Genomic DNA, 57,671 nt, shown 5'->3' on the forward strand with positions numbered 1-57,671 from the left:
CTCGGATGTTTTTATTGTGCAATCAACCTGTGCCCCTACTAACGATAACTTGATGGAGCTTATTGTAATGGTTGATGCCTTACGTCGTGCATCTGCAGGTCGTATAACAGCCGTCATTCCTTATTTTGGTTATGCACGTCAAGATCGCCGCGTGCGCTCTGCTCGCGTACCAATCACAGCAAAAGTTGTTGCCGATTTCTTATCAAGTGTAGGTGTTGACCGAGTTCTAACGGTTGATTTACACGCTGAGCAAATCCAAGGCTTCTTTGATGTACCAGTTGATAATGTGTTCGGTAGCCCAGTGCTACTTGAAGATATGAAAGAGCGTCAATTTGATGATGTTGTTGTTGTATCACCTGATATCGGCGGTGTAGTTCGTGCCCGTGCTATTGCTAAGTTATTAAACGATACCGATCTTGCCATTATTGATAAGCGTCGCCCACAAGCGAATGTTTCTCAAGTAATGCATATTATTGGTGACGTTGAAGGCCGTGACTGTATCATCGTTGATGATATGATCGATACTGGCGGTACCTTATGTAAAGCAGCTGAAGCACTTAAAGAACATGGTGCTAAGCGAGTATTCGCTTACGCTACTCACCCTGTACTTTCTGGCCAAGCAGTAGAAAACATTCGTAACTCAGTAATTGATGAAGTGATTGTAACTGACTCAATTCCACTGTCTGCTGAATTAAAAGCAATTGATAAAATTAAAGTGTTAACACTTGCAGACATGTTAGCTGAAACAATTCGCCGTATCAGCAATGAAGAATCTATTTCAGCGATGTTTGAACACTAAACTTGGTTTAGTTAAAATATCCTGATGTAATAAAGCGCCTCGTTGGCGCTTTTTTTATGTATCGTGTTTCTTTTAATTAGTCGCAGTGGTATGATAGCGCGCCTTTTGGCTAGGGACCTTGGTCGCAAAGGCCCTACACTATTTAATTATTGGAGACATCATGTCTAACGAAACTTATACATTTAATGCAGAATTACGCACAGCTACGGGTACAGGTGCGAGCCGCCGCCTACGTCGTGAAGATAAAATCCCTGCGATACTTTACGGTGCTGACAAAGAAGCTGCATCACTTACTTTTGAACACAAAGATATTATCAAAGCACAAGAAAGTGAAGGTTTTTACACTCACATCCTTACTCTTGATATCGCTGGTGAAAAAGTTGAAGCTATCCTTAAAGATATCCAACGTCACCCGTTCAAGCCTAAAATCACTCACCTTGATTTCCAACGTGTAGATGCTACTCACAAACTTAACACTAAAGTACCAGTTCACTTCATCGGTGAAGAAGCGGTAACTAAAGCGGGTAACACTGTAGTTCACCAATTAACAGAAATCGAAATCACGTGTCTTCCTAAGTCACTTCCTGAATTCGTAGAAGTTGACGTAGCTGGCCTAGTTGCTGGTGACTCAATACACATCTCTGACGTTAAACTTCCAGCAGGTGTTTCATCTGTTGATTTAGCGAAAGGTGCTGATCACGACCAGTCTATCGTAACTATCAAAGCTAACAAAGCTGCGCCAGTTGAAGACGAAGCTGCAGAATAAATTTTAAGGTTTGCACCTTGAATTCTATTCAAATGCTTGTGGGCCTGGCTAATCCAGGCCCCGAATACGCAAACACACGCCACAATGCAGGTGCTTGGTTCATCGAGCAACTCGCTGCACGCTACAACTGTACGCTAAAACACGATCCTAAGTATCACGGCCTTACCGGCAAAGTGATCATCCAAGGTCAAGAATTCAAATTACTGATCCCTACTACTTATATGAATTTAAGTGGTAAAGCTGTCGGTAGTTTAGCCAACTTTTTCAAAATTCCTGTTGAGAGCATTCTAGTTGCCCATGACGAAATGGATTTAGAACCCGGTGTTGCCAAATTAAAAAAAGGTGGCGGACACGGTGGCCATAATGGTTTAAAAGACATTATTGCAAAGATGGCAAATCAAAAAGATTTCATGCGTTTGCGCGTTGGCATAGGTCATCCAGGACACCGTGAAATGGTGACCGGATGGGTGCTTGGAAAAGCAGCCAAAGAAGACCAAGAGAAAATGGATGCCGCAGTAGATGAAGCAGTTCGTTGTATGGAAATACTTGCAAAAGACGGTGTGTTAAAAGCACAAAACAGACTACATTCGTTTAAGCCATAATTGGTTAAGCGGATCTAAACAAGGTATCTTAACTATGGGTTTCAAATGTGGCATCGTCGGTTTGCCTAATGTTGGTAAATCAACACTTTTCAATGCATTAACCAAAGCGGGTATTGAAGCCGCTAACTTTCCTTTTTGTACCATCGAGCCAAATACGGGCGTGGTACCGGTGCCAGATCCTCGTCTAGACGAACTTGCAAAGATTGTAAAACCGCAACGTATTCTTACAACGAGTATGGAATTTGTGGATATTGCGGGTCTTGTAAAAGGCGCATCGAAAGGGGAAGGTCTTGGTAACCAGTTTTTAGCTAACATTCGTGAAACCGATGCAATTGGCCACGTAGTGCGCTGCTTTGAAGATGACAACATCATTCACGTTGCAGGTACCATTGATCCTGCTGATGATATTGATGTGATCAACACCGAGTTAGTACTTGCTGATATGGATAGCGCTGAAAAAGCCCTTTTCCGTAACGCGAAAAAAGCCAAAGGTGGCGATAAAGACGCAAAAGAACAAAATGCCGTACTTGAAAAAGTAAAAGTACACCTTGATGAAGGCTTAACTTTACGTTCTTTAGCATTAACTAAAGAAGAAAAAGCGGCTATTAGCTCTGTTAACTTCTTAACAATCAAACCAACTATGTACATTGCTAACGTAGCTGAAGATGGTTTTGAAAATAACCCATATCTTGACCGTGTACGTGAAATTGCTGCTGCTGAAGATGCTGTTGTTGTGCCTGTATGTGCCGCGATTGAATCTGAGCTTTCGGAACTAGATGAAGAAGATAAACTTGAGTTTATGGCCGATCTTGGTCTGGATGAGCCAGGTTTGAATCTAGTGATCCGTGGTGGTTATGAGTTACTTCATTTACAAACCTACTTTACTGCAGGTGTAAAAGAAGTACGTGCATGGACAATCCCAGTAGGTGCAACTGCGCCACAAGCTGCAGGTAAAATCCACACTGACTTTGAGCGTGGCTTTATCCGTGCACAGACCATCGCTTTTGATGACTACATCGCCTATAAAGGTGAAAGTGGTGCAAAAGAAGCAGGTAAGATGCGCCAAGAAGGCAAAGAATACATAGTTAAAGATGGCGATGTAATGAACTTCTTGTTCAATGTTTAACACCATCCCAGTGTGACCTATCACCTTTAGTGATTTTTAAAGGCTCGTTTTTACGAGCCTTTTTTATTTTTGCACTATCATTAAATATCAGCTGTTGTGAATAAGTCACAATAAAGCAGTTAAAAAAACACCATTTTTATTAAAATTTAGCCTGTTAGCCTATTTTTCCCGCAAACAAACCAAGATACGTGTTTTTTTGCAAAAAAGGTGTTGACGGATTTGGGTCATATCAGCATAATACGCCCCGCACTCAGCGATGAAGTGCTAACAAAAAAGATGGCTAAGTAGCTCAGCTGGTTAGAGCACATCACTCATAATGATGGGGTCACAGGTTCAAATCCCGTCTTAGCCACCATTATTTTTTGTTGCTCAATGAAGAGTTTAAAATAACTACCTAGTGTTTTATTACACAAAGTATGCAGGAGTGATGGAATTGGCAGTTGTCTTGAATTAGACGCTGGGTTAAGGTTCCAAAACGTTGTTACCTGTATATACGATGCGGGAGTGGCGGAATTGGTAGACGCGCTGGATTTAGGTTCCAGTATCTTAGGATGTGAGAGTTCAAGTCTCTCCTTCCGCACCATATTCTTGATAAGAATTAAAATTATCAATTGTTATTGTTGGGATATCGCCAAGCGGTAAGGCACCAGGTTTTGATCCTGGCATTCCCAGGTTCAAATCCTGGTATCCCAGCCAACAATGGCTAAGTAGCTCAGCTGGTTAGAGCACATCACTCATAATGATGGGGTCACAGGTTCAAATCCCGTCTTAGCCACCATTTCTTTTTTAGAAGTGGCTCTGCAAGAGTTAAATTGCAACTCAATGAAGAGTTTAAAATAACTACCATTTCTTTGATTAATTCAAAGTGATAATGCGGGAGTGGCGGAATTGGTAGACGCGCTGGATTTAGGTTCCAGTATCTTAGGATGTGAGAGTTCAAGTCTCTCCTTCCGCACCATGTTCTTGATAAGAACTAAAACTATCAATTGATTCTTTGTTGGGATATCGCCAAGCGGTAAGGCACCAGGTTTTGATCCTGGCATTCCCAGGTTCAAATCCTGGTATCCCAGCCAACTTCTTCTACCAAAGAGTGTTGTTAAAGAATAACTCTAGCTACGAGTATAAACAGCAAAAACGTATATAATTATACAGACTATGCGGGAGTGGCGGAATTGACAGTTGTCTTTAATTAGACGCTGGATTTAGGTTCCAATACATTAATACTGTATATGCACGATGCGGGAGTGGCGGAATTGGTAGACGCGCTGGATTTAGGTTCCAGTATCTTAGGATGTGAGAGTTCAAGTCTCTCCTTCCGCACCATGTTCTTGATAAGAATTAAAACTATCAACTGTTTCTTTGTTGGGATATCGCCAAGCGGTAAGGCACCAGGTTTTGATCCTGGCATTCCCAGGTTCAAATCCTGGTATCCCAGCCAACATTCTTCTACCAAAGAATGTTGTTAAAGAATAACTCTAGCTACGAGTATAAACAGCAAAAACGTATATAATTATACAGACTATGCGGGAGTGGCGGAATTGACAGTTGTCTTTAATTAGACGCTGGATTTAGGTTCCAATACATTAATACTGTATATGATCGATGCGGGAGTGGCGGAATTGGTAGACGCGCTGGATTTAGGTTCCAGTATCTTAGGATGTGAGAGTTCAAGTCTCTCCTTCCGCACCATGTTCTTACCTAGAACTAAAACTAATAAAATTTAAAGTTGGGATATCGCCAAGCGGTAAGGCACCAGGTTTTGATCCTGGCATTCCCAGGTTCAAATCCTGGTATCCCAGCCAATTTTATAAATACCCTTCTCTATCTTTTATCTTTTATCTTTTATCTTTTATCTTTTATCTTTTATCTTTTATCTTTTATCTTTTATCTTTTATCTTTTATCTTTTATCTTTTATCAAAAAATTATATGAGTGAGCTTTCGCCCACCCTAGCCATTCTATTAACACCAATTACATTAAATTAGTTAGCTATTTAATACCAATCTACATAAATATTTAACCATTCTAGCGAGCTAAATAAAGCGCTAACTGCGTTATAATTTTTTCAAGTAGAACAACTACATGTCAAAATTTACGCCTTGTTATCACTGTATTTATCTGTCGCTATAAATGGTCAGTAACTTAACACGATTGGTATAATTCGCTATGATAATCATATTTTTAATAAAATGAGAATTCTTAACTGATTTCACCGCTAATCGCATATTTTAATACCCAATGCTTTACCGGTCCGGTTTTATTTGCCATTTTCAAAAACTGACTGCGTGCCCACTGCAATGGAGTTAGTTGATTAGAAAAACCAAAATAACAAGCGTCCATCATACTCATCATTAACAAATTTGCTTTGCGTCTAGTTTGCTCATATTGTTTAAGATATTGTGCAGCACCTATATCGTCTGCATTTTTTAATATATCAGCAAGCGCTACGACATCTTGAAAACCTAAGTTAACCCCTTGCCCAGCGAGCGGATTAATCGTATGCGCTGCATCACCAACCAGCACGATACGGCCATCTGAATAGCTGTTGGCATGTTGGCGGGCTAACGGAAAAACAGCATGCTCTATGATATCAAAATCCCCAGCTAAGGGCGGGAAATGTGCAAGCAGTTGCTGTTTTAATTCGCTTGCTGAGAGTTGCTGCCATTGCTTTAACTGCTTTGCATCGTGGTAACAAATTAAATTGGCGTATGGCGCCTGCATAGGTAAAAAAGCTACCGGACCTGTGGGCTTAAACTGCTGCCATGTTTTTACTTGTTGCGCAGCGTCTAGTTTTATTAATACTCCCATACAATGCTGACCATATTGCCAACCCGTAACACCAATACCTGCCTGTTGACGTAATAACGATTGCCCACCATCTGCAGCAACAACTAAATCAGCTGTATATTGCTGCTCACCATAATGCAATGTCACTTGCTGTTCGCTTTGCTCAATTGCGGACAATGATTGAGGTGTTTCAATCACTTCGATATTGTGCTGTGCAAACTGTTGCCAGATACTCGCTTGAATTAAATTATTTTCAATTAAGTGGCCTAAATGAGTGGTATTAATATCGTGACAATCAAACAAAAGGTTATCGCCCGTTCGTTCAAACGCTTCGAGCTGTTGATATGGGGCATGTCGATGCACTCGTAAAATAGGCATAGCGCCTAAGTCATCTAATAAGTTTTCTGAAAAACGATTGATAGCAGATACACGAATATCAACTTTTTCACTTGCCAATACAGCATCAGCATCAATTATCTGCTGCTCAATCACTGTTACTTGGCATCCTTGTTTAGCGAGTTTAACTGCTGTGGCTGCACCAACCATGCCGCCGCCAACAACAACAACCTTGTTTTTCATCATTTTTAGTCACTAATTTGGTTATTTTCAGTGCGCTTGATTGTATCGTACTTCTGTTTACAAGTGCGAGTGAGTTTCATCTTAATCAACCATAAAACGCACTTTGTTTGACTTCAATTCACAAACATAAAAACTATACTTGGATCTAGACGGGTATCCAGCTAAAATACGCGTCCTTTAAGTAAGCGAAAGTGCCGCTTATCCTGTTTAGCGCACAACCGTGCCACTACCGAATTGAAAACGAGGCTATATTTCAATGAGTAAAAAGCTGCATATTAAAACCTGGGGTTGTCAGATGAATGAATACGACTCTCAGAAAATGGCTGATCTTCTCGATGCAACCAACGGCTACCAGTTAACTGATGAAGCTGGGGATGCAGATGTTATCCTACTCAATACCTGTTCAATTCGCGAAAAAGCGCAGGAAAAAGTATTCCATCAACTAGGCCGTTGGAAATTACTCAAAGATGACAAACCCGATCTGATCATCGGTGTTGGTGGCTGTGTTGCGTCACAAGAGGGCGATTCAATTCGCCAACGCGCACCATTTGTTGACGTTATTTTTGGCCCTCAAACATTGCACCGTTTACCTGAAATGATCAAACAAGTGCAAGGTAACAAAGGCAGCTCTGTGGTTGATATTTCATTCCCAGAGATTGAAAAGTTTGACCGTTTACCAGAGCCAAAAGCAGACGGTCCTTCTGCATTTGTATCTATTATGGAAGGGTGCTCTAAATACTGTACCTTCTGCGTAGTACCTTACACGCGCGGTGAAGAAGTCAGCCGCCCGCTTGATGATGTATTATTAGAAATTGCTCAACTTGCAGAGCAAAATGTTCGTGAAGTAAACCTACTAGGTCAAAACGTAAATGCTTATCGCGGCGAAACTCACGATGGTGAAATTTGTTACTTCTCAGATTTAATTCGTTATGTTGCAGCTATCGACGGGATTGACCGTATTCGCTACACCACGTCGCACCCGGTAGAGTTTACACCAGACATCATTGACGCTTATGCCGACGTACCTGAATTAGTCGATCACTTACATTTACCAGTACAAAGCGGTTCGGATCGTATTCTTAATTTAATGAAACGTGGTCACACTGCTATTGAGTACAAATCAACGATTCGTAAATTACGTAAAATTCGCCCTAATTTAAGTATGTCGTCAGATTTTATCATTGGTTTCCCAGGTGAAAGCGCCGCTGACTTTGAAGCGACGATGAACCTTATCAATGATATTGGTTTCGATATGAGCTTTAGCTTTATCTACAGCGCACGCCCGGGTACGCCAGCGGCTGATTTGCCTGATGATGTCAGCGAGCAAGAAAAGAAAGAGCGTTTATACCTACTACAAAACCGTATTACTCAAATGGCGCAACAGATCAGTCGTCAAATGTTTGATACTGAACAACGCATCCTAGTTGAAGGTCCATCCAAGAAAAATCCGATGGAGCTACGTGGCCGTACTGAAAACAACCGCGTAGTAAACTTTATTGGCCCACACACAGTGATCGGTCAGTTTGTTGATGTACGTATAACTGAGGCACTGCCAAACTCTTTACGCGGTGACTTAATTCGTACAGAATCCCAAATGAACTTACGCCGTGCGGTTGCTCCTGCTGATATTTTAAGTAAAGCAGCACAACCAGAGCCGCAAGCCACCCCTGATGAATTAGGTGTTGCAACTTTCGTTCCTTAGGCGAAACTTACTGTGCCAGCCTCGCTGGCACATCAAAACAGGAAGCAATTTTGAGTAATCAATTAAAAAAATTAGAGATTTATTTAGAACCCTCCGACAACAAACGTCTTTCATCTTTATGTGGCCCGTTTGACGAAAACATCAAACACATTGAACGCCGCTTAGGTGTTGAAATTACTCATCGCGATAACTATTTTAAAATCACCGGTAAAACCACCAGCGCGTTTGCAGCGATGGAAATCCTCAAAGACTTATATGTCGAAACTCAGCCAGTACGCGGTGTTATTACTGAAATTGAAGCAAATACCGTACATTTAGCCATTAGTGAGTCAAATGCATTAGAGCAAGATGAGCTAAACGAATATGGCAAAGAGGTGATGATCAAAACTCGTCGTGGCGTAATAAAACCACGTAACGACAATCAAGGTCATTATGTATCGAATATATTTCGTCACGATATCACCTTTGGTATCGGGCCTGCTGGCACAGGTAAAACCTACTTAGCTGTCGCCGCAGCAGTTGATGCTTTAGAGCGTCAAGAAATACGGCGTATTTTATTGACCCGCCCTGCTGTTGAAGCCGGTGAAAAACTGGGGTTTTTACCAGGTGATTTAAGTCAGAAAATCGACCCATACCTGCGCCCATTGTACGATGCCTTATTTGAAATGCTCGGCTTTGAAAAAGTCGAAAAGCTGATGGAACAAAATGTCATTGAAGTCGCTCCACTTGCCTTTATGCGTGGTCGCACACTTAACGATGCCTTTATTATTTTAGATGAAAGCCAAAATACCACGGTTGAACAAATGAAAATGTTCTTAACCCGAATTGGTTTTAATTCAAAAGCAGTGATCACCGGCGACATTACCCAAGTAGATTTACCCCGTGGTGCGCGCTCAGGGCTTCGTCACGCCATTGAAGTACTTAGCGATGTAGACGAAATAAGCTTTAACTTCTTCCAATCACAGGACGTGGTGCGCCACCCTGTCGTGGCACGTATTGTTGAAGCCTACGAACGTAACGATGAAGCAGAACGACTCAAACGCGCCGAAAAACAACGTGCTAAAGACTTGCTCGCAAACCAAGAGCAAGCGCAACCTTCGACTAAAGAGTGATGCCGTGAACACTGAACTTGATTTACAAATAGCCTGCGAGTTTGATAACTTGCCTAGTCTTGAGCAATTTGCGCTGTGGGCTAATAAAGTGCTTAGTCAATACCGTGACGAATCAGAGCTGAGTATTGTTATTGCTGATGAAGAGCAAAGCCAACAACTCAATAATGACTACCGTGGTAAAGATAAACCAACCAATGTGTTGTCGTTTGAATTTGAAGCGCCAGCAGGTATAGAGCTACCTTTGGTGGGTGATTTAGTTATTTGCCCAGCCATAGTGTTAGCTGAATCAATAGAGCAAGAAAAGTCATTTCATGACCACTTTGCCCATATGGTGATCCACGGATGCTTGCATTTACTTGGATTTGACCATATAAAGGATGAAGATGCGACAGAAATGGAAAGCATTGAAAAGCAATTGCTTGCCGAATTAGGCATAGCAGACCCATATCGGGACGATATTTAAATTTACGGAGCAAGTAGACGCAATGAGCGACGATAACTCGCAGACTAGCCAGGGTTCTTCTGGCAAGACCTGGTTGGGTAGAATTACCCAAATGTTGCAAGGGGAACCCCAGAATAGAGAAGAGCTGGCTGAAGTAATTGCCGATGCGCAAGTTCGGGATGTCATTGATCCTGAAACCAAAGAGATGATCGAAGGTGTGCTCGGTGTGTCAGAGTTAAAAGTGCGAGATATTATGATCCCGCGCTCACAAATGATCACGCTCGAAGTGGAAGCGCCACTAGAAGAACTCATTCCAATGATGGTCGATTCAACGCATTCACGTTTTCCAGTGGTGTGTGAAGATAAAGACCACATTGAAGGCATTTTACTAGCAAAAGATCTATTACCACTGATCCTCAATAAAGATGATCTACTGCCATCATTACGTGATTATTTACGCCCAGCCGTTGTTGTGCCTGAAAGTAAGCGTGTTGATACGCTACTTAATGAGTTTCGCCAACAGCGTTACCATATGGCGTTAGTAATTGATGAATACGGCGGTGTATCTGGTTTAGTAACCATAGAAGATATTCTTGAGCTCATCGTCGGTGAAATTGAAGATGAACACGACGAAGAAGAGCAACTAGATATTCGTCAACTTGCAAAGCATGTGTTTGTTGTTCAAGCACTTACTCCTGTTGATGATTTTAACGAATATTTTAAAACTGGCTACAGCACGCAAGACGCTGATACCATCGGTGGTACTGTTTTACACGCCTTTGGGCATATGCCTGGCCGTGGTGAAATAATTGATATAGATGGCTTACAATTTAAAGTAACCAATGCCGATAATCGTCGATTATTGCAATTACAGGTTACAGTGCCAAAGGCTGATGATAACGACAGTGAAGACACTTCTGACTAACTGCCTGCATTTAGCAAAAGATAAAAAAGCATGGCTCGCACTGGTTGCGGGCCTCTTTTTAACCTTGTGTTATGCCCCTTTTGAGATTTGGCCCCTCACGTTCGCCTGTTTAGCATTAGCGATATACAGTACCCACACACATAATTCTGGGCAGCAATATGGCAAACTAGCCAGTAAACGCGCCGCCAAATATGGTTTTATATTTGGCCTCGGTTGGTTTGGCGCAGGTATCAGTTGGGTGCATGTCTCCATTGCCACCTTCGGCGGTATGCCACTGGTAGCCTCAGTGTTACTGATGGTGCTGTTATGTGCTTATTTAGCTATCTACCCGGCTTTAGCCTTTATGTTTGCCACACGCTTTGCCAGCGGCCCTAGTAGCTACGGTTTATTATTACTCTCAGGCTTTGCTGTCACCGAATACTTACGCGGTGTGGTACTCACCGGCTTCCCTTGGCTAAGCTTTGGTTATACTCAAACCGATAGCCCACTTAATCTACTCGCTCCAGTAATTGGTGAGTTTGGCTTAACCCTTGTATGTATCGCGATTGGTTTTGCGCTCTATCGCCTGCTGTTTATTAGAGACTTTAAAGCCACAACAGCCACTGTAATTAGCATCGCTTTACTATTCGCTATTACTCACTATACGCGCAATAACAGTTACAGTGATAAAACGATTAGCGCCTTACTGGTACAAGGTAATATCAAACAGCATCTGCGCTTTGACCCGAGTGAATTTTGGACCACAATGAGTAAGTACCAAGATATGACTCGACCGCATTGGGATGCCGACTTAATCGTTTGGCCAGAAGCTGCAGTGCCTGAAATAGAAGCACTTGCAGATAGCTATTTAGCAGGCTTAGATAGCGCAGCCTCATTTAACAATACCGCACTCATTACGGGTATTGTTGACTATCAGCGCGACACTAAAGCAATCTTCAACACATTAATTGTACTTGGTAATAAAGAGCAGGGTGACGAACATGGTCATTATCAATACTTAGGTAAAAACCGTTACCAAAAACACCAATTACTTCCCATTGGTGAATTTGTGCCATTTGAAGATATATTGCGCCCTATCGCCCCTTTATTTGATTTACCTATGTCATCATTTTCTCGCGGCGACCAAGTTCAAAATAACTTACGTGCTAATGGCTTAAATATATTACCGGCTATTTGCTACGAAATCGCTTTTGCTGATTTAGTGCGTGGTAATTACCACAATGATTCGGATATTTTATTTACTGTAAGTAATGATGCCTGGTTTGGTGCCTCCCACGGCCCCCACCAGCACATGCAAATAGCCCGTATGCGCGCCCTTGAATTACAACGCCCGCTTATTCGTGTGACCAACAATGGCATCAGCGGCGTATACGACCCAATCAGTCAAATTCAAGTCAGCATGCCACAATTTGAAGCCGACACCCTTAAAGTCAATATCAAGCTAATCCAAGGCGACAGCATCTATAGTCAATACGGTAACTTGCCTGTGTGGTTATTTATTTTTAGCATTACAATCGCAGCATTAATCGTAAAATTTAAATATAAAGATAATCATCGTTAAATATATTCACTAAAATTAATCACATAATTGATATATTTCATCTACATCAATTGTCGTAAATATAATAACAAGGAAGTCGTATGTTATGGATTAACACCCTATGCAAACAATCAATTACACAGCACATGGCCAGAGTCAGGCATTTTATTCTGTTCGTATTGATGGTTACTATCCCCTCCTTGGGTTTAGCCGCTCAATATGAAGTCAGTTCCAAGGATGAGTTACAAGCTCAATATCAGTTATTACTAGAGTTAAAAGCTGAAAATGCTGTTTCAGAGAATGTGTTTACTGAAAAATCTACTTTTTTACATCAACAAGCACAAACGAACTTTCATTTTGACTTAGACAGTGGAACATACACCTCCGACATACCGATTGGTAATGCCCATCAAATTAGCAAACAACCTTCACCAATATCTGACACCGAGCAGCGTATTGATAGTTTCACCACCGCGCTATATGCTATTTCAGCTTTGTTATTATTGGCCTTAATTGGCAAAATCATGTCGTATTTCCCACCATTACTCAACGAACTTTTGATTTACGGCGCGTCCATCATTTCGCTCATTTTTTTCCACTACGAATATTGGCTACTGGTTGCAGGATTCTCTTTAGGCAGCATTGTTAGCTATTCGGTGCTAAGTCGCATTAGTGACGATAAAGAAGAAGCTAAATGGGTAGGTTGGCCATTAGCTATTACATTCGCAGCGCTGGCCTTAATATTTGATAACAGCATCTTTGGGTTTTGCAGTGTATTAGCCTTGTTATCAACTTTTGGTTTTATGATATTAGTTGCTCCAGGTAGAGTAACCGTCGGCAGCCAAGATGAACGCGTTGCACAATCTGTTTATTTAACTGCGCTTAGTTTTACGTTAACTCTATTAGCTTGGTTAGTATTTTATACCGATTGGTTCGCGCCTTTACTCGAACTAAGGCAGCCTCTACAATCTTTTGAACTTGGTATGCTCACGTTACTGCCACTTGCTTATTTTTCGGGGATCTCCCAACTTAGCTTTTTCTTATTAAAAGAAAAACCTTGGCTACGCTTTAGCGCTGAGCTTATCGGTTTAATTAGTGAAATAGCAGTGGTCACAATTGCGCTGTTATATAAACTTGATACCATGTTTTGGATAGGCGCATTATTTTTGATGTGGAACTTTCTGGACAAGTTTTATCGTCTGATTTATAGACATGTTAGCTATGTTTCAGCGTGTACACTATTCGCGCTGTTTTTTGCCGGTATTAGCGCACTCATAAAATCAAATATCGATGTTATTATGCCTTATTTAGAGTTTTTAGGACTGTGAACCTCCCTAAATGCCCTATTTTTCATAAGTAGGGCATGCTCTGTATATTAATCCTTTCTATAAAACTTACTTAGAGTCTAACTATCTATTTAACAATCGCTTTAACTGTCTCTTCATTTATTAGCTGATTTATACTGCCTTTAATAACCACAGTTGCTGATATTTTATCTTGAATGGCTTGGCGGTTCGGATCCCAATAAACTTGTAAAAAACCTAGTAACCCAGTTGCAAACCCTGCGCCGTAGCCACCGTATCGGCCAAACGCATCCCATAAACTTAAATCTTCGCCACTAAGTGCGACAACTCGGATATTGCATACTTTTTTACCCGGTGTTTGGCCACGCCAAAGCAGCGAAAATAATGTAAAATATACAGCAGCCCAACCAAAGCCAAGACCTAAATCTTGAATGATTCCTTTGCCCCACTGTAAAATACTATTCACAGGTGCAGCTTTAACAGGTGCGTCTTCAGGTGCAGAAGTCTGCTCATCAGCTTCAACCATTACTTTCAATAATAATCGGGCAACCTGATCGTTATCAGATTCATCTATTTCAGCCAATTGTGGCACTTGAGTAACTAAATTAGCAAGCGCATTGCTTTGACAAGCCTGATCGCAATTTTGACTTGGTGCTGTTTGCATTAAATAAGTATTTATCTGTTGTTTTTCCTCTGCATTTAATGGTGTTTCGCGTTTAATTCTTATCCCTTGAATCGCAGTATCATCCTCAAAAAAATCGATTGCGATTGCAAGCACTGAGAGTGAACTTATAAATAATATACTGGCAGCAGTTATTTTTAATACTCTTCGCCAAACAGTCGACATTGTTGGTAAGTATTTTTGCGCTGTGCCTTTATAAAAAGCCATTGCAGCTACAAATGCGATTACAGCAGCACTGATCTTAGCCGCGAGAAAAATTAGCGCTACATCGATTACCATCGCGAGCGCGCGGCGAGTCGGTGAAGCAAGTGGCAGTCCCAATAATGCTTGATCTATTTTAAATGCATAGGGCGTAATAACTTCCTTAGTTTCAGCAGCTGTTAATGCTAATTGTTCTATTTGTTTCGCTTTCATTTACGCCTTTGTCCTTAAAATTAAATAGGTATCTTTATTTAGATTGTTATTGAGAGCAGCCTATAGCTCAAACCATCAAAGCTAGATTATCTATAAATGGTTTATTTTCTTCATTTATCACACGAATTATTTCTTTGTGTAAACGTTTTTTGTGCTCAGCAAAAATGGCGCGCTTTTTATCAAATGTAGCGGCAAACGCCATTGCGTCCGCTAATAGGCTATCTTGGTCTGTTGAGGCTTTTTCTATAACGTGATCAATTGCAAGTTCTGCTCCAGAGACGCGACGCCCTGTCAGTTTCATTTCGTTAAAGCGATAGTAAGGGATCGCTTTTTTCACAAAAGCAATCATGCCGGGTAAAAATGGGATCGATAAATCCACTTCAGGGAAGCAAAAAAAGCCGCGATCGCCGCGCATAAATCTAAAGTCACACGCGCACGCTAAAATTGCACCGTTACCAAAAGCATGACCATTAATGGCAGCGATCACTGGCATAGGAAAAAGCAGTAAGGTTTTAAATACATCGTCCATATCGTACATAAAACCACGTATTTCATCGGCCTTTTTTGCTTGCATAGCAGGTAACAACCAATCAGTATCAATGCCTAAACTCCAACACTTATCATCATTTGAGGTGATCACTAGCGCTTTGTGGTTTTGGTTTTCAACAACCTCTGCTAACGCTTGTTTTAGTTGATGTGCAAAATGTGGATTTTGGCGGTTTTCGCCGTTTGTTAAGGTTAAAACCGCAACTGTATTGTGGGTGGCTAACGTCATCATTGTCATCAGGAGGCCTTTCATTGTAGAGAGTCACGGTGCGCACTTTGTATTATTTTTTTACAACGTGATAAATAAGTTAAATATATAATGCCATGCTTAGCGCTTAAATAACTAGAATAACTGTTTAAAAAATAAGTATTACTATTAATCTTGTGTTCTTTGTTATGAATAATCTAAAATTATACCAATCGTGTTAAGTTACTGACCATTTATAGCGACAGATAAATGGAGTGATAGCAAGGCATAAATTTTGACATGTAGTTGTTCTACATGAAAAATTTATAACGCAGTTAGCGCTTTATTTAGCTCGCTAGAATGGTTAAATATTTAAGTCGATTGGTATTATACAAGTAACGATCCATAACAATGGTTACAACATACTTTGGCTATTTGCTAGGGCTATCAAAGGAGAATGTATGAGTAATGTAGCTATTGTTATCGGTGCAACTGGCTTAGTGGGCAGTCACTTAGTTGAAGAATTAATTATGGCAACTCATATCAGTAAAGTTATCACCCTAACGCGTCGTCCTATTAGTTATAACAGTGACAAAGTCGTTAATCATGCAGTGGACTTTAACCATTTAGCTCAACACGCTGCGCTTTTTAAAGCGGATATATTATTTTCATGTTTAGGCACCACCAAAAAAGCAGCTGGCTCTATTGCCGCTCAGCGTAAGGTTGATTTTTATTATCAGTTAAAAGTCGCTGAACTTGCTGCAAAACACGAAGTACACCATTACTTGCTAGTATCCTCCAGTGGTGCAAATGCCAATAGTGGTAACGCATATTTACAAATGAAAGGTGAACTTGAAAATACTGTCAAAGAACTGCCATTTAAGCGTATTAGTATTATTCAGCCATCGTTATTACTTGGCGAGCGTAATAACGAATTTCGTATTGGTGAAAAGCTTGGCAGTGTATTGTTACCAATTTTATGTATGCTACCTGGTTTAAGAAAGTATCGCCCTATCACGGGCAAACAAGTCGCCATAAAAATGTGCGCGCTTAGTACTAAACCGAGTGTGGGAGTTGAGTATTTTAAATTAGATGAGCTGTTTTATACATAAAGTACATTGTCGCATGTGATAATTTCAAGCTAAGTTAGCGTTTATATGAAAAACATGGATGTCACTGTTATCTCTCAAACCACTAAAGTAAAAACCAAGCTTTACAAATATTTACAAACCAATGATTAACAATATTTACATCTGTAATTATTAAATATATATTTAGTATCCGTAAAACTACCCCTAAAAATTATATACATGGTGTTTATTTTGAAATTACTAACAAATTTGTTTTTCTTATTTTCAGTGCTTGCTTTAAGTGGCTGCGCCCATCAGATAAGCCTAAACCCTGATACAGAGAATCTTAAAGTTACAGAGCGTAAGTCTACATCAGTTGTAGGATATTACATCTCTGAAGATAATATTAAAAAACAAGTGAAAACACCCGGTGGTGGCGGTGATAAGGTGAGCTACAAACCTTATAAAGATACAGAAGCAGCTTTATATACGGTACTATCAAATAAATTTGATAACGTCTATCGTCTTGAATCATTGACTGATAGTGAGTTTTTAAAAAACAAAAATATAAAATATATATTTGTTCCAACCGTAACAACAAATTCTAGTTCTGATAGTGTATTCACATGGCCTCCAACAGAGTTTACATTCACATTAAATTGCAAAACACTCGATAGCGAAGGGAATGTTGCATGGAAAAGTGAAGTTAATGGTGTTGGCAAAGCTGAATTTGATGAATTTAAAAATGACTTTTCCTTATCAGCAAAGCGCGCAACTGAAGAAGCATTTAATGAGCTAGTTGCAGAACTAGACAAATCAAATTTATAAGGGAATAACAATGAAATATAAAAGTTTATTAACTCTAATTACAGTGCTTGCTTTGAGCGCATGTACAATTCAAGTTCCCCCGTATCGCGCAGATATTAGTAATGTATCAAAATTAAAAGAGATTCCAAACGAATCTGTATCTGTATCTGTAGGTAAAATTAAATCAGAAAAAAACCTAAATAAAATATCACTTCGAGGCTCTCCTCTGGTTTCATCTGTTGGCGATAGTTATGGCGAGTATATCGAAAATGCCTTACTGCAAGAACTGAAGCTAGCCAAATTATGGTCAGGTGTTGCCAAAAAGCAGGTTTCAGGCAGTCTAGTTGATCACGATATTGATGTAACAGGTTTCTCAGAAGGTGATGCATTTATAAAAGTCAATTTTGTTGTTTCAGAAGGTAATGTTAATTTATTTGAAAAAACAATATCAGCGGAGCATACTTTCGACTCATCTTTTATGGGTGCAATTGCAATCCCGAATGGACAACAGAGCTATGTAGAATTGGTGCAAAAGCTGCTTAAAAATTTATATTCTGATAAAGATTTTATAGAGGCAATAAAATAGAATATCTCTTATTTTATACGTTTTAAGACAAGTTATTCTATCACTGTGATTGAATTAATAGCTTCTACACAAAAAGCCAGCGAATGCTGGCTTTTTGATTAACGCCTATTTAATTATTTACCAAACTCTGTTGGAGCTGGCGGCACAATCAAGGTTTTTTTCGGGTTTGCCTTAAGCTCTTTTAACAGCTCTTGTACGGCACGCTCAACCGACGGATCTTGCCCTGCTTGAATAAGCTCTGGACGGTCAATCACTTCGATATCTGGGCTTACGCCTTCATTTTCGATGATCCAGTTACCGTCATTGTCGAGTATTCTAAAGGTGGCAGCAATAACTGAACCACCATCCACAAGCCCTGGGTTACCAGAGATACCTATTAACCCACCCCAAGTGCGAGTGCCAATTAGTTTACCCAAACCTGCTTGGCGGAAGTAATACGGTAGTGCGTCACCACCTGAACTGGAGTAGCCGTTGATCAGCATGGCTTTTGGTCCATCATGGGCAAACTGTGGTGTTTTAGTTGGCTCAACGCCACGGCGCTTCCAGTAGTTAAGCGGTTTACGTGCCAGCCAAGTGATCATATGCTCTGGGATAAAACCACCGCCATTGTAGCGATCATCTATGATCATTGCTTCTTTGCTAGTTTGCGGTAAAAAGTTTTTAAATAACGAACGATTACCTTCGTAATGTGTGTTTGGCAAATGTACATAACCAATACGACCGTCGGATAGTTTATTTACATATTCAGCACGGCTATGCGTCCATTGTAAATAACGTAAGCCGGTTTCACTTGCGATTGGTTTAACTGTTACCTTCCAACTTTTTTTCAGGCTCGGGGATTTACTAAGCAATAACTCAACCGATTTACCTTGGGTGTTTTCAAGTAATTCATAAAAGTTAACCACATCTTTTACTGAACGACCATTTACCTCAACAATATAATCACCAACGCTTGCGTTAACGCCCGGCTCGTTGAGTGGTGAGCGGAAGTTCTCGTGCCAGTTTTCGCCTTTAAAGATATTTTCGATTTTTACAAAACCGGATTTATGCGCGCTAATTTCTACGCCTAATAAACCATGCTGTAAACGTGTTGCAGTTGGCATATCGCCAGAGTTGACATAAATATGCCCGGAGTTAATCTCGCCGGCAATTTCGCTTAGCACATAGTCAAGGTCGGCGCGATGTGCGATTGCATCAGCCATTGGTTGGTAGCGTTTTAAAATAGCATCCCAATCTTGGCCGTGGTGATTTTCATCGTAGAACCAATCACGTAATGTCCGCCAGCCTTCACGATACATTTGCGCCCACTCTGTTTGCGGGTCAATTTTTAGTATCATATTTTGCAAGTCTAACTGGGTGGCTTTTAAATCTTGCTCAGCGGCTGGCTTAATTACACTGTAATTATCACCTGAGCGAGCAATGATATGCTGCGCATTCGCTGATATTTTATAGCTATTAACCCCCTTCGCTACGGTGGCAATTTCGCCATCGACGGCAATAGGTATTAATTTTAGCTCACCCGCAGAGAGTGTTAATACGCCATCTTTTACAGCAGTTAAAGCACTGTAATTTCCGGCCGGAGCATTTAGAGCGACAACGCGGTCCATAAAACCATCACTTTCAATATAAGTGCTTAGCGGTTTAGCTGACTTGTCATCGTCTTTATTCGCTTTCGAGTCAACAATACTTATTTCATCAGTCAGTGGCGCATTCAGCGGTTTAATTTTGCTATTGACAGCAACAGCATAAATTCGCGTGGCATTATTAAACATGTAGTCAAATTCATAACTACTAAAAGTTAAGTTAAAGTCGCGCTCTGAAGTAAAATACAATTGCTGACCATCAGGAGAAAACGCAGGATTTCGTTCACTGCTCATATCGTCGGTCAGACGTGTAACTTGTTTGTCTGTTAAATTGTAATGCCATAATGAGGCATAACGATTTTCGTTATTTTTAACAAATACAACATCTTCACTATTAGGTGACCAAATATACGTAGTTAAGCCATCTTCTTCATACTTGGCGGTATCAATTTTATGCTGCTTGCCGGTTTTTATATCAAGCCACCATAAGGTGTGATTTAGATCTGCAAACAATAGCTTTTTGTTGTCCGGAGACCAAACAGGGTCAAAACGCCAAATAGTGCCATTAGTTGTCAGTTGTTTAACCTTGTTGTTATTAGCTCGGTCTTGGATATAAATTTCGTACTCACCACTTTCATCACTCATATACGCAATATATCGGCCATTTGGTGACCACGAAGCGGCAATTTCACGCCCTTTAGGCGTATGGCTTAAATTGCGTGTTGGGCCATTTTTAACGGGTACTGAGAACAGCTCTCCGCGGGCACTAAAAACCACACGCTTACCATCATGGGATACATCCATCGAATCAATAAAGCCAGCCACATTTTTGCTATAAGGCATGGTATATTCACGATTTCCCTGTACGTTAATAGTCAGCTTTTCTTCACGCTGCGTTGCATCGTCAAAACGGTATAAATAACCACCATTCTCATACACTATGGCATCTGGGCCTGCCGATGGCCAAAGCACATCAAAATCCGTGTGATTGGTCACTTTTACTGGTGCTTTACCGTCTTGATGCTTATATAAGTTTAAAGTGTATGCTCTGTCTGAGACATAATAAATATTATCATGCACCCAAGTAGGCTGCTGATCTGTGGCTTTATCGGTAGTTAACTGCGTAGACTTGTTGTGCTCTAAATCATAGATCCATACATCTTGTGCGCGGCCCCCTCGCGTGCGCTTCCAGGTACGAAACTCGCGATCAATTGGTGTATATACGTATTGCTTACCATCAGGCGATAACATGCCGCCACCCGTTTCAGGTATGGCCAATGGCTGCTCTAAGCCACCATCGGCAGGCACCATGTAAGGACGTCCCACACGCTTACCATAAGGTGTACGGTTTGCTCGAAACACTATATGTTTACCATCAGGCGTCCAATCAAGGACACGATAATCATAGCCACCACGAGGCGGCATCACACCAACATCGTTATAGTAAGTCAGCTGTTTTAGATCACTGCCATCGCGATTCATTACATATATTTGGCGGCTACCATTGTACTGTGCTGAAAAAGCGATTCTTTTCCCATCTGGAGAAAACTTAGGGAATGTTTCAAAACCAATGTGATCTGTTAAGCGCGTGCTTTTACCCGTTTTGATATTTGCTATATAAATATCACCGGCATAAACAAAAGTAACCGACTCTTTATGAATATCAGGAAAACGTAATAATCGCGTATCTTGAGTATCATAAGCCGCGGCTATGGGTGAGAATGTAGGCGCAACCGCAATCGCTATTGCGGTTAAAAAAGTACGTAATTTCAACTTAACCATCCTTATGTTGTTATTTTATATCATCATAACAACATAAGGATGGATTGCAGCTTTGTTCGGCGAATAACTGTAACAGAGTGTAAATAACCTGAACAATATTTATAATCAGTGTCTTAGTAATTCTCTTAATCTGAGGTCAGGTTAAATAATACTCATGAGTAATAGTTATAGTCCTCCGACTTTAGGTAGCTGCCTTTTATCAATCACTTTAAAAGTAGTTAAATCAACAAGCATTGAAAACACTTCAGCATTGTCTATAAACAACATAAACAAATTGCCTTGCTCATTAACAGCATGCTCAAGAATGCGGTCGTAGCCTGTGAGAACCTCGCTATAACCACTGCCATCAATTTTACTTAACGCAAAAGTGCTTTTATCTTCGTTGCTTAAAAGGCCGTCGTTATTTGTGTCGTTTTTAATAACATGATAGGCAATACCCGCCGCTTTTGACTGCGAATCAAATTCAGATAAATACAATGGAGAAATATCAGTAATCAACTGATCTGTCGTATCAAAAAGCCAATTTGCATAGTTTGTTTTACCATTGATAAACATCACATTTTTTGAGCGTGTTGGCTTGTATTTCGAAGAGAACATTGCAAGGACCTCCGATTCAGCTTGAATGCTTGCTTCAACCGTTAACTTTTCAGACTCTAGCTCTATATAATAAAAGTCCGTTTCTCCTACTCTTCGCGGGTAGCCCAAACGCCACTTTTCTTCTTCGTTTTTGTCATCGGCTAAATTTAATGCCGGTGGCTCAACGTCGTTATCATTAAATACTGTTGTAACAAGTTGGACTGAAATTAACGCAGTAGCAATTAAAACCCCGACTAATAAAATAATTCCATTTAAGTTCCATACCCATTTAAAAAATTTATCTGAATTCATGCTTTCCCTACTTTAAAAAAAGTGATCAATTTATCTGAACATACGTATTATTGAGCTTATCTATAACACAAAGCTTTGCGATAAAAAATGAAAACAAACCCTACAACTAGTTTGCTCTTACTATCAGGTTCCGGCGATTTAACTCTGCACTGGCAAATAGTTAATGACTCAGTAATGGGCGGTTTATCGACCAGCCAAGCTTATGAGAAGGATAATAGCTTAATTTTTACAGGCAACGTTTCTCTTGAAAATAATGGAGGCTTTGCTTCAATACGCACAACAATAAACACTAATAAAGAAAACGCCAATCTCATATCTTTACGGTTCAAAGGAGATGGTAAAACGTATCAACTTCGCTTAAGAACGAGTCAGTACCTAGACGGACCAGCGTATACAACCTCATTTGAAACGATAAAAGATCAATGGCAAGTCGTTACATTCTCACCAACTGACTTTAGTCTCACTTACCGTGGTAAAACCTTAGAGCAGCAACCAGAGTTAACGTTTAAAGATGTACAACAATTGGGCCTTATGATCGCCAAAAAGCAGCAAGGTAATTTTAAACTTGAATTAGCGCATATTAACTTTGAGCTTAAATAGCGTAAATTAAGCTGCTATATTGGAAATATTAAAATTATTTTTTAAAATCATATTCTTCGTTACCTCGCTTTTTAAGCTCTGTGATAACCATTTCTATCATCTGTTTCTTTATTTCTGCGTGGTTGGACTTTAGCTCATTAAGTTGCTGAACTAATATATCAATTTGCTCTTGCGGTTGAGAATCTCGGTATTTTTTCGCACCAGTATGCTCGGGATCTATTTTTAAATTTTGCGCTTCGGTGTTTTTTTCCAGCTGTATAAAGTTGCTATTGTGGCTTTCAAGCTTGAGATTTCGCTGAATTGGATCTTGTTTTAATTTATTAATTTGTTCTTGTAGCACGATGATCTTTTGAGCGAAATCTTCATACACTTTTTGTAAATTGTTATACTGTTCAGCAAAATTCACATCATCTTCGCTATACTCTTGCGCTTTAGCATCTAAAAACTCAGACAAAATATATTCAGGCTGTTCTGTTTGCGCTGCTTGTTCTTCAAGTCGTTTTTCGTATTTACTTTGAAACCCACGAGCTTCAGGAATAGTAATAACAGGTAAGATCTTCATATTTCATCCTTAAAATTATCCTGGTAATAATATCGGCACAAAATAATAAGACTTTAGCTTTCTTTTGCAAAAAAATTACCCTTTGTTATTACCCAAAGGCTAGGAAGCTACTAATGGTTAAACGGCCTGTTGATGGATTACTAGATAGTCCTAAATCAGGATTAATATTACCAGAATGCAAGGCATTACTTGGATATACAATAAGCCTATTCGGTTTCGCCTCTAGTGAGGCTATTTGCTCAAACAATGTTGTATCACTGGAAATATAACTAGGACGTTCGTGGAGCCTTTGAGCAATGGCTTGCTGTTTGATCATTGCACGATACGGTGCGAGTCGCTGCTGTGTTATACGTTCAAAGCCAGATGCTTTATGCCGATACAAGGACGTTCCACCATATGCTTTTGCACATAAAAAATGCACAGCAGCAAGCTGGTTAACACTAGGAGTATCAAAGTGAGGCAACATTTGAATGGGCCTTAATTTTGTTACCGGTGTTGTGGCAATTGAAAACGCAGAAAAAACCACTTTCATGTCATTGCTATCAATAAAATTGAACGACGATTTTAAGATAGGGAGTAACTCTTTAAGTTGCTCACTATAGTTAGCCGGTGATGGTTTGCGAACCCCTGGGTATAAATCTCCATTAGATGCAGTAAATGCCGAGCTATGATTAACGTTTTCACAAGCACAGGCGATGAGTTCATTATAGTTTAAACTTAAATCATCAATCACTAAAACAGGTATGCGCTCATTACCAACAACTAAGCGTGTAACTTTCATTGCCGGGTTTAAAAAAGTAGCACTAGTCATGTACACTAACAAACTGCTGATTTTTACGTTCAATAAGTGGATACAGTTGACCCAATGAATTGATCATCGTGTAGATTGGTTTAAGCTGTTGTGCTTTATGTAAACGCCCTATTTGTTCAGGAGCTAGTGCCGCTACTTTCTCTTCACTTACCGTATATAGACCGTTTAAACGTGAACTTTGCTTATTGCAAAAGGTAACGTCAAGGGAAAGAGGCTGCACTAAATTAAGTGCTAACAATGTGTCGATCAGTGCTTTATTTTCTATTTCGCCTTGCAATAAATACCCTAAGCATTGTTTCATTTTAACAAAATAATCACTATCTTCACCGCTGTCAGTAAATAATACCTGGATGTCATTGACGTTATTTTGCGCTGAGTCGCGAACTATCGATGGGCTGTCTAAGTTTATACAAACCGCATAATCTCCCGCTACTTCAGTTTGTATATCACCGACAAAAAATGGCTGCCTTTGTAACTGTAATGGTATGTAAACTCCTTGCCATTGACCGTCTTTCGAAAATAAATTTTCATGTTGCTCAAAACCTAATAATACCGTTAAGGTAAATTCGCCTGTTTCACCACTCTTAGCAAGTACGATCGGATGTTGCACAGATACTTGGCTAAATTCAGCAACCACAACGGGAAGCATATTTTGCGTGGCACTGTGTTCTTGAGTTTTCGCGGTATCAATTTTTAAATGTTTGTGAGCACTGTAATTAATTGCAACTAAATTAGTCATATTGTTCTCTTTATTCTTTATATTTCACAGCACAATTAAATTGCACTAAGCCCATGTAGCTTAATTTTATCAAGTAACTCTCTGTTACTAGGTAATGTTGAAACTGCTTGCTGAATCATATGTTTATTTTTAGCAAATTGACTCTGTGCAAATGTTTTATCATTTAATAAGTGAGGTGAGTTGCTGTAATCACTTTTAAAGCCCATTCCATACAAGACATACTGATAGCTTGCAGCAGGAAACACTTCATTATTACTCGCAAAATCATAATCAGCAGGAGCGCGATATTGCCAAAGTTGCATTAAATCTTGCAAGCTTTGTGGGATCGTTTGAGGATCGCGATTATCTATCCAAAACGCATTATCGGTGCGCTTACTCAAAATATAGTGCAGCTTTAAAAAGTCGATTATTTTCCCCCAGCGGTAGAGAAATGTATCGTTAAAGCGTTTCGCTGTAATGTCCATTACCTCGCGAGTCGGTGGCAATTGCTCACTAATCATTTGCGCTGACATCTCAACTAACACAAGAGCAGACGCTTCAAGTGGCTCTAAAAAGCCAGCAGACAATCCAACAGCAACACAATTATTTTGCCAAAAGTGACTGCGATGGCCACTTTCTATCGGAATTTTTCTGATTGTCAGTGAATCAATCTTATCGCCTATATAGTCGGCAAGTCTTGCCCTTGCTTGCGATTCAGTACTGTGTTTGCTCGAATACACATAACCAACACCACGGCGATGTTGTAAACCTATGTCCCAGATCCAACCTGCTTCTTGCGCCGTCGAGATGGTATGTGAAGCGATTGGGCTACTGTCATTTTCATAGGGTACCTGTACTGCTAAAGCCGTATCTATGAATAAAACATCACGATAGGATTTGAACGGCACTTGATAATGACCTCCGAGCAATAACGATGAAAAACCACTGCAATCAACAAATAAATCGCCACTTATATTTCCGGCCTGCTTTGTTGTTAAACTACCTATATCACCATTTTCGATGCTGTTAACTTTAGTAACATCCGCTAAAATATGGGTTACACCTAAATTTTCGATGCAGTGTTTTTGTAAAAACACTGCAAATTTAGCTGAATCTAGATGATAAGCGTAATTGGCGACAGCGCCATATTCAGGCGTTCTGATCGTCTTTGGCGCAAGACCTTGCTCGCAAAGTGCTTCTTGAAAACATACCGCATTAGAAAACGATGATGATTGCTCGCCATCGTTTAACCAATATCCTGCCATATCTGTTTTAGTAAATCCTTGCGGTAAAACCAATGGGTGATAATAATAATCATCTTCGCCACCATCCACCCATTGTGCAAACTTAGCACCTTGTTTAAAACTAGCGTCACACTCACGGATAAAGTCGGTTTCACTAATACCCAAAGCGATTAAAGTGCTGCGCATTGTTGGCCAAGTACCTTCACCAACGCCAATAATTGGTACGTTTGGCGATTCGACTAACGTGACCTTGACGCCAACGTCCGTATTACTCTTATGCTCTGCAGCCAATCGCCCCGCAGTTAACCAACCCGCAATACCACCACCGACGACAATCACTGTGTTTATGCTTTTTTCTTGTTGTTTCATTTTAATACTCGCGTGGATTACAATTAAAAGTGACTTTTAATCAATACATAAAAGTCACTTTATTTACCCAATTAATGCCTAGAAATTACCGCGAATACCGAACATGAAACGTCGACCGCTGTCTTCAATTTGTAGCATTTGATTAGCAAAACGACCTCGTTTGTGAACATACTCTTGAGTTAGATTAATGCCTTCAATAAAGACTGTGACGTGTTCTGTTAAATCATAACTAATGTTCGCATCAAGCTGTGCATAGTCTTCTACAATAGTTACACCATCACCATTAAGTTGACTTAACGATTGCACAAAGCTGTCTCGCCAGTTGTAAGCTAAGCGAGCTTGAAAAGAATCATTTTCATAAAAACCTACCACATTATATGAATCACTTAAGCCTGTAAGAGCAAACACTTGAGTAATATCTGCAGCATCTAACTCTTTGTTACTATCTACAATAGTGGCATTAACCATAAAACCAAAGCCACTGTCGAAAGTATGCTGTAGAGCAACCTCCCACCCATCAACAATTGCTGATTCACTGTTATTTGGTATGGTATTGGTAAACACCGCCGTGGTGTCTGCTGGATCTGGACTATCAACATCATTACCTGTGGAAGGATCAGTAAGTAGACCGCCACCGGGCAGTTCAAAGGTTAAGTCTTCAGTGGTATTGATAATGAAGTTAGCAACATTTTTTCTAAAATAACCTGCCGATACATAACTCGCATTGCCGTAGTACCATTCCAGAGATAGATCTAAGTTATCAGAAGTAAAAGGAGCTAACGCTGGATTACCAGAGCTGGATGTTAAATTGCCACCTTGGCGCGTTGTTTCTATCACTGTTACCGGTGACATACTATCGAGCGTCGGCCGAGTGATTGTTTGTGATACCCCAGCACGGGCAATTAAGTCATCATTGATTTCGAGCTTAAGACTAAAATTAGGTAAAATGGCTTCATAGTCAGAATTAGCTGAAATAGATTGAACACTGCCATAATTAGCTAACATTTCTGTTTTATCTAAAATTGACAATGAGTTAACTGGTTCATCGCTTCCGTTCACTTCAACATCTGTCGTTTCATACCTAAACCCAGCTGAGGCAAACAAGGGCATACCCGCAAGCTCTGATTCAAAATCAAATTCGCTATACAAAGCAATTGTGTCTTCTGTTATTTCAAATGACTTATTACGCTTTACTGCATCAAAGCTAATTGGCTGCCCATTTGCAGCGGCATATTGCTCAAGATAAGCAAAGTTTGCTTCACCATCATGTGCAAGCCAAGATGTTGGCATACGACCACTGCCACTGACGTTATCTAAAAAGTCATCGCCGGCATCAAATACAAACTGTGCGAGTCCGTCCATACTAGGCATATCTGGGTAACCACAGAAAGTACAATGTATACCTACACCTTCATTATCCCAACGTTCAAGACTTTTAGTTTCGGATGAATACATTGCACCAAATTTTACGGCTACAAGACCCGTATAACCATCGTTGTACCATGTACTATCCCAACGAAATTGATCAACGGTATCTTCGACCGCCCAGCCACGACGCAACATAACATGAGCTCGGCTATTTGCCGGATCTAAATGATTTGAGACCCCATCAGGGCTAATTGCCGGGTTATATGCGCTGCCATCTAGCTCCTGTTGACCACTGTAAATACTGTCATCAGCCGATGCAAACTCACTCGCATAAGGTAAGATCCCTTGATCAACTTGAAAGCGCACACGGTTTGCATAACCAATCAAAGATAACTGATCACCTCGGCCATTATTTGCTTCACGCTCAGCCTTTGAATGACTTAAATCAAAATTCATTTTTAAATTATCGTTTACGTGCCATTGTAAATTAAGCCCAAGCGCACTGGAGTTTGTTAAACGATCGAATTTTTTAGCGTGCATATCCGTTGCAAGCCCGACTTCTTGATAAAGATCAATCACCGTGCCATTTTCGTCAACAGTTGGTCCATCAGCATTACCAAACCCTTCTAAATTGGGTGCAGTAAACCAGTGTCCATAAGACGTTGTATCGGCTTCAACATCAAAATCAGAATACAGTGCATCGCCAGTAATCACTACATCATCAGACGGGGCATATTGAATAACTAAATTAGCATTGGTGCGAGTGCGCGTCTCTGTGGTTACTTTATGATCATAATTACGGGGAGAAAAAATATTGCCAGTATAAGCTTGTCCGCTTTGTGTTTGCGGCTTAGGCACGCCAACATTTTCTAACCAGCCATCTACTTGTGCTTGATTTAACCGGGTTCTACGTTCTTGACGTGACACAGCGAATAACAAACCTAGGGTATCGTCATTAAATGTATTACTAATTAATCCTGATACCTCTGGCGTTGTTTCTTCACTATTGTCGTCATAAATACCTTTTATGCTGCCGGCTACTTTAAAGCCATTAATAGCAAATGGACGAGCGGTATTTACATTGATTGTTGAGCCTATACCGCCTGACTGCTTTGTTGCGGTTGATGTTTTAAATACATCTAAACTCTTTACCAGCTCCGACGCGATAGTATCAAAACTAAATGCTCGGCTTTGGTTTTCAGATGCCATTTGGCGGCCATTGACTAACACGGTATTAAATTGCGGGCCGAATCCCCGTACCGTGATTAATTGCCCTTCCCCGCCGGAACGGTCAATCGAAACACCGGTGATACGTTGCAATGACTCAGCTAAGTTAGTATCGGGGAATTTACCAATATCTTCTGCTGAAATAGAATCGACGACTCCACCCGCTTCACGTTTAGCATCCATTGCGCGTCCAAGTGCTCCTCTTATTCCTCTTACTTCAATTATTTCAGGTCCTTGTTCTGCGGTATCGGCTACTGCAGGTAGTGTAACGCTACTAAGCACTGCGAGTACGGCACTCGCCACCCCGTTTTTTTTATAATTAGTCATGTTGTCATTTCTCTCGAAGCGTGGATCTATCGAAATAGATATTTGCCCATCTTCGCTGACATGTGATTGCAAGCCTGTCCCTGCAAGTAAACTATTTAATGCAGTTATTATTGAATACTCACCAGTAATATTATTAGTCTGCAACTGTTGGATTTTATCCAACGGAAACAACAAGGTAATATCAGCTTGCTCTGCAAAATTAATCAGCGATAGATCAGCCCTTTGTCTTGGAATATCAAACATAATCTTGCCATTTTTGGTATTTGCTTGAGCCTCTGTATTAAACAAAGTAAAAACCAAAACCAGTACACAAAAATGAAGCTGAGATGTTTGATATTTCATGTGCATGGTTTTTCGCCATACACAAAACAAAGACGAGTGAGTTTTTATTTTCCCCCATAAATATTTTCGATTATTTACAAATAATATATATTTTTGACTAGTCATACTGAAAATTGCTAAGCCTTTTTGTTTTTATTATTACTAAAATACAACGGCGAAATATTCAATTTTGAATAATGTTTCGCTTGCAAAGTAATTGCTGTTTTTATCCGCTAAACCCATTTCTAAAATTGCTGCATATCGTCAATTAGAACAAGTAATTAAAAAGTTCAAATCGTATTTAAAGTATCTATTTGGGTGTAAATATCTAAGTACTTAGTGATGTAAATTAAGATAATTTTTACGCTGTTTTTTTAACAACCAAAGAAGCACCATACGATGCTAAGTAGCTTAGCGCCTAGACCCGAACTCTTGATTGCTAAAAACTGTAGTACAATTAACACTGTAATTACAAGCTTTAAGCAAAACGAGAAATAGATCGGTAAAGGGCAATGGGGAACGTTATATTAAAAAAATGCGATTAAATGGTTTTTGCCTAGTGGATTTTTTTATCTCAATCGTCTTACTAAGTATTGGCATAAAAATAATAACAGCAGAGCTAAATCCGATGAGAAAACGTTAATGACGAAAGACACACTACTTCACAAGGCTTATTTAGTCTCAAGAAAAAGCATTTCGCGAGTTGTGGCTAAAATTGTGCCACCTCATGAAATTGAAGATATTGTGCAAGAAACGTATGTGCGTATATGCAAAATTGAAAACAGCGACAATATTAACTCTCCCAAGTCATTTATCTATAAAACTGCGCGTAATTTAGCATTAGATTATCAAAAACAGGCCAATATACGCTTGGTCGACGGTATTGATAATATGGAAGCGCTTGAGCAACTTCTGTGTGAACAATACAAAGATGAGATGTATGAGAGCACACTTACCGATAATGAATTTTCGAATTTTTGTGAAGCCGTAAGATTGCTTCCGATACAGTGTCGAAAAGTATTTGTATTAAAAAAAGTGTATGGCTATTCGCAGCGTGAAATAGCAGCACAATTGGAGCTTAGTGAAAGTACCGTGGAAAAGCATATTGCAACAGGCATGAAAAGATGTACGCTGTTTATGCGTCAATCAAATAAAAGCACCTATAATGAGCCAGCCCCTTCAGCAAACCTCAGTGCAGGAGGCAAATATGAGTAACATTCATCAGATCCATCAATCTTCCCAAGATAGTAATCAAGTTGAAGATGAACGCTTAGATCAAGCGAGTGAGTGGCTAGCCAAACTTGACCGAAACCTTAGCAGCGATGAAAAAGAAGCACTTAAAGCTTGGCTTGGAGATTCTTACAAAAATGTTGAGGTTCTGCTAGAAGTTGCACAATTGTGGGATAAAATGAGTGAGTTAAGTCGTTTATCAGACTTATTTCCACAAGCATCAAAACAACAACAAAAACTCCCTGTGTGGTTAGGCGCAATAGCAGCATCCATTTTATTGGCTGTTGCGCTTAGCTTTTTTCAAGAAACATTTAATTTTTCGCTGTTTAACCAAGCGAATAAATCTGCGGTAGTAGCAAAACAATTAAACTTTCAAACTGCGATTGGAGAAAGTAAAGATATTATTTTGCCTGACCAAAGTAAAATAACACTCAATACAAATAGTTTTGTCCATATTAAATACACTCCATCAGCCCGAGTAATCAATCTTCTTCGTGGTGAGATCCATATTGATGTCGCACATGATACCTCACGGCCTTTGAGTGTCGTCACTGGTAATAAAATAATCCAAGCCGTTGGAACTGCGTTTAATGTAGAGGTAAACAATAAACAAATAGAACTTATTGTTACCGATGGAAAAGTATTAGTTGCTCAGCAGTATACAACCGCTGTACCTAACCTCTCAAATAATGGCACTTCTAGAGTTGCAAAAGATGTATCGCTGCATTCCACGCCGGTATCAAAGGGTGAGAAACTCAATTTAGACTTTAAGGGTGAAATTACCAAAAAAGTTGAAAAAATTGACGCGATTGATGTGGCAGCAAACTTATCTTGGCGTCAAGGGAGTATCATTTTCAGAGGCGAATCACTTAGCGACGCAATGACCGAAATTAGCCGCTATACCAATATTAACTTTGAGCTTGCTGATGACGAACGTTTGAAGCAAGTACACGTTGCAGGCATGTTCAAAACTGGCGACGTTAAAGGTCTACTCGAAGTGCTTAATAATAACTTTAATATTAGTTATGAAAGAGTCAGCCCCGATAAAATCATGTTAAAATATGCGTCGCCTCACACTACTATATAATTCGTTACAACAATAACCAGGTATATCACCATGACAACACCTTTATCGTCGGGCAAGATTAATAGCCCGAATCACTCTTTATCAACAAACACCCATTCTCTACTTTACGTTATATTTATATCTGGCGTTGCAGCAATTGGTGGCTTTTTATTTGGCTTTGACTCCGGGGTTATCAACGGCACTGTGTCGGCGCTTGGCAAAACATTTAATTCAAGCAGCGTCGCAACAGGGTTTAATGTTGCGTCGGTATTACTGGGTTGTGCTCTTGGTGCGCTGATTGCGGGCCCGCTTGCTGATAAATTTGGCCGCCGCTCAATTATGATCATCACTGCAGTAATCTTTGCCATTAGCGCGTTTGGTTCAGGCATTGCAGACAGCTCCGCTGAATTTATTTTTTATCGTCTATTTGGTGGTCTCGGTATTGGCGCTGCATCTGTATTGGCACCCGCTTACATTGCTGAAGTCGCACCTGCGGCTTTGCGTGGACGATTAGCAACACTGCAACAATTAGCGATTGTACTTGGCTTATTTGCTGCTTTTTTAAGTAATTACCTGATTGCTTCGGCGGCAAACGGCGCTGAAGGTATTTTTATTCTTGAGCTGGCGGCTTGGCGCTGGATGTTTTGGGCAGAACTTGTACCTGCAGGATTATTTCTGTTGGGAGTATTATTTATACCAGAGTCGCCGCGTTATTTAGTTGCCCAAGGCCAATTAGAAAAAGCCAAAGCTGTATTTAAAAAAATATCTAATGATGATGCCCAATCACAAATAAACGATGTTAAGCAGTCACTGCATGGCGATAAAAAACCAAGTATTCGTGACTTATTTATTGACGGTAAAAAGAAAATACACCCAATTGTATGGGTTGGTATCGCTTTGTCTGTTTTTCAGCAATTTGTAGGCATTAATGTGGTCTTTTATTACGGCTCTGAGCTTTGGCAAGCAGCGGGTTTTGATGAATCACAATCTTTATTCATCAATGTATTAGCGGGTACTACCAATATTTTATCTACTTTTATAGCAATTGCGCTTATCGATAAAGTAGGCAGAAAACCATTATTACTAGTAGGTAGTATTGGTATGTTTATTAGTTTAAGTGCATTAACTTATACCTTTGGTAGCGCAGGCCTCGATGCGGCAGGTAAACTTGCATTAACTGACAGTATGGGCACGTTTGCACTTATCATGGCTAATCTCTTTGTGGTATTTTTTGGCTTAAGCTGGGGACCTGTTGTATGGGTACTATTAGGCGAAATGTTCAATAATCGTATTCGAGGGGCTGCTTTAGCTGTTGCAGCAAGTGCGCAATGGCTTGCCAACTTTACAATTACCATGACCTTCCCGATTATGCTCGGTAGTATTGGGTTAGCTGGTGCCTATGGGTTTTATGCTATTTCGGCCTTTATTAGCGTATTTTTTATTGTTAAATATATAAAAGAAACACGTGGTATCAAGCTAGAAGCCATGTAAAAGTTGTTTAAAATGGCGAATGTATTTATTTCGCCATTTTTTGCAACTAAGACTCTACTTTAAGTAATTCAACTTCAAATATAAGTAAAGAGGCTGGAGGAATACTGCCAACACGTTTTTCACCGTAAGCTAATTGGTGAGGGATATAAAAGGTGTATTTATCGCCTTCACTCATCAGTTGCAGGCCTTCAGTCCAGCCTTTTATTACCTGATTTAAACCAAAACTGATTGGGCTATTACGCTCAACAGAACTGTCAAATACACTGCCATCTAGCAAAGTACCGTGATAATGCACATTCACCATGCTAGTTGGGCTTGGTCTTGCCTCACTACCACTGCTGCTAACAACTTTATATTGCAGACCAGATGCGGTCTCAATAACCCCTTCAACCTTGCTGTTTGCCACTAAAAAGTCGGCTTCGATTTGCGCATTAGCGACCGCTTGTTGCTTTACTTTTTTGCTATTTTGAAAAATCAAAAAGCATAAAATGGCGATAATAATCGCCAAAATAATGTTGATCATGATTATTCTTTCTCGTGTTCTTTTTCGTCGTTATCGCCATTAACGATATCTGCAATTTCACTTAAACGGGCTAAGGCAATGCCGTTAACTGAGTTTTCAGGATATTGCCCGTCGCTCAACTCGCCTGCTGCAATATCCATCAGTAAATTAAGCGCTTGGTCAACCGTTTCAACTGCATAAATATGAAACTTGCCAAGCTCTACTGCATTGAGGATCTCGTCATCAAGCACTAAGTTTACTTGATTTGATTTAGGAATTATTACTCCTTGCGCAGACGTTAAACCACGCATTTTGCAAAGCTTAAAAAACCCTTCAATTTTTTCGTTTACACCGCCAATGGCTTGCACGTCACCGTGCTGGTTAATTGAACCAGTCAGTGCAATTGACTGGCTAATAGGTAAGCTAGTAATTGCAGAAATAAGCGCACACAACTCAGCTAATGACGCACTGTCGCCATCAATGTAGCCATAACTTTGTTCAATGGCGATATTAGCACTGAGCGTTAAACTAAATTGCTGCGCATATTTATTACCTAAATAGCCAGTCAGTAGCATGACACCTTTGGAGTGAATGGCTTTACCCAGCTCAGCTTCGCGCTCAACGTCAATTACCCCATCCGCACCAGCGTAAACCGTGGCGGTGATCCGTGCCGGAGTACCAAAAGAAGTATCGCCAATGTGTAATACTGTTAAACCGTTTACTTTACCTACAGCATGACCGTCGGTGGCAATTAAGGTATGCCCTTCTTTGATATCGCTGAGCATATTTTCGCTAATTTGCCCAGTACGATATTGCTTGCCTTCAATCGCTTCATCAATATGATGGGCATCAATTAAAGTTAAGTTATCTTGCTTGGTATAAAAGCTGGCTTCTGCCACTAGCTCTAATACATCAGCAAAACGAGCTGAAAGCTTATTGTGGTGTTCTGCTTGGCGGTAGCTAAATTTCAGTAATCGTGCCATCGCTGACTCAGTTAGACTACACTTTAGCGTCTGCTCACAGTACTCAATCACTTTAGTGATAAATTGATACTGTAATTTATCACTGCTTGGCAGGTAATAATCAAAATCGGCTAACACTCTAAACAGCTCAGCAAACTCTTCGTCATATTCACCGATGGTGTAATACAACTCACGCGAGCCGAGTAAAATAATTTTTACATCAAGCGGGATCAACTGTGGACGCAAGGTAAAGCTACTGCCAACAGCACTATCTTGATACGGTAAATCATTTTTGATTTGATGAGTTTTTAATGACAACTTTAAACCATCCCACACTTGTGGATTAGCCATCACTTTTTCAGCGTCCATAATCAAATAACCACCGTTAGCGCGATGCAGTGCCCCCGGCTGAATCGATCGATAACTGGTGATCAATGAGCCTTGTGAAGTAGCATATTCAATTTTGCCAAAAATATTACCAAAGGTAGGATTTGGCTCATACACCACAGGGGCAGCATCACCTTCTTTAAATTCAACTAAAATATTAGGTGCAAAAAAGTCGGTAAGCATCCCTTTACGGTCAAAATCTTCTTTGTTTTCGTCGCTAACATCTTCATCATCGAGCCACTCAAGTACCGCATCAATAATTTCCACGCGGATGTCTTTTAGATAGCGTAATACTCCAATGTGCGCAGCATATTTATGTTCAAGATCTTTTAGTAATGGCTTAGTAGCCAGCTCTGCGGTGGATTTTTTTAAATTACGGAGTTTTTCAGATGATTCACGTTTCCAACGAGGCAACTCAATCAGTGCCTCAATGAGTGCATCTTCGAGTTTTTCAATTACTTCATAAAATTGTTCACGCAATTCATCATCAAGCTCAGCAAATTCAGCATCGCTTAGTTGTTTGCCATCAATCAGCGGGGCAAATCCAACCACACTTTTTTCTTCAATTAAGGCAACACTTTGCTCAAGCGCGGCAATTTCCACAGCAGTAATTGCGCTATCGTAAGCGTCGTTAAATTCACGGTCGATTTTTTTCTTTTTACGCTGGTACGCTGGGTTATCAAACGCTGCAGGAAAGGTGTCGAGTACTTCATCAATAAATGAGTCAATATCATCAGCTAACTGTTTACTTTGACCTGCTTGTAAAAACATTGCGATAGGCTCGCGGTGGTCGTCATAATTATTAACGTATAACCACTCATTTGGTGTTGGCCGGCCTTTGCTGTGTGCTTGAAGTTTATCTTTGACTAAGGTAAACCGACCATGCGCGGCCTCCCCCATTACATACACATTGTAACCAGGTAATTCCATCCCTAACGAGAAATCAAGCGCACTTTGCGCCCGCTGTTGACCTATGAAAGTCAAGGTTTCAGGGTATGGATTGTTCATGCACGTTTGTACATGATTAAGTGAAATTGTCGGCGCAAGGGCCGACACAGATAAAGGCAGCAGTTTCTTCGTCATTCTAACTTCTTTTTATACCAACATATTCGTTGATTTTGTAAGGTGGCATCAGTGCACTAAAAGGCACTGTTCACTAACTATTTAAGGTTGTAGTGCCTTGCGGCTAAAGTAGATACCATCACATTGCGAACACGCTGTAATTTGCGTAGCGTGGTAAATATCATAACTATATTGGCAATTCTTACATACTAATGTGCCCATGGCTATCCATTCGCCTTGGTGATATACCCCATTGTGCTTAAAATCTTGATTTAATGCTTGCCACTCAAGTTGAGTTTTGTCTTCGATATGTGAAAGTTCAAACCACAAAGACTCTTTAAGCTCTTGCCATGCAAGGGAACCATAGTGTTGATCGTGCTCTTGGATGTGTTCAATATCGCGCTTTAAATATTCACTGTATAAAGTTAATTTTTCTTGTCCTAAATCTTTTAGCGCTTGTTCAGATTCAATAAACTTATCCATCGCATCTTTTAGTTCATGATCTTTTACGTCTTTCAACCATGTGCTCAAATCTGTTAACCACGTCTTATAATCAGCCATTGTTTACTCCTTCAGAACTGTGTTTAGCGAACCTATACCTTACACAAGTATAGGTTAACCTGCCCTGAAAACTAATTTCATATAAAATCCACTGATTTGACGCTGTGATTAGTGCTTTTTTTGGGGTATCCTAACGGCAATTTTTTATTAGTTTGCAAGAAGTCTGGAACCGTAGATGCAAGAGCAATATAACCCGCAAGACATAGAGTCAAAAGTCCAAGCCTACTGGGAAGAAAACCAAGTATTTAAAGCCACTGAAGACGAGAGCAAAGAAAAGTATTATTGCCTTTCTATGTTCCCTTACCCAAGCGGCCGACTCCACATGGGTCATGTGCGTAACTACACGATTGGTGATGTTGTTTCTCGTTTCCAACGCTTGCAAGGCAAAAACGTAATGCAACCTATGGGTTGGGACGCGTTTGGTCTACCGGCTGAAAATGCGGCAATTAAAAACAAAACAGCCCCAGCAAAATGGACCTACGAAAACATTGATTACATGCGTACCCAACTTAAGCAATTAGGTTTTGGTTATGACTGGGATCGTGAAATTGCAACTTGCCACCCAGAATATTACAAATGGGAACAATGGTTCTTCACTAAGCTATATGAAAAAGGCTTAGTGTACAAAAAAATGTCAACGGTAAACTGGGATCCAGTGGATCAAACTGTACTGGCGAATGAGCAAGTAATTGATGGTCGCGGTTGGCGCTCTGGCGCTGTGGTTGAGCAAAAAGAAATTCCACAATGGTTTATTAAAATTACTGACTATGCGCAAGAGTTACTGGATGACTTAGACAAGCTAGAAGATTGGCCTGAGCAAGTTAAAACCATGCAACGTAACTGGATTGGCCGCTCTGAAGGGCTAGATATCGAATTTACTCGCACAGATAACAACGAAACATTCAGCGTTTATACCACTCGCCCTGATACCTTTATGGGTGTGACTTATGTTGCTGTTGCAGGCGGACACCCTATCGCACAAGAAGCAGCTAAAAATAGCGACGCTGTGGCACGCTTTGTTGATGAATGCAAAAACACCAAAGTAGCTGAAGCAGATATGGCGACGATGGAGAAAAAAGGCATCGCAACGGGCTTTTTTGCTACTCACCCACTTACTGGTGAGCAAGTACCAATTTGGGTTGCCAACTTTGTATTAATGCATTACGGCTCAGGCGCTGTAATGGCCGTACCCGCGCACGACCAACGGGACTTTGAATTTGCTACCGCTTACGGTTTAGACATCAAACAAGTTATTGCACCTGTCGCAGGTTCAGATCTTGAAGTAAACCTAAATGAAGCGGCATTTACTGAAAAAGGTGTGCTGGTAAATTCAGCTGAATTTGATGGCCTTGATTTTGATGGCGCATTTAAGGCTATTGCCGACAAACTTGAAGCACTGGGTGTTGGTGAGCGTAAAGTAAACTTCCGTTTACGTGATTGGGGTGTTAGCCGTCAGCGTTATTGGGGTTCACCAATCCCAATGTTAAGCGATGAAAACGGTAACGAACTTGCTGCGACTGAAGATATGCTGCCGGTGCGCTTACCAGAAGACGTGGTAATGAACGGTGTAACATCGCCAATCAAAGCAGATCCACAATGGGCTAAAACCACAGTTAATGGCGCACCTGCGTTTCATGAAACTGACACTTTTGATACGTTTATGGAATCATCTTGGTACTACGCACGTTACTGTAGTCCACGCCATGACAAAGGTATGCTAGATCCAGCTGCGGCAAACTACTGGTTACCAGTAAACCAATACATTGGTGGTATTGAGCACGCTATTTTACATTTATTGTATTCGCGCTTTTTCCATAAATTATTACGTGATTTTGGCTTAGTTAATTCAGATGAGCCATTTGACCGCTTATTATGCCAAGGCATGGTACTTGCCGAAACATTTTATCGTAAAGATGAAAAAGGTGGCGACATTTGGATTTCCCCTAGTGATGTAAATACTGAAACAGACGACAAAGGCCGCGTGACTAAAGCATGGCATAAAGTTGACGGCGAGCCAGTATTCTCATCAGGCATGAGCAAAATGTCTAAATCAAAAAATAACGGTATCGACCCGCAACAAGTTATCGCTCAATACGGCGCTGATACGGTACGTTTATTTATGATGTTTACCGCACCGCCAGAGCAAACGCTTGAATGGTCTGATTCAGGTGTTGAAGGGGCACATCGTTTCATTAAACGTGTATGGAAATATGCGGTTGATGTAAACACTGTTGGTTTCCAAGCATTAGACAAATCAGCATTAAACAACGAGCAAAAAGTGCTTCGTCGTGAGCTGCACAAAGCAATTGCAAAAGTGACTGATGATGTTGAACGTCGTCAAACATTCAACACTGCCATTGCGGCAATCATGGAAATCTCAAACAAATTGTTAAAAGCACCTTTAGCTGACAAACAAGATGTAGCGATTGCCAACGAAGCGCTTGAAGCGCTGTTAATTATGCTTGCACCAATTACGCCGCATTTGTCACATCAATTGTGGCAAGAACTGGGTAAAGAAGGCGATATTTTAGATGCGTCTTGGCCCGTGGTTGATGAGTCTGCCCTTGTTGAAGATGAAAAACTGATCATCGTGCAAGTTAACGGTAAACTACGCGCAAAATTAACGGTGCCAGCTGATGCTACTAAAGAGCAAGTAGAAGCACTAGCATTTGCTGAACCTAACGTATCTAAGTTCACTGATGGCGTAACAATCCGTAAGGTTATTTACGTACCTGGTAAACTACTTAACGTGGTTGCTAACTAATTATGGCTGCTATTCATGCCATTAAAAACGGACTAGCCTTAGCGCTAGTCTGTTTTTTGTTATCTAGCTGCGGCTTTCACCTTAAAAAAGCCTCAAGTCTGCCTGATGACTTGGCCACCTTAACTTTAAACGGTGATGATGAAAAATCAGCGTTATTTGCGATGCTTGGCAAAGAACTCACATTGAGCAAAGTTGAGTTACTCGACACGCCTAAGAAAAACGTCGCTCAGCTGTATTTATATAAAGATCGTCTTGAACGCCAAACCTTATCATTATTTAAAAATGGTCAGGTTGCCGAGTACGAGCTAGCTTATAGTGTTCGCTACTTACTCAAGCGCCCAGGCAAAGAAGCAATTGAACAACGTTTTGAGCTTTATCGTAATTATCAAGACGACCCAGATAACGCTTTAGCAAAAGCAAAAGAGTTAGAGTTGCTATTGAATGAAATTCGCATGCAAGCTAGTCGTCGTATTGTTAGAGAGCTGTCGCAACTATAATGCGCTGTTATGCGAATCAATTACCCAATGAATTAAAAAAAGGCTTACAGCCTTTTTATTTAGTATTTGGTGAAGAACCCTTTCAAGTAGCACAATGCGCTCAACAAATTCGTCAGATTGCGAAACAGCAAGGTTTTGATGAGGTTGTTAAATTTACCTTAATGCCCGGTTTTGATTGGCAAGAGCTAATAGCGCAATATCAAAGTATGTCGTTATTTAGTGCTCGCACTTTAATCGAGCTAGATCTTAATTTTCAAAAGCCAGGTATTGTTGGTAGCCAAACGTTTAAACAGCTCGTAGCACTAAACAACCCCGACACCGTACTTATTGTAAAAGGGGCCAAGGCCAGTCAAGATATTCAGCGCAGTGCTTGGTTTAAGTCGTTAGATAAACTGGGCGTATTTGTACCCTGCTACCCCCTGACCGGCAATCATTTAAGCCGTTGGCTTGATGAGCAGTGCCAGCGCTTAAAAATCAATATGCAAGCAGATGCCAAACGCACCCTAATTGATGCTACTGAAGGTAATTTGTTAGCGTGTTTTCAAGAGCTCGAAAAGCTGTCGTTATTGCATGGCACTGCGATGATCGATCAACAGCAGGTTTTACAAGGCTTACTTAATCAAGCCAAGTTTGATATTTTTGATTTAAGTGATGCACTGCTACAAGGTAATAGTCGCCAAGCAATTAAAGTATTAAATAAACTCGCTGGCGATAACACTGAAGCTGTGAGTATCTTATGGACCATCACTAAAGAAGCAAATACCTTACTAAGCCTACAATTAGGCTTACAACAAGGTGAACAACTGGCAACGCTATTTAAACAAAAAGCCATCTGGAAAAATCAGCAAGGGCCGATTCAACAAGCACTTAATCGTTTGTCGATACATACTTTAGAGCAAATCACCCAGTTGCTCGCACAATTTGATGCCAGCTATAAGCAAGGTAACTTAATCAAGCCTTATCAAGCTTTGGCACATATTTGTTTGGTGTTTTGTCAGCCATTGGTGATCCCACTGCCTGCGCACCCACTTAACTAATTATTAGGCGTTTATAATGATTGCACTGTTTGGTGGCACCTTCGACCCCGTTCACTTAGGCCATATAAATATGGCGAAGCACTGTGTAAAACACTTTAATTTAGCGACTTTATACTTTATGCCTTGTGCTATTCCAGCTCATAAGACTGCACCTGGGATAAGTACGCAGCATCGCATCGCAATGCTCAATGCTGCGATTGCACCTTACCCATATTTTCAACTCGATTTACGCGAACTCAATCGCAGTGGCCCGTCATATTCATTATTAAGCCTGCAAGAGATCCGCACACAATTTCCAGATCAACCATTATTATTTTTAATTGGCATGGATTCGTTTAATAACTTAGATAAATGGTTTGAGTGGCAAACAATTACTCAGCTTTGTCATATTGTGGTATTTCAACGCCCGGGCCTAAAATGCACTGCCCATGGCGAGTTACTCGCATACCAACAAGCCGCAGAATGTAGCAATAGCGCAGAGCTTACAACGCAAGCTGGTGGAAAATTATATTTTTTAGCTGGCGAAGAAATGGCTATTGCCTCAAGCGATATTCGCAAGGCGATTAAAAATGCTATAGATTACAATGAACTTCTTCCTACTGGCGTGAGTCAGTATATTCAATCACAGCAACTTTATCTAAGTGATGAATAAATACCAGTTGCGTGATAAAATAACAGCTATTCACTTTTAAATGAGATAACACCTTGGATACGAAACAACTACTCGCCTTTGCAATAGACAAAATTGACGATATGAAAGCACGTGATGTGGTTAATATTGATGTAAGCGCAAGCTCAGACATCACCGATTTTATGGTCGTGTGCTCTGGTACTTCGAAACGTCATGTATTGTCAATTGCTGATCATTTAGCAAAAGAAGCTCGTCACGCAGGTCAAGAGCCTCTAGGTTATGAAGGCCAAAGCGATGGTGAATGGGCACTGGTTGATTTAGGCGATGTAATCGTACACGTAATGCAAGATCAAGCACGTAGCTATTACGACCTCGAAAAACTATGGAGCTAATATCAAGCTAACCGCTCACTAATTTTAATCGAGTTTGGATGTAACACGTGAAAATACAGATGATTGCCGTTGGCACCAAAATGCCAGCGTGGGTAGAAACGGGTTTTGCACAATATCAGCGCCGCTTTCCAAAAGATATGGCGCTGGAGTTAATTGAAATTCCCGCAGGCAAACGTGGTAAAAATGCAGATATTAAACGTATTTTGCATATTGAAGGCGAAAAAACCTTAGCCGCTATCCCTAAAGGCAATCGTATTGTCACGCTTGAGGTAACAGGCAAAGCGCTTGATACTCACCAATTAGCAAAAGACATGGAGAAGTGGCAACTGGATGGCCGCGATGTAAGTTTGCTAATTGGCGGTCCTGAAGGCTTAGCACCAGAATGTATTGCTGCCTCAGAGCAAAAATGGTCATTATCAAATTTGACCCTACCACATCCATTGGTGCGTATTATTGTTGCTGAAAGTCTATATAGAGGCTGGAGCTTGAACAATAACCACCCGTATCACCGCGAGTAACATTTACTCATGCGCAAACACAGACCCACAATTAGAGACCACTCAGCAGAAGCTAACCTATTTGCTCGTCGCGCCTTTGTGGGGTTTGTATTTGTTACTATTTTAGTCGCGGTTTTACTTTCCAATTTATATACCATTCAAGTTGATGATCACCAAGATTATCAAACACGTTCTAACGACAATCGCATTAAAGTTATTCCTATTGCTCCTAACCGAGGCCTTATTTATGACCGCAATGGTGTGTTGCTCGCTGAAAATAAGCCTGTTTATAATTTAGAAGTTATTCCTGAAGAAGTTGACGATCTTGATGCATCACTGTCAGCACTGACACAATTTATTGATATTTCAGAGCAACAAAAAAACGATTTTCTTGATGATATAAAACATAACCGTCGCTTTAAGAGTCAAGTATTAAAAGCACGTTTAAACGAACAAGAAGTAGCCCGTTTTTCGGTCAATCAGCATAAATTCCCTGGGTTTAGTATCGAAGCACGTTTGGCACGCTACTACCCGTTTGCAGATACCCTAACCCATGCGTTAGGGTACGTTGCTAAACTCAATAAAAAAGAACTGGCTCAGCTCGAAGCACAAGAGCAAGGTACTAATTACCGTGCAACCCATGATATTGGTAAACTCGGTATTGAGAAATATTATGAACAACTGCTGCATGGCCAAGTAGGTTCACAGCGGGTTGAAGTCAATAATCGTGGTCGCGTCATTCGCACCTTAAGTATGACTCCTCCGCAGCCGGGTAATGATCTTGTTCTTACTCTTGATGTTGGCTTGCAGCAAATTGCCCAACATGCACTTAAAGATATGCGTGGCGCTGTGATCGTCATGGACGCCAAAGACGGAGGCGTGTTAGCGCTGTATTCTAATCCCAGTTATGATCCGAACTTATTTGTTCACGGCATTAGCAGTAAAAACTACAAAGCCTTATTAAATCCTGACCGACCTCTAATCAATCGAACCACACAAGGGCGTTATGCGCCAGCATCGACGGTAAAACCTCACATGGCTGTTCTGGCCCTTGAAGAAGGTCTCGTTACCGAGCAAACGTCAATGTGGGATCCTGGTTTCTTCCAAATTCCGAATGTTGATCATAAGTGGCGAGATTGGAAACGTTGGGGCCATGGCCATGTTGATGTTTACAAAGCCATTGAAGAGTCGTGTGATACCTATTTTTATGATGTCTCTTATCGATTAGGGATCACCAAAATCAGTGATTTTATGGCACAGTTTGGCTACGGTGATTTAACCGGTATTGATATTCATGAAGAAACCACGGCTATTTTGCCATCAAAAGAATGGAAAGAAGGCCGTTTTAAAGAATCATGGTGGCGCGGCGATACTATCTCTGTTGGCATTGGCCAAGGTTATTGGACCGCAACTCCCCTACAAATCGCAAACGCGATGAATATATTAGTAAATCGTGGCGTTAACCACCCTCCACACTTAGTACAAGTTGTGAAAAAAGACAATGACGTCACACAGATCAATAATGAAGAAAAGCCACCCGTTATTTTAAAAGATCCTCGCCATTGGCAGGTCGCATTAGATGCTATGCATAACACTGTTCAAAAAACCTCAGGTACTGCACACAGAGCATTTAAAGGAACAAATTACGATTCAGCAGGTAAAACAGGCACCGCACAAATAGTCAGTATTGCTCAAGGTGAGCGATACGATGCAAAATCCCTCAAAGAGCGTCAACGTGATAATACTATCTATGTAGGCTTTGCACCTTATGAGGATCCCAGAATCGTTGTTTCTGTTGTTCTAGAAAACAATCATGGCGGTGTGCAAATTGCTCGCCAACTAATGGATTACTACTTTGCCGCAAATCCCGTTAATCTTGCTAGGAATAACACACCATGACCAGTTTGCATGATGGCCGTTCAATCTGGATGCGTATGCATCTTGACTTGCCGCTACTGCTGGCATTGCTATTAATGATGGCAGGCAGTGTAACCGTTGTTTATAGCGCCAGTGGTCAAGACCCTGCAATGATGATCCGTCATATTACCAGGATGGGCGGCGCTGTTTTAGGTATGATTATTTTAGCGCAATTTTCACCCGCGACCTTAAAGCGTTTAGTTATTCCTTTATATTGTGTTGGGTTACTGATGCTGGTTGGGGTGCTGTTATTTGGCGTCAGCTCCAAAGGCGCTCAGCGCTGGTTAGATTTAGGCATTACCCGCTTTCAACCTGCTGAATTAATGAAAATAGCCGTGCCTATGATGGTGGCTTGGTATATTGGCCGTAATCATTTGCCGCCAAGAGCACTGCACTTAGTTGTTGGTTTTACCATTGTTATGGTTCCCACACTCCTGATCAAAGAACAGCCCGACTTAGGTACCTCCATCTTAATTGCCAGTTCAGGGATCTTTGTATTGTTTTTGTCTGGTTTAAGCTGGCGATTAATCGGCTTTTTTAGCGCTTTGGTTGCTTTAGCTGCGTGGCCTTTTTGGCATTACGGTATGCATGACTATCAAAAACAGCGGGTACTAACTTTGTTCAATCCAGAAAGCGATCCTCTTGGCTCTGGTTATCATATTATCCAATCAAAAATAGCTATCGGCTCTGGTGGTATTGAAGGTAAAGGTTGGCTGCAAGGCACGCAATCACAATTAGAGTTTTTACCTGAACGCCATACTGATTTTATCTTTTCAGTACTTAGTGAGGAATTTGGCCTTTTTGGTGTATGTGTTTTATTGTCCATGTATTTATTTATTATTGGTCGCGGTTTGTATATCGCAGTTAATGCTCAAGATGCATTTGGTAAATTACTGGCAGGGGCACTCACGCTGACTTTTTTTGTTTATGTATTTGTAAATATTGGCATGGTATCAGGGTTACTACCTGTGGTGGGTGTACCATTGCCATTGATAAGTTATGGCGGTACGTCGATGGTCACTTTAATGGCCGGGTTTGGCATTATTATGTCTATCGCAACTGATAAAAGGATGCTGTTAAAATAATGCGCTACTGTTTAAAATTATTCAGCTGTTTGTGGTTCGTGGTTTTTTTAAGTGCCTGTAGCTCTTCAGGTATAAATCACAGTGACCGATATAGTATGCGTCATGATTCTGCACCACTGAGAGTACCCACTGAATTAGAAATGCAAGATGCCATAGTCACAGAGGTTAGCAAAAGTGCCAGTGCTGGGCGCGCTTACACAGTTAACGGCAAAAACTATACTCCGATGCTAGATGAAACTGGTTATAGCGAAGAAGGTATCGCTTCATGGTATGGCCGTAAATTTCATGGTTATCACACCTCAAATGGCGAAGTCTACGATATGTTTGCGATGACTGCCGCTCATAAAACGTTACCCTTGCCTAGCTTTGTAAAAGTAACCAACACCAGTAATGGCAAATCTGTGATTGTCCGTGTAAATGATCGTGGCCCATTTCATGAGGATCGCTTAATCGATTTATCCTATGCAGCAGCGTATAAACTTGGTTACTATCATCATGGTACAGCCAAGGTTAAGCTTGAAGCTATTACAATGGCCGATTCGACTGCGCGTTTGAGTTATATTCAAGTCGCTGCAGGCAGTACCTTAAAAAATATTGAAGCATTAGCGTACACTTTACGCCAGCAATACCAATTGCCCACTAATATTGTGGAAAAAGATGCTATTTATAGGCTGCGTTTAGGGCCAATTAAAAATGCTGAGCAAGCTCAGCAAGTACTTGAAAAACTAAAACAGGATCAATTTCAAAACGCGTTCTTGCTTTATAGTGAATAACACCTTTAGAATGAGGTAAACGCGAATCTTTAACTTTAACCATTAATGAGTATGATGAAATCTATTAAATCCAAAATTATTAGCGGTGTATGTGGCGTAGTTTGCTCTGCTGCCGTTTTTTCTGCGACCGCCCAAATCATCCCTGCACCGCCTCAAGTTAATGCAAAAGGTTATTTTCTTGTTGATTTCACCACTGGTAAAGTTATTGCCGAGGGTGAAGCTGATACTCGCCTAGCACCTGCCAGTTTAACTAAAATGATGACCAGCTACGTCATTGGTACCGAAATCAAAGCAGGCAATATAGCGCCAACAGATATGGTTACGGTAAGCGAAAAAGCGTGGGCTAAAAACTTTCCTGAATCTTCGAAAATGTTCATCGAAGTGGGTAAGCAAATTAGTGTTAACGATTTAAACCACGGTATTATTATCCAGTCAGGTAATGATGCTTGCGTAGCAATGGCAGAACATATTGCCGGTAGCGAAAGCGCATTTGCAGACTTAATGAATGCCCATGCTGAGAAATTAGGTATGAGTAACAGCCACTTCATTAATAGCCATGGCTTAGATACCAACGAACACTTCACAACCCCTCGAGATATGGCCACCTTAGGTGCAGCACTTATTCGTGATGTACCTGACGAGTATGCGGTTTACTCACAAAAATCATTTACTTTTAACGGCATTAAGCAATACAACCGTAACTCACTGTTATGGGATGAAAGCTTAAACGTTGATGGTATAAAAACCGGTCATACATCGGAAGCAGGTTACAGCTTAGTAAGTTCAGCGACTAAAGATGATATGCGTTTAATCGCCGTGGTTATGGGTACTTCGAGTGAACGTGCACGTAAAGTAGAAAGTAAAAAATTACTTAACTATGGTTTTCGTTTTTTTGAAACAATCACACCTTACAAAGCCGGCGACAGTTTTGCCGAGCAACGTATTTGGATGGGTAACAAAGAAAATGTATCGTTAGGCATTTTAGTTGATACGCCGATCACTATTCCACGCGGCCAACGTAAAAATTTAAAAGCCGACTTTAAACTTGATAAAGTTTTAGAGGCACCATTAGCGAAAGGCTCTACCGTAGGTACTTTATCTTTACAACTTGAAGGCGAAGTAATTGCTCAGTATCCTCTGGTAACGCTTGAAGAAGTTGAAGAAGGTAGCTTCTTTAGTAAAATTTATGATTACCTACGTTTACAAATAATGTAAAACGCTACCAAATAATATAAGCGCCTTGCAAAGCAAGGCGTTTTTTTTTGCTTTAAAGATGGTAGAATGCGCCCCATATCTAACCCGCAAATAACCAGAATACCAATTGTCTTATGTAAGCGATTAATTCAATTGTTATAAAGGTCGAGAACAGGTTATCTAATCGGTTTATTGTTTGGTAATAAATACTAAACACACATATAAGTATGAGGAGTCAACGTCGTGGCTACACCGGTAAAAAATACTAAATTTGATGAATATTTAGAATACCCTTGCCCTTTTACATTTAGAGTAATGGGGTTGGCAAACGTCAACTTAACTGACCAAATTCTAACTAAGTTACAACCTATTGCCCCTGGCGACTACGCTCCAAAAGTTAAACCTAGCAGCAAAGGTAATTATGAGTCAGTTAGCTTAGTCGTTACCGTGACCAGCGGCACTCATATTGAAGAAATTTATAACGTGATCAGTGCGATTGATGACGTACGACACATGCTTTAAACGCTAAGCGGAGTAAGCTGTGAGCGAAAATACCTTAATCGTCCGTCAACTTGGTAAACAGCGTTACATGCCAATTTGGCAACAAATGCAAAACTATACTGATGTTCGAACTGAGCATGATGCGGATGAAATATGGCTCGTTGAACATGAGCCAGTATTTACGCAAGGCCAAGCAGGTAAAGATGAACACCTACTTGCACCTGGAGATATAGAAGTGATCAAGGTTGACCGAGGTGGTCAAGTAACCTATCACGGACCGGGCCAGCAAATGATGTACGTATTATTTAACTTACGTCGCTTGAAAATTGGCGTACGAGAATTGGTCACATGGCTTGAAGAGTGTATTATCGATACACTCAATGATTACGGTATTAAAGCCTACGCAAAAGCAGATGCCCCGGGGGTTTATGTTAACGATAGCAAAATAGCATCATTAGGACTTCGTGTTCGCCGTGGCTGCTCTTTTCATGGTCTAGCATTGAATGTAAACATGGACATGAGCCCGTTTTTACGTATCAACCCATGTGGTTACGCCGGTATGAACATGGTGCAAACAACCGACTTGAACGGCCCAGAAAACCTTGCGCAAGCAGGTGCTGGGCTCGTAAAACATATGATTAAAAAACTTAATGCGACACAGGTTAAGTATACTGAAGGGTTTGAAAACGAATGAATAAACCAGTCAAGATGGAACCAGGGGTAAAACTACGCGACGCTGAAAAAATGGCGTTGATCCCAGTAAAAGTATTACCCACTGAAAAAAACGAAATGTTACGCAAGCCAGAGTGGCTAAAAATTCGCTTACCTAAATCAACTGAGCGGATCGACGGCATTAAACAAGCCATGCGTAAGCACGGACTGCATTCAGTGTGTGAAGAAGCCTCTTGCCCTAACTTATCAGAATGCTTTAATCACGGTACAGCAACTTTTATGATTTTAGGCGCAATTTGTACTCGTCGTTGCCCATTTTGTGATGTTGCCCATGGCCGTCCGTTAACACCAGACGCCGCAGAGCCAGAGAAGTTGGCTCTTACTATTCGCGATATGAAGTTAAGCTATGTGGTGATCACCTCTGTGGATCGTGATGATTTACGTGATGGCGGCGCACAACATTTTGCTGATTGTATTCGTGAAATTCGTAAGTATAACCCAAAAATCACCATCGAAATTTTAGTGCCTGATTTTCGTGGTCGCATGGACCGAGCGCTTGAAATCTTAATAGAAACGCCACCAGATGTATTTAACCACAACCTAGAAACAGCACCACGTTTGTACAAATTGGCGCGTCCAGGTGCTGATTACAAGTGGTCACTTGAATTATTACGCCGCTTTAAAGAAGCACACCCTGAGGTTAAAACTAAATCGGGGTTAATGGTTGGTTTAGGTGAAGAAATTAGCGAAATTGAAGAAGTACTGCGTGATTTACGTGAGCATAACGTTGATATGCTAACCGTAGGCCAATACCTACAACCCTCTAAGCATCACTTACCAGTAAAACGCTACGTGCCGCCTGCTGAGTTTGATGCACTAAAAGAGTATGCTGATGAAATTGGCTTTACACACGCGGCTTCAGGCCCATTTGTTCGTTCAAGCTACCATGCTGATCAGCAAGCTGCGGGTAAAGAAGTAAAATAGTTACTTTTTAACCTATATTATAAAAGCCGTTAGCAATGAATTATTCACAGCTAACGGCTTTTTTGTTTATGCACTATAGATCATCTCTGACGCCCTGTTAATCCAATAGACCCTACACCCTTAACTTAGGCCTATCGCAAGTCAACTTCAGCCGCGTCGTTGCAAGGTTCAACAGGGGTTCCTGTTAAGGCAGCAAAATCTAAACTAAGGGTTGATTTAATTTACTTTATTTCAAATGCTTAATATTTTAACTACCCCCCTATAATTTAAATTTTTATAAACACACCCTATTTCGCCCTAAATCTTTAGCTTTATAAAGCAAATCATCAGCGCAATTTATGCATTCATCTAGTGAATTAAATTTTTCAATACTAGCAATACCACCAGATATAGTAGGTGATATTTTAATTCCCTTAACTACCAACTCTAACGAGGAAACCGACAATCTAACTCTTTCTGCAATATCATTTGCCTTGCTTAAATCAACGTTTGGGAATAAAACAATAAATTCTTCGCCGCCCCAACGCGCAACAACATCACATCCTCTCACGCTACTTTTAATGGTGTTGGCAACCTCTACAAGCACATTGTCACCTATAGAGTGACCATAAGTGTCGTTAATATTCTTGAACTTATCGATATCAAATAAGCATATGCAAAATGCATTTTTATCACGTTGATACTTTTCAAACTCTTGATTCGAGCGCTCAGTAAAACCTCGTCTATTCATTAATTGCGTTAGCGAATCTTTTACCGTTAATATTCTAAGCTGCTCATTTGCATGTTTTAGATCTTTTGTTTTGCTATCAACAAGACTATTCAAAGCGATTGCTTGTTGGTGCAAGTTGTATGTACGCCAGCGATAAATAAGGTATGTAAAAACAAAAAATAGTATGACACTCAAAAATATAAATTCAGTCGTTTTCCACCATGGCGTTTTTACTACAATACTCAATACGTTTGCTTTAGTGGCCCATACACCATGACGATTTGTATTTTTAATTTCAAGTTCGTAGTGACCGGGTAACAAGTTTGTAAACAAAACGCTGCGGCTAATACTATCAACATACTGCCAGCGATTATCAAAACCCTTTAGTTTATAGGCATATTGAATACTCTTTGGACTTCCATATTCAAGAGATGTAAATTCAATAGTAACCATCAAATTATTAGGTTCAAGCACTAACTCGTAATCATTTGGTAATTCTTTCAGAGGAGCTTTTTTAGCATCATAAATATCATCTTCACTCTCTAAGCTTAATGTTTTTATTTTTGTAAGCTCAAGGGCTGGAAAATCAGTTGATGTGTTTATAGTCATAGGATCGAAATAATTAAAGCTATTAACGCCTGCAAAAAATAATAAGCCAGCTTCATTTTCAGCTGGTCTAGCAATATAATAGCCGCCTATACTAACACCATCGTTTTGCGAGTAATGATCTATGAGCGTAAAAGACTCGTTAATCCGAGACAAACCACGCGAGCTTGCAGCCCAATAACCATTATCACTCCCTTTTATTACACCACCTATAGAACTCTTTGAAATAGCTGAATCAGCAAATAATTGCTCAAATATTGGCGCTTTCATCGATTCATCATATCGCATGTGCCACAGACCTTTACCTTGAGTGCCTAAAAAGTAATTTCCAGGAGAGATTTCAGAAATCCATGTAATTACATTATGGGGTAAACTGCTTGGATCGTCCGGATCGTGGGAGAAGTGTTCAAAATGCTTGGTCACGCTATTAACCAAATATAAACCACCAATAGTTGCAACCCATGTTTGCTCTTTATTTAAACTTAAAATTTCTGTAACTAGTGGTGTATCAATATTTAAAATAACATCATTATTTTTTGGATCGTAATAAAATAAACCATTATCATAACTACCGATCCACAGCATGCCCAGCTCATCTTCAGTTAATGTATAAATGGGCACACTTTTAAAAGGTAGAGTTTCTAGCAGCTGAGTCTCTTCATTAAGCTTACTCAAACCAAGCTTTGAAGCCACCCATAAAGTACCATCTAATTTAGAGTAATAAACTGCAGTAAGCTTATTTTGCGCTAAATTGTTACCACCATTATTTGCGTATTGAAATGGCCCCTCTATTGATAAATCACTATTTACTTTCCAAACTCCAGATGTACCCGATGCCCATATTTCGCCATTATTCCCCGAAGTAACAAAATAAATTGAATCTCTATTTTTAAACTCTAATGATTTAATCAATGTTTTACCTGGGTCAATAACACCAACGCCACTATCGATTGTGCCAAAAAATATAACGCCATTTTTAGATTCAAGTAAACTTCTAATATTGTGATGATTGATACCTTCATCCACTTCGATATTCTCATTACTCTTAAATACCGTTGAATCTAAAAGATCATTAGGATCAGTGAATATAGATGCACCATCAGCAGTAGCAATCCAAATAGAGCCATCTGACATCTGGTGAATATCATTAACAATAGAATCAACTAAACCGTTGTGGGTACTAATATTTTCAATTAATATTGGCTGCTGATCGTTTATATTATATTTAAATAAACCGTAACCATTGGTCCCCACCCATAGCTTTTGCTCACTATCAATGAACAGGGTACTGACATTTTTATTTGCTAACAATACAGTAGGAGGCTTATTAAAATTTTGTTTATCGAACTTTAACAAGCCCGATTTAGTCGTTGCCCATACATTGCCTTTTTTATCAAAACCTAGATCATATACATTGTAAGGTGTTTGCTCATTAGTAATTTTTTTAAACTCACTACTTCCTACCGGACGATAAAAAAGCCCCTTACTAGAGCCAACCCATAAATTATTTTCAGCATCAAATTTAATTTTTCTAACAATATACTGCTCGTTCCCACTTTTTGAGCTATCTAAATAAATGTGTCTGAATTGACCTGATTGCTGCTCTAATACATCAAGCCCGTTTATGTTACCAACGTATAAATCACCTTTATTGGGATCAATTTCTAAATCAAACACATATGAACCAGAAAGTCCATTGCCATCCTCTGTTTTTTGCCCAAAAGAAACAAACTCATAACCATCAAATCGGTTAATACCTAATTGCGTTGCAAACCAAATATACCCATTGCTGTCTTCCTCAATATCATAAATCGAGGCTTGTGATAATCCATGTTGCGTTGAATAAAATCGACTTTGCGGAAACTGATGCGACGCTTTTGATAATACATCCTGAGAAGAAAACCAAATAACAAAGCAACAAAACACTTCCCATGTTTTTTTCATTAGTAAAAAATGTTCCTTTAAGGCTCACACAGTTTTGATAATCAGTAATAAAATGATTATATAGATAATGGTTTTATTATAATTACTTATGAGTAGAATGCTAAAAATTATTTTTGATTATTAAAATAACTCAATTTGAATCTGTATAATTATCAATCAAAACACTGACAATAGCAGTTTACAGATATATCCAAAGCAGTTCGTAAAAATTTTATTTAGTATAAGATACAAAATAACATTAGGTTAAAGCCAAATTACTTGAGATAATCTTATTTGATACCCTCATTTAGGCTAAACATGAAATTATTAGTTCGTAACCTCTCTCGTGCTACAACAGAGCATGAGCTTCGTACTTTATTTACAGCGCACGGTAAAGTGACCACCTGTAACTTAGTACTCGATAAAGAAACTGGCCAATCGAAAGGCTTTGCCTTTGTAGAAATGCCAAACGATGCAGAAGCTGCTGTAGCAATAAAAGCATTGAATCAAAGTACTGTTGATAAAAGCAAGATCCGCGTAAAGAAAGCTGACGCTTAAACGTGTTATTTTGTTGCAAAAGGCCAGCACTCTTCGCTGGCTTTTAGCTTTTTTTCACACAACTTCTGCGCCAGTCCCTTTCACCCAACGAAATTTAATTCAGCCCCTAAATCATAGTACCCAAAATCAACTAATTGTATTTTATAAAAATATCTGCGCTTCATGGCAAAAAACTAGACAGCAAAACCGACACCCCATATAGTCACAGTATGTATCCTTAAAAACCTGCAATTATGACTCCTCTTTTTAAATCGCTCAGTGTAACTTTATTATTGGGCTTAACTGGCTGTTCAGAGCCTGCTCAAGAACAAACGACGCTTGACAATACAACCAGTGTAAATTTAAGCAATATTAAACAACATATTAAAACCCTTGCCTCAGACGAATTTGAAGGACGCGGTCCATTAACGCGCGGTGAAGTAAAAACTGTGGGTTACTTAAGTGACCAATACCAAGCGCTTGGATTAACTGGTGCATATAATAATAAGTTTTTACAGCCGGTAAAAATGGCGATGGTAACCGCTGATCAAAACATGCAATTAAAAATTGGCGACTTGAGCTTTACCGCTGGTAAAGATTTTACGGCGCGAACGAAGCAATTACAGCCACTTATTGATGTTCGTGATTCAGAGGTAGTATTTGTTGGTTATGGCATTAATGCGCCCGAGTATAATTGGAATGATTATAAGAATATTGATGTAACGGGTAAAACGGTTGTTGTGTTAGTAAATGATCCTGGGTTTGCTACGCAAAACGATGCGCTATTTACCGGCAACGCTATGACCTACTACGGTCGCTGGACTTACAAATACGAAGAAGCCGCTCGCCAAGGCGCAGCCGCAGTATTTATTGTGCACGAAACAGCGCCAGCTGCATATCCTTGGGGCGTAGTTGAAAGCTCAAATACAGGCACAAAATATACCTTGATGGATAACAACCTAAACGCATCAGAACTACCGGTTATGGGTTGGCTAACACTCGATGCAACCGAGCAGCTATTTAAATCAGCAAACTTGAGCTATCAACAATTAAAGCAACAAGCACTTAACGACGACTTTAAAGCTACTGCGCTTAATTTAACAGCAAACCTTGCATTTAAAAACGAAGTGTCACACGCTAAATCACACAATGTTGTTGCAAAATTAACGGGCAGTGAAGCGCCTGATGAATATATTGTGGTCAGCGCACATTGGGATCATTTTGGCACTAAGCAAACTGATAGCGGGCCAAAAATTTATAATGGTGCAGTTGATAATGCCTCAGGCAGTGCTGCCACAATTGAAATCGCTCGTATATTAAGTAACATGCATAAACAAAAACCGTTTAAGCGCTCGATTATTTTTGCGAACTTTACCGCCGAAGAAACAGGGTTAATTGGCTCAGAGCAATTTGCCAGTGGCGAACTTATCCCTACCAAGCAGATGGTCGCTCTGTTAAATATTGATGGTATGAATGTGCTAGATGGCACCGATTACATACTGCAATACGGCAAAGGCTTATCACAAATGGAAGACTACCTTAGCAAAGCCGCAAGCAAACAAGGCCGTCATGTAAAAATGGATCCCGTGCCACAAAACGGCCTATTCTTCCGATCAGATCACTTCTCACTAGCTAAACAAGGCGTACCTGGTTTACTGTTTATGAGTTTAGGTGATACAGATCCAGATTATATTGCTCATAAATACCATAAAGAAGCTGATGATTACTCTGCTCAGTGGTCATTAGGTGGTGTAAAACAAGACATCGAGTTAATTGTTGATATCGCATCACAATTGGCAAACAACGGTGATTGGCCAAAATGGCAAGCCGATTCAGATTTTAAAACTCGTCGCGCCCAAGACCGCGCAGAATAAATTAAGTTGAGTTGGGGTAGGCATTCATCGCCTACCCCATTTTTATTAATGCCCTTTCTTATTGCGTTGTGCGCTCAATAATAAGGTTTCGGCTTTTGCCCCTAAATACACATAAATAGCCAACGCAATCAATAGCCCTACAACCGCCAACATCATATAAATTGCCGGTAATAAATACTGCGACTGCCCCAGCGCTGCCTTAAACATCGTTAATAACGCTTCAATAGACACTGCAATTAAAATAGTTGAAATAAACCGTGTGATAGTGCGCCGCGTTGAACTGTGCCTAAAGATATCTTTATGCATTAAAATTTCTTCTTCGAGAATCGTTTTACCTAAATCAAATATTGCTAACGCGAGGGTGATAAAAATGATGATCGTAAACGGTTCGAGCGGATCATTTTCTATAGAGCGGACAAACAGTAAGCTATAAATATCACCAAACACCCTACCAAGTAAAAATAACACTAAGATAAATAAGCAACTGACAATAATGCCATAACCCGCTTTAAAAAATGGCGTCATCGTGGCGCGAGTACGATCCCCCATAATAAATTCGATTAATTGCGTTAGACATACATCAATCACTAAATAGCGATTTTCGCCATATGAAGCATGTAACGATTTTATTGCTGAAATACATAAGTGATTGGTCGCGATCGAAATATAGGGCGGCGTAAAACGAGTATGTTGCTGTTGTTGGATACCTTGAAAATACGGCCGTTCACTCAAATCCTGTGAATCGCCACGATTATTTAAGGTCTTCATATACTGACGTTTAAAGCAGACATTGTTACCTAGCTGCACGCCATTTTTATCTAAACAGTATTGTAATTCTAAAAATGGGTATTGAGCGATTAAATAACGATTATCTTGTTGTTTTTTAACACCGTCTTCTAAGCTTGCTAGCACTGAGTCAAGTAAGTCGTGGATCACGGTTTGATATTCTTGGTAACGTTCGACGCTACTGATATAACTCATTCTTGCCATGTGTTTGCTCCTAACTGCATAATTAAAAGTAATAGCAATTACAGAACCAACTTTACAAAAACTTATAAATCAATTAGTTGCATTATTTAAATAAAATAAAAAATCTATTTCGCACCAACCAGGTGCAAAATAAACTGCTGGACTTACTTTTTTGCAAGCACAAAAAATGGGCTACTTAGCCCATTCTTTCATTAAATCAATTACTTTTAAATTTCATCATCAGAGTCTTGCACTTGACGTTGTGCAGCTCTAGCAATGATTTCAACATAAAACGACTCTAAGCCTTGTTTTTCAATTTCGCTGATTGAGTTGCTAATTTCAGCAACGTGCACCACTTGGGCATCTTCAGCTGTGTTACCAAATTTACAATCAAATGCCCAGTAATCAGCATCAATTGGCAACGTTTTGTTACGCTCTCTTTTCAAATACTTTTTTACTTCATGCTTTGCAGCATCTACCATGCGAGGGTATTTGATTTTCTCGTGATTCAGCGTGAATGTTTTCTTCATTACGTTCCTAATTACCTTGATTTAATGATGATGGCAATAATACCAAGTAAATTGGAAATGCCATTTGGGGTCATTATAGCAATTGCATTTAGTTTGTGGATGCTTTTTTTACACTAAAATAAATAAAATATTTTTACCGATAATTATTACAGCTTAATATCACGCTTGGGCAAGGTGTAAGGGTTGATGAAGATCTGCATTATTAAGGCTATCGTAAAATGCAGCCGCATCCATTTGCGGATGATCCAGCTGTGTTTCTTTATCTAAATGACGCTTTCGCACGACTAGTTCGCAATTATCAATCACCATTAGTGGAATATGGTTTTTATCATCTCTGATCACTAATGGTTCCGGCGCAAGGCACGAACGTAAACGAATATCTGCCATGCTGCCTTGTTGTAATAGCTGTGCATTATGTTGGCCAATGAGCATATCAAATTCATCTGGAGCCAATGCTTGCTCAGGCCCAGCCCCTAATTGTTCACGTAATTGCGCTTCATTTGGTGTTGAAGCATGTGCATCAAATGGGGTTTTAGGGAGATG

General features: G+C 40.1%; 49 protein-coding genes and 10 tRNA genes (2 of these 59 cut by a window edge). 42 read left to right on the top strand and 17 right to left on the bottom strand.

Annotated elements, in window-relative coordinates; all coding sequences use genetic code 11:
- The 14 genes from PSR9079_RS05535 to PSR9079_RS05600 all read left to right on the top strand — a co-directional run.
- Positions 1 to 799: the 3' portion of a ribose-phosphate pyrophosphokinase gene (locus tag PSR9079_RS05535; protein ID WP_149980715.1), read on the top strand. 149 nt of this gene lie to the left of the window's left edge; 799 of the gene's 948 nt are visible here — the last part of the coding sequence; its start codon lies beyond the left edge, outside the window; its stop codon occupies positions 797 to 799.
- Positions 800 to 959: 160 nt separating this feature from the next.
- Positions 960 to 1,565, top strand: a complete 606-nt coding sequence (locus PSR9079_RS05540; protein ID WP_145240633.1) for a 50S ribosomal protein L25/general stress protein Ctc — start codon at positions 960 to 962, stop codon at positions 1,563 to 1,565.
- Between the two features lie 17 nt (positions 1,566 to 1,582).
- Positions 1,583 to 2,167, top strand: a complete 585-nt coding sequence (gene pth / locus PSR9079_RS05545) for an aminoacyl-tRNA hydrolase (protein ID WP_145240631.1) — start codon at positions 1,583 to 1,585, stop codon at positions 2,165 to 2,167.
- Positions 2,168 to 2,201: 34 nt separating this feature from the next.
- Complete coding sequence (gene ychF / locus PSR9079_RS05550) at positions 2,202 to 3,293, top strand: redox-regulated ATPase YchF (protein WP_145240629.1); 1,092 nt, start codon at positions 2,202 to 2,204, stop codon at positions 3,291 to 3,293.
- A 278-nt stretch (positions 3,294 to 3,571) separates the two neighbouring features.
- Positions 3,572 to 3,648: transfer RNA gene (locus tag PSR9079_RS05555), tRNA-Met, on the top strand.
- A gap of 143 nt (positions 3,649 to 3,791) precedes the next feature.
- Positions 3,792 to 3,876 (top strand) — tRNA-Leu (locus tag PSR9079_RS05560).
- Between the two features lie 38 nt (positions 3,877 to 3,914).
- Positions 3,915 to 3,989: transfer RNA gene (locus tag PSR9079_RS05565), tRNA-Gln, on the top strand.
- 5 nt (positions 3,990 to 3,994) lie between these two features.
- Positions 3,995 to 4,071: transfer RNA gene (locus tag PSR9079_RS05570), tRNA-Met, on the top strand.
- Between the two features lie 95 nt (positions 4,072 to 4,166).
- A tRNA-Leu gene (locus tag PSR9079_RS05575) sits at positions 4,167 to 4,251 on the top strand.
- Positions 4,252 to 4,291: 40 nt separating this feature from the next.
- Positions 4,292 to 4,366, top strand: a tRNA-Gln gene (locus tag PSR9079_RS05580).
- 165 nt (positions 4,367 to 4,531) lie between these two features.
- Positions 4,532 to 4,616, top strand: a tRNA-Leu gene (locus PSR9079_RS05585).
- A 40-nt stretch (positions 4,617 to 4,656) separates the two neighbouring features.
- Positions 4,657 to 4,731 (top strand) — tRNA-Gln (locus PSR9079_RS05590).
- Positions 4,732 to 4,897: 166 nt separating this feature from the next.
- Positions 4,898 to 4,982, top strand: a tRNA-Leu gene (locus PSR9079_RS05595).
- A 38-nt stretch (positions 4,983 to 5,020) separates the two neighbouring features.
- Positions 5,021 to 5,095 (top strand) — tRNA-Gln (locus PSR9079_RS05600).
- Positions 5,096 to 5,491: 396 nt separating this feature from the next.
- Here the strand turns inward: PSR9079_RS05600 and PSR9079_RS05605 are convergent.
- The gene (locus PSR9079_RS05605) at positions 5,492 to 6,661 is read right to left on the bottom strand and encodes an FAD-dependent oxidoreductase (RefSeq protein ID WP_149980716.1); all 1,170 of its coding nucleotides are present in this window, start codon (positions 6,659 to 6,661) and stop codon (positions 5,492 to 5,494) included.
- 253 nt (positions 6,662 to 6,914) lie between these two features.
- Between PSR9079_RS05605 and miaB the strand changes: the two genes are divergently transcribed.
- The 6 genes from miaB (at position 6,915) to PSR9079_RS05635 (ending at position 13,707) form a co-directional block, all read left to right on the top strand.
- Positions 6,915 to 8,360 carry a tRNA (N6-isopentenyl adenosine(37)-C2)-methylthiotransferase MiaB gene (gene miaB, locus PSR9079_RS05610; protein ID WP_145240625.1) on the top strand — a complete coding sequence of 482 codons (1,446 nt, stop codon included), beginning with the start codon at positions 6,915 to 6,917 and terminating at the stop codon, positions 8,358 to 8,360.
- Positions 8,361 to 8,410: 50 nt separating this feature from the next.
- Positions 8,411 to 9,472 (top strand): PhoH family protein, encoded by a 1,062-nt coding sequence (locus PSR9079_RS05615; protein ID WP_145240623.1) that lies wholly within the window; start codon positions 8,411 to 8,413, stop codon positions 9,470 to 9,472.
- Positions 9,473 to 9,476: 4 nt separating this feature from the next.
- Complete coding sequence (ybeY, locus tag PSR9079_RS05620; protein ID WP_145240621.1) at positions 9,477 to 9,935, top strand: rRNA maturation RNase YbeY; 459 nt, start codon at positions 9,477 to 9,479, stop codon at positions 9,933 to 9,935.
- A 22-nt stretch (positions 9,936 to 9,957) separates the two neighbouring features.
- Positions 9,958 to 10,839 carry a CNNM family magnesium/cobalt transport protein CorC gene (corC, locus tag PSR9079_RS05625; protein ID WP_149980717.1) on the top strand — a complete coding sequence of 294 codons (882 nt, stop codon included), beginning with the start codon at positions 9,958 to 9,960 and terminating at the stop codon, positions 10,837 to 10,839.
- Positions 10,820 to 12,400, top strand: coding sequence for an apolipoprotein N-acyltransferase (lnt, locus tag PSR9079_RS05630; RefSeq protein WP_149980718.1), 1,581 nt, complete (start codon positions 10,820 to 10,822; stop codon positions 12,398 to 12,400). The genes corC and lnt overlap by 20 nt, the downstream gene beginning before the upstream one ends.
- A gap of 80 nt (positions 12,401 to 12,480) precedes the next feature.
- Positions 12,481 to 13,707 carry a hypothetical protein gene (locus PSR9079_RS05635; protein ID WP_149980719.1) on the top strand — a complete coding sequence of 409 codons (1,227 nt, stop codon included), beginning with the start codon at positions 12,481 to 12,483 and terminating at the stop codon, positions 13,705 to 13,707.
- 85 nt (positions 13,708 to 13,792) lie between these two features.
- On the opposite strand, the gene PSR9079_RS05640 is transcribed toward PSR9079_RS05635, so the two are convergent.
- Both PSR9079_RS05640 and PSR9079_RS05645 read right to left on the bottom strand, forming a co-directional pair.
- On the bottom strand, positions 13,793 to 14,779 hold the full coding sequence (locus tag PSR9079_RS05640; RefSeq protein ID WP_149980720.1) for an RDD family protein: 987 nt from the start codon (positions 14,777 to 14,779) through the stop codon (positions 13,793 to 13,795).
- Between the two features lie 67 nt (positions 14,780 to 14,846).
- Complete coding sequence (locus PSR9079_RS05645; protein WP_246175492.1) at positions 14,847 to 15,563, bottom strand: enoyl-CoA hydratase/isomerase family protein; 717 nt, start codon at positions 15,561 to 15,563, stop codon at positions 14,847 to 14,849.
- A 410-nt stretch (positions 15,564 to 15,973) separates the two neighbouring features.
- Here PSR9079_RS05645 and PSR9079_RS05650 point away from each other — a divergent pair, with 410 nt between their 5' ends.
- The 3 genes from PSR9079_RS05650 (at position 15,974) to PSR9079_RS05660 (ending at position 17,975) form a co-directional block, all read left to right on the top strand.
- Entirely contained in the window at positions 15,974 to 16,624 is a 651-nt protein-coding gene (locus PSR9079_RS05650) for an NAD-dependent epimerase/dehydratase family protein (RefSeq protein ID WP_149980721.1), read from the top strand.
- 201 nt (positions 16,625 to 16,825) lie between these two features.
- Positions 16,826 to 17,410: a hypothetical protein gene (locus PSR9079_RS05655; RefSeq protein WP_246175501.1), complete on the top strand. Its 585-nt coding sequence runs from the start codon at positions 16,826 to 16,828 to the stop codon at positions 17,408 to 17,410.
- 10 nt (positions 17,411 to 17,420) lie between these two features.
- On the top strand, positions 17,421 to 17,975 hold the full coding sequence (locus PSR9079_RS05660; protein ID WP_149980723.1) for a hypothetical protein: 555 nt from the start codon (positions 17,421 to 17,423) through the stop codon (positions 17,973 to 17,975).
- 113 nt (positions 17,976 to 18,088) lie between these two features.
- Here the strand turns inward: PSR9079_RS05660 and PSR9079_RS05665 are convergent, their stop codons facing one another.
- Entirely contained in the window at positions 18,089 to 21,331 is a 3,243-nt protein-coding gene (locus tag PSR9079_RS05665) for a S41 family peptidase (RefSeq protein WP_425468840.1), read from the bottom strand.
- Positions 21,332 to 21,505: 174 nt separating this feature from the next.
- A complete protein-coding gene (locus tag PSR9079_RS05670; RefSeq protein ID WP_149980725.1) occupies positions 21,506 to 22,228 on the bottom strand; it encodes a hypothetical protein in 723 nt (240 codons plus the stop codon).
- A gap of 87 nt (positions 22,229 to 22,315) precedes the next feature.
- On the opposite strand from PSR9079_RS05670, the gene PSR9079_RS05675 reads away from it, so the two are divergent.
- Positions 22,316 to 22,828 (top strand): CIA30 family protein, encoded by a 513-nt coding sequence (locus PSR9079_RS05675; RefSeq protein ID WP_149980726.1) that lies wholly within the window; start codon positions 22,316 to 22,318, stop codon positions 22,826 to 22,828.
- Between the two features lie 34 nt (positions 22,829 to 22,862).
- Here PSR9079_RS05675 and PSR9079_RS05680 read toward each other — a convergent pair whose 3' ends face one another.
- From PSR9079_RS05680 to PSR9079_RS05700, 5 genes are all read right to left on the bottom strand, one after another.
- Complete coding sequence (locus PSR9079_RS05680) at positions 22,863 to 23,390, bottom strand: hypothetical protein (protein WP_149980727.1); 528 nt, start codon at positions 23,388 to 23,390, stop codon at positions 22,863 to 22,865.
- Between the two features lie 88 nt (positions 23,391 to 23,478).
- Complete coding sequence (locus PSR9079_RS05685; RefSeq protein ID WP_246175493.1) at positions 23,479 to 24,201, bottom strand: DUF6445 family protein; 723 nt, start codon at positions 24,199 to 24,201, stop codon at positions 23,479 to 23,481.
- The gene (locus PSR9079_RS05690; protein ID WP_149980728.1) at positions 24,194 to 24,940 is read right to left on the bottom strand and encodes a SapC family protein; all 747 of its coding nucleotides are present in this window, start codon (positions 24,938 to 24,940) and stop codon (positions 24,194 to 24,196) included. Before PSR9079_RS05690 ends, PSR9079_RS05685 begins: the two co-directional genes overlap by 8 nt.
- Before the next feature lie 35 nt (positions 24,941 to 24,975).
- Complete coding sequence (locus tag PSR9079_RS05695) at positions 24,976 to 26,532, bottom strand: tryptophan halogenase family protein (protein ID WP_145240572.1); 1,557 nt, start codon at positions 26,530 to 26,532, stop codon at positions 24,976 to 24,978.
- 78 nt (positions 26,533 to 26,610) lie between these two features.
- The gene (locus tag PSR9079_RS05700; protein ID WP_149980729.1) at positions 26,611 to 29,901 is read right to left on the bottom strand and encodes a TonB-dependent receptor; all 3,291 of its coding nucleotides are present in this window, start codon (positions 29,899 to 29,901) and stop codon (positions 26,611 to 26,613) included.
- Between the two features lie 516 nt (positions 29,902 to 30,417).
- Between PSR9079_RS05700 and PSR9079_RS05705 the strand changes: the two genes are divergently transcribed.
- Genes PSR9079_RS05705 through PSR9079_RS05715 form a run of 3 tightly spaced genes read left to right on the top strand, consistent with a single transcriptional unit; the run spans position 30,418 to position 33,562 of the window.
- The gene (locus tag PSR9079_RS05705; protein WP_145240567.1) at positions 30,418 to 30,990 is read left to right on the top strand and encodes an RNA polymerase sigma factor; all 573 of its coding nucleotides are present in this window, start codon (positions 30,418 to 30,420) and stop codon (positions 30,988 to 30,990) included.
- Entirely contained in the window at positions 30,983 to 32,092 is a 1,110-nt protein-coding gene (locus tag PSR9079_RS05710; protein ID WP_145240565.1) for a FecR family protein, read from the top strand. Before PSR9079_RS05705 ends, PSR9079_RS05710 begins: the two co-directional genes overlap by 8 nt.
- Before the next feature lie 30 nt (positions 32,093 to 32,122).
- Complete coding sequence (locus PSR9079_RS05715; protein ID WP_220493069.1) at positions 32,123 to 33,562, top strand: sugar porter family MFS transporter; 1,440 nt, start codon at positions 32,123 to 32,125, stop codon at positions 33,560 to 33,562.
- Between the two features lie 46 nt (positions 33,563 to 33,608).
- Here the strand turns inward: PSR9079_RS05715 and bamJ are convergent, their stop codons facing one another.
- The 3 genes from bamJ to PSR9079_RS05730 form a co-directional block, all read right to left on the bottom strand.
- Positions 33,609 to 34,085 carry a BamJ family beta-barrel-assembly machinery protein gene (gene bamJ, locus PSR9079_RS05720; protein ID WP_149980730.1) on the bottom strand — a complete coding sequence of 159 codons (477 nt, stop codon included), beginning with the start codon at positions 34,083 to 34,085 and terminating at the stop codon, positions 33,609 to 33,611.
- 2 nt (positions 34,086 to 34,087) lie between these two features.
- On the bottom strand, positions 34,088 to 36,496 hold the full coding sequence (locus tag PSR9079_RS05725) for a Lon protease family protein (RefSeq protein ID WP_145240561.1): 2,409 nt from the start codon (positions 36,494 to 36,496) through the stop codon (positions 34,088 to 34,090).
- A gap of 81 nt (positions 36,497 to 36,577) precedes the next feature.
- Positions 36,578 to 37,036, bottom strand: a complete 459-nt coding sequence (locus PSR9079_RS05730; protein ID WP_145240558.1) for a zinc ribbon-containing protein — start codon at positions 37,034 to 37,036, stop codon at positions 36,578 to 36,580.
- Positions 37,037 to 37,211: 175 nt separating this feature from the next.
- On the opposite strand from PSR9079_RS05730, the gene leuS reads away from it, so the two are divergent.
- The 13 genes from leuS to lipA all read left to right on the top strand — a co-directional run bounded on the left by leuS (position 37,212) and on the right by lipA (position 49,980).
- The gene (gene leuS, locus PSR9079_RS05735) at positions 37,212 to 39,800 is read left to right on the top strand and encodes a leucine--tRNA ligase (protein ID WP_149980731.1); all 2,589 of its coding nucleotides are present in this window, start codon (positions 37,212 to 37,214) and stop codon (positions 39,798 to 39,800) included.
- Between the two features lie 2 nt (positions 39,801 to 39,802).
- Complete coding sequence (locus tag PSR9079_RS05740; RefSeq protein WP_145240554.1) at positions 39,803 to 40,297, top strand: LPS-assembly lipoprotein LptE; 495 nt, start codon at positions 39,803 to 39,805, stop codon at positions 40,295 to 40,297.
- The gene (holA, locus tag PSR9079_RS05745) at positions 40,297 to 41,334 is read left to right on the top strand and encodes a DNA polymerase III subunit delta (protein ID WP_145240552.1); all 1,038 of its coding nucleotides are present in this window, start codon (positions 40,297 to 40,299) and stop codon (positions 41,332 to 41,334) included. The genes PSR9079_RS05740 and holA overlap by 1 nt, the downstream gene beginning before the upstream one ends.
- Before the next feature lie 16 nt (positions 41,335 to 41,350).
- Positions 41,351 to 41,986 carry a nicotinate-nucleotide adenylyltransferase gene (gene nadD, locus PSR9079_RS05750; RefSeq protein ID WP_149980732.1) on the top strand — a complete coding sequence of 212 codons (636 nt, stop codon included), beginning with the start codon at positions 41,351 to 41,353 and terminating at the stop codon, positions 41,984 to 41,986.
- 53 nt (positions 41,987 to 42,039) lie between these two features.
- Positions 42,040 to 42,357, top strand: a complete 318-nt coding sequence (gene rsfS, locus PSR9079_RS05755; RefSeq protein ID WP_145240548.1) for a ribosome silencing factor — start codon at positions 42,040 to 42,042, stop codon at positions 42,355 to 42,357.
- A 47-nt stretch (positions 42,358 to 42,404) separates the two neighbouring features.
- Positions 42,405 to 42,875 carry a 23S rRNA (pseudouridine(1915)-N(3))-methyltransferase RlmH gene (gene rlmH / locus PSR9079_RS05760; protein ID WP_145240546.1) on the top strand — a complete coding sequence of 157 codons (471 nt, stop codon included), beginning with the start codon at positions 42,405 to 42,407 and terminating at the stop codon, positions 42,873 to 42,875.
- Between the two features lie 9 nt (positions 42,876 to 42,884).
- Positions 42,885 to 44,753 (top strand): penicillin-binding protein 2, encoded by a 1,869-nt coding sequence (mrdA, locus tag PSR9079_RS05765; protein ID WP_149980733.1) that lies wholly within the window; start codon positions 42,885 to 42,887, stop codon positions 44,751 to 44,753.
- A complete protein-coding gene (rodA, locus tag PSR9079_RS05770; protein ID WP_149980734.1) occupies positions 44,750 to 45,856 on the top strand; it encodes a rod shape-determining protein RodA in 1,107 nt (368 codons plus the stop codon). Before mrdA ends, rodA begins: the two co-directional genes overlap by 4 nt.
- On the top strand, positions 45,856 to 46,629 hold the full coding sequence (locus PSR9079_RS05775) for a septal ring lytic transglycosylase RlpA family protein (protein WP_149980735.1): 774 nt from the start codon (positions 45,856 to 45,858) through the stop codon (positions 46,627 to 46,629). Before rodA ends, PSR9079_RS05775 begins: the two co-directional genes overlap by 1 nt.
- 54 nt (positions 46,630 to 46,683) lie before the next feature.
- Positions 46,684 to 47,844: a serine hydrolase gene (locus tag PSR9079_RS05780; protein WP_149980736.1), complete on the top strand. Its 1,161-nt coding sequence runs from the start codon at positions 46,684 to 46,686 to the stop codon at positions 47,842 to 47,844.
- 222 nt (positions 47,845 to 48,066) lie between these two features.
- Positions 48,067 to 48,345, top strand: a complete 279-nt coding sequence (gene ybeD, locus PSR9079_RS05785; protein WP_145240537.1) for a DUF493 family protein YbeD — start codon at positions 48,067 to 48,069, stop codon at positions 48,343 to 48,345.
- 19 nt (positions 48,346 to 48,364) lie between these two features.
- Positions 48,365 to 49,018, top strand: a complete 654-nt coding sequence (gene lipB / locus PSR9079_RS05790) for a lipoyl(octanoyl) transferase LipB (RefSeq protein ID WP_145240535.1) — start codon at positions 48,365 to 48,367, stop codon at positions 49,016 to 49,018.
- Positions 49,015 to 49,980 (top strand): lipoyl synthase, encoded by a 966-nt coding sequence (gene lipA / locus PSR9079_RS05795; protein WP_149980737.1) that lies wholly within the window; start codon positions 49,015 to 49,017, stop codon positions 49,978 to 49,980. Before lipB ends, lipA begins: the two co-directional genes overlap by 4 nt.
- A 274-nt stretch (positions 49,981 to 50,254) precedes the next feature.
- On the opposite strand, the gene PSR9079_RS05800 is transcribed toward lipA, so the two are convergent.
- Positions 50,255 to 53,239 (bottom strand): ligand-binding sensor domain-containing diguanylate cyclase, encoded by a 2,985-nt coding sequence (locus PSR9079_RS05800; protein ID WP_149980738.1) that lies wholly within the window; start codon positions 53,237 to 53,239, stop codon positions 50,255 to 50,257.
- Between the two features lie 297 nt (positions 53,240 to 53,536).
- Between PSR9079_RS05800 and PSR9079_RS05805 the strand changes: the two genes are divergently transcribed.
- Positions 53,537 to 53,776 carry an RNA recognition motif domain-containing protein gene (locus PSR9079_RS05805; protein ID WP_149980739.1) on the top strand — a complete coding sequence of 80 codons (240 nt, stop codon included), beginning with the start codon at positions 53,537 to 53,539 and terminating at the stop codon, positions 53,774 to 53,776.
- A 233-nt stretch (positions 53,777 to 54,009) separates the two neighbouring features.
- Positions 54,010 to 55,629, top strand: a complete 1,620-nt coding sequence (locus tag PSR9079_RS05810) for a M28 family metallopeptidase (protein ID WP_149980740.1) — start codon at positions 54,010 to 54,012, stop codon at positions 55,627 to 55,629.
- Positions 55,630 to 55,674: 45 nt separating this feature from the next.
- Here the strand turns inward: PSR9079_RS05810 and PSR9079_RS05815 are convergent, their stop codons facing one another.
- From PSR9079_RS05815 to PSR9079_RS05825, 3 genes are all read right to left on the bottom strand, one after another.
- Complete coding sequence (locus PSR9079_RS05815) at positions 55,675 to 56,619, bottom strand: PDC sensor domain-containing protein (RefSeq protein WP_145241406.1); 945 nt, start codon at positions 56,617 to 56,619, stop codon at positions 55,675 to 55,677.
- 206 nt (positions 56,620 to 56,825) lie between these two features.
- On the bottom strand, positions 56,826 to 57,128 hold the full coding sequence (locus tag PSR9079_RS05820; protein ID WP_145241408.1) for a DUF6172 family protein: 303 nt from the start codon (positions 57,126 to 57,128) through the stop codon (positions 56,826 to 56,828).
- A 159-nt stretch (positions 57,129 to 57,287) separates the two neighbouring features.
- Positions 57,288 to 57,671, bottom strand: partial view of a VC2046/SO_2500 family protein gene (locus tag PSR9079_RS05825; protein WP_149980741.1) — the 3' portion only. The gene runs 138 nt beyond the window's last position; the window shows 384 of its 522 coding nt (coding positions 139-522); its start codon lies off the right edge, out of view; it ends in the stop codon at positions 57,288 to 57,290.

The sequence above is a fragment of the Pseudoalteromonas rhizosphaerae genome, assembly GCF_902498845.1.
Classification (GTDB): domain Bacteria; phylum Pseudomonadota; class Gammaproteobacteria; order Enterobacterales; family Alteromonadaceae; genus Pseudoalteromonas; species Pseudoalteromonas rhizosphaerae.

Excerpts from the sequence above, each read along its gene's own strand:
- PSR9079_RS05730 (WP_145240558.1), bottom strand. The coding sequence starts at position 37,036 with ATGGCTGATTATAAGACGTGGTTAACAGATTTGAGCACATGGTTGAAA.
- nadD (WP_149980732.1), top strand. The coding sequence starts at position 41,351 with ATGATTGCACTGTTTGGTGGCACCTTCGACCCCGTTCACTTAGGCCAT.
- PSR9079_RS05710 (WP_145240565.1), top strand. The coding sequence starts at position 30,983 with ATGAGTAACATTCATCAGATCCATCAATCTTCCCAAGATAGTAATCAA.
- ychF (WP_145240629.1), top strand. The coding sequence starts at position 2,202 with ATGGGTTTCAAATGTGGCATCGTCGGTTTGCCTAATGTTGGTAAATCA.
- PSR9079_RS05775 (WP_149980735.1), top strand. The coding sequence starts at position 45,856 with ATGCGCTACTGTTTAAAATTATTCAGCTGTTTGTGGTTCGTGGTTTTT.
- PSR9079_RS05810 (WP_149980740.1), top strand. The coding sequence starts at position 54,010 with ATGACTCCTCTTTTTAAATCGCTCAGTGTAACTTTATTATTGGGCTTA.
- PSR9079_RS05800 (WP_149980738.1), bottom strand. The coding sequence starts at position 53,239 with ATGAAAAAAACATGGGAAGTGTTTTGTTGCTTTGTTATTTGGTTTTCT.
- PSR9079_RS05540 (WP_145240633.1), top strand. The coding sequence starts at position 960 with ATGTCTAACGAAACTTATACATTTAATGCAGAATTACGCACAGCTACG.
- PSR9079_RS05605 (WP_149980716.1), bottom strand. The coding sequence starts at position 6,661 with ATGATGAAAAACAAGGTTGTTGTTGTTGGCGGCGGCATGGTTGGTGCA.
- bamJ (WP_149980730.1), bottom strand. The coding sequence starts at position 34,085 with ATGATCAACATTATTTTGGCGATTATTATCGCCATTTTATGCTTTTTG.
- PSR9079_RS05740 (WP_145240554.1), top strand. The coding sequence starts at position 39,803 with ATGGCTGCTATTCATGCCATTAAAAACGGACTAGCCTTAGCGCTAGTC.
- lipA (WP_149980737.1), top strand. The coding sequence starts at position 49,015 with ATGAATAAACCAGTCAAGATGGAACCAGGGGTAAAACTACGCGACGCT.
- PSR9079_RS05780 (WP_149980736.1), top strand. The coding sequence starts at position 46,684 with ATGAAATCTATTAAATCCAAAATTATTAGCGGTGTATGTGGCGTAGTT.
- mrdA (WP_149980733.1), top strand. The coding sequence starts at position 42,885 with ATGCGCAAACACAGACCCACAATTAGAGACCACTCAGCAGAAGCTAAC.
- PSR9079_RS05685 (WP_246175493.1), bottom strand. The coding sequence starts at position 24,201 with ATGACTAGTGCTACTTTTTTAAACCCGGCAATGAAAGTTACACGCTTA.
- PSR9079_RS05805 (WP_149980739.1), top strand. The coding sequence starts at position 53,537 with ATGAAATTATTAGTTCGTAACCTCTCTCGTGCTACAACAGAGCATGAG.
- miaB (WP_145240625.1), top strand. The coding sequence starts at position 6,915 with ATGAGTAAAAAGCTGCATATTAAAACCTGGGGTTGTCAGATGAATGAA.
- PSR9079_RS05670 (WP_149980725.1), bottom strand. The coding sequence starts at position 22,228 with ATGAATTCAGATAAATTTTTTAAATGGGTATGGAACTTAAATGGAATT.
- PSR9079_RS05660 (WP_149980723.1), top strand. The coding sequence starts at position 17,421 with ATGAAATATAAAAGTTTATTAACTCTAATTACAGTGCTTGCTTTGAGC.
- PSR9079_RS05700 (WP_149980729.1), bottom strand. The coding sequence starts at position 29,901 with ATGACTAGTCAAAAATATATATTATTTGTAAATAATCGAAAATATTTA.
- PSR9079_RS05650 (WP_149980721.1), top strand. The coding sequence starts at position 15,974 with ATGAGTAATGTAGCTATTGTTATCGGTGCAACTGGCTTAGTGGGCAGT.
- PSR9079_RS05645 (WP_246175492.1), bottom strand. The coding sequence starts at position 15,563 with ATGACAATGATGACGTTAGCCACCCACAATACAGTTGCGGTTTTAACC.
- corC (WP_149980717.1), top strand. The coding sequence starts at position 9,958 with ATGAGCGACGATAACTCGCAGACTAGCCAGGGTTCTTCTGGCAAGACC.
- PSR9079_RS05635 (WP_149980719.1), top strand. The coding sequence starts at position 12,481 with ATGTTATGGATTAACACCCTATGCAAACAATCAATTACACAGCACATG.
- holA (WP_145240552.1), top strand. The coding sequence starts at position 40,297 with ATGCGCTGTTATGCGAATCAATTACCCAATGAATTAAAAAAAGGCTTA.
- PSR9079_RS05695 (WP_145240572.1), bottom strand. The coding sequence starts at position 26,532 with ATGAAACAACAAGAAAAAAGCATAAACACAGTGATTGTCGTCGGTGGT.
- PSR9079_RS05640 (WP_149980720.1), bottom strand. The coding sequence starts at position 14,779 with ATGAAAGCGAAACAAATAGAACAATTAGCATTAACAGCTGCTGAAACT.
- rodA (WP_149980734.1), top strand. The coding sequence starts at position 44,750 with ATGACCAGTTTGCATGATGGCCGTTCAATCTGGATGCGTATGCATCTT.
- leuS (WP_149980731.1), top strand. The coding sequence starts at position 37,212 with ATGCAAGAGCAATATAACCCGCAAGACATAGAGTCAAAAGTCCAAGCC.
- PSR9079_RS05725 (WP_145240561.1), bottom strand. The coding sequence starts at position 36,496 with ATGACGAAGAAACTGCTGCCTTTATCTGTGTCGGCCCTTGCGCCGACA.
- PSR9079_RS05690 (WP_149980728.1), bottom strand. The coding sequence starts at position 24,940 with ATGACTAATTTAGTTGCAATTAATTACAGTGCTCACAAACATTTAAAA.
- PSR9079_RS05820 (WP_145241408.1), bottom strand. The coding sequence starts at position 57,128 with ATGAAGAAAACATTCACGCTGAATCACGAGAAAATCAAATACCCTCGC.
- PSR9079_RS05705 (WP_145240567.1), top strand. The coding sequence starts at position 30,418 with ATGACGAAAGACACACTACTTCACAAGGCTTATTTAGTCTCAAGAAAA.
- PSR9079_RS05815 (WP_145241406.1), bottom strand. The coding sequence starts at position 56,619 with ATGGCAAGAATGAGTTATATCAGTAGCGTCGAACGTTACCAAGAATAT.
- PSR9079_RS05715 (WP_220493069.1), top strand. The coding sequence starts at position 32,123 with ATGACAACACCTTTATCGTCGGGCAAGATTAATAGCCCGAATCACTCT.
- PSR9079_RS05680 (WP_149980727.1), bottom strand. The coding sequence starts at position 23,390 with ATGAAGATCTTACCTGTTATTACTATTCCTGAAGCTCGTGGGTTTCAA.
- PSR9079_RS05675 (WP_149980726.1), top strand. The coding sequence starts at position 22,316 with ATGAAAACAAACCCTACAACTAGTTTGCTCTTACTATCAGGTTCCGGC.